Source organism: Oribacterium sinus (assembly GCF_014202695.1).
In the GTDB taxonomy this organism is placed as follows: domain Bacteria; phylum Bacillota; class Clostridia; order Lachnospirales; family Lachnospiraceae; genus Oribacterium; species Oribacterium sinus.
This window is the reverse complement of sequence record NZ_JACHHH010000003.1, coordinates 115,343-173,013: the sequence shown is the minus strand read 5'-3', so window position 1 is coordinate 173,013 and position 57,671 is coordinate 115,343. Positions and strand designations below refer to the sequence as shown.

Below are 57,671 nucleotides of genomic sequence, written 5' to 3'. Positions count from 1 at the left end.
GGTGGATCTATTCCTAAGGAATACATCCCTGCAATCGAGAAGGGTATTCGTGAAGCTGCCAATTCCGGTATTCTTGCAGGATTCCCTGTACTGGGTGTTAATGCAAACGTTTATGACGGATCTTACCACGAGGTCGACTCTAACGAGCGTGCCTTCGAGTTTGCAGGATCCATCGCCTTCAAGAACGCTATGCAGAAGGCAGATCCAATCCTTTTAGAGCCTATCATGAAGGTGGAGATTACTACACCGGAAGAGTATATGGGTAACGTAATCGGAGACGTAAACTCTCGTCGTGGTAGAATCGAGAGCATGGAAGACATCCCTTCCGGAAAGCAGGTTAATGCCTACGTTCCACTGGCAGAGATGTTCGGATATGCAACAGACCTTCGTTCCAAGACACAGGGTAGAGCAAACTACTCCATGTTCTTCGAGAAATATGAGAAGTGTCCTAAGAACGTTCAGGAAAAGGTTCTTTCCAACGTAAAGAAGTAATAGAACTACGTAGGAAAAAGAACATATTTATTCCATAGAAAAACTTAACTATGGGATAGAAAAAAGAAGATTTAACAGGCCTTTTCTGTGGGCCTTAGGACTACAGAAAAAGGCTTGCTTTCAAGGAAAACTAATGATAAAATCATGGTCACTGGGTTCTTTTTCGGACGAACTTGGGATGTACTGCAATTCGCATGCTATGCATGCGTTGGTGCTTGGCATGATTTTCGTTGTATTACATTTATTAGGAGGGTATTGAAATGGCAAAGGCGCATTTTGAGCGAACCAAACCACACTGTAACATCGGAACTATCGGACACGTAGACCACGGTAAGACAACTCTTACAGCTGCTATCACCAAGGTTTTAGCAGACCGTGTAGCTGGTAACACAGCAACAGACTTCGCTAACATCGATAAGGCTCCGGAAGAGAGAGAAAGAGGAATCACCATCAACACCTCTCACGTTGAGTACGAGACAGAGAAGAGACACTATGCTCACGTTGACTGCCCGGGACACGCTGACTATGTTAAGAACATGATTACCGGTGCTGCTCAGATGGATGGAGCTATCCTCGTAGTAGCTGCTACTGACGGTGTTATGGCACAGACAAGAGAGCACATCCTTCTTGCACGTCAGGTAGGTGTTCCTGCTATCGTTGTATTCCTGAACAAGTGTGACATGGTTGATGATCCAGAGCTTCTTGAGCTTGTAGAGATGGAAGTTAGAGAGCTTCTTTCCGAGTATGAGTTCCCTGGAGATGACATCCCTGTAATCAAGGGTTCCGCATTAAAGGCTCTTGAAGATCCTAAGTCCGAGTGGGGCGATAAGATCATGGAACTTATGGATGCTGTAGACAGCTATATCCCGGAGCCAGCTCGTGAGACTGATAAGCCTTTCCTTATGCCTGTTGAGGATATCTTCACCATCACAGGACGTGGAACTGTTGCTACCGGTAGAGTAGAGCGTGGAGTTCTTCACGTATCTGATGAAGTTGAAATCGTTGGAATCAACGAGGAGACTCAGAAGTCCGTTATCACCGGTATCGAGATGTTCCGTAAGCAGCTTGATGAGGCTATGGCAGGAGATAACGTTGGTCTTCTTCTTCGTGGTATCAACCGTGACCAGATTGAAAGAGGACAGGTTATTTGTAAGCCGGGTTCTGTAAAGTGCCACAAGAAGTTTACCGCTCAGGTTTACGTATTAACAAAGGATGAAGGTGGACGTCATACTCCTTTCTTCACCAACTACCGTCCACAGTTCTATTTCAGAACAACTGACGTAACCGGAATCTGCATGCTGCCAGACGGCGTAGAGATGGTTATGCCCGGTGATAACACTGAGATGGAAGTAGATCTTATTCACCCAATCGCTATGGAAGAGGGACTTCGTTTCGCTATCCGTGAGGGTGGAAGAACTGTAGGATCCGGAAGAGTTGTTAAGATTCTTGAGTAATTAGAAAGAATCCCTAAACGAATCTTTAAGAAAAGCGTGTTTCGTAAGGAACACGCTTTTTTGCTGTATTTTTTACCTAAAGTGCGTTATGATAGAAAAGTTAAACTGAACAAAGATAGGACAAAAAATATGGGAAAAAATCTTGATACTTTAGATGATGTAAAGAAAATGTTGTCGAAAAAAAGTCGAGAAAAGATTATTTTAAAGAAAAGAAATCAACGACAGAGAAAACTGCATAAGATTCAGAAAAAGAGAAGGGATTTCCATGAGCAATCCTTTTTTCTGATACCGATTATTGTCTTGGTTTTGATTGTGCTGATTAAAATATTGGAAGCTTTTGGCTTCGGCGCATCACCCTATCAGGAGAAAGCAAAGCCGAAGGCCAGCACTTCTACCATTGTCAGTTCTTCAGATGTGGAAGAGGATAAAGATCAGACTTTAGCGGAATACAATGATGATGTGCTGGTGAAATTTTTCCAGGAGTATTTTCAAGCAAAGCTTGCTGCGGATGTGGATACGCTTTATCGTCTCAGCGGTGTGGAAAATCAAAGCAAGGAGCAAAGAGAAAGGTTACAAAAGCAGCTGAAAACCCAAGCCGGATATATAGAAGCCTATGACAATATAAAAACCTACGCGGTACCCGGTATAGGAGAGAATGAAAAGCTTATTTTCCTGCAGTATCAGGTACATTTCCGAAGGGCGAAAACTCCGGCACCGGCTTTGATGTACTGCTATATGCGGGTAAATGACCAAAATTCCTTTGAGTTGGTGGAAAATAAAACTCCGGAGCAAACAAAATTTATTCATGCCTATATTGCCACCCATGCCAATGTGCAGGATTTAATCAATGCGGTGGATTCTCAGCTTTTAGAGGCTCTATCTTCAGATTCTCGACTGGCTGTTCTTTATGATGCCTTCCAAACCGGAAGAATCTATACCCAGGATCAGGCCTCCATTGATTCCGAGGTATCTCTTTTAGAGGTAAATGATGATGGACCGGCTGCGGTTACAGAATCCGATGGCAGTGTTTCCCTATCTCCCGGTGGGGAAGCAAGTTCTTCAGCTTCTGAAAATCCGACATCGGCGGAAAATGCCGGCAGAGATACTTTAGCAGATGCCGGTACGGAAGCAACAGCTACGACAAGCTCAGAAGGAGCTACAGAAAGTACGACTGCCGGTAACGGATAGATGACCTAGCAGATATAGTCTTTATCCAAAGAAATAGTATAGCTAAAGTATTACCATCCGGTAACGGATAGGAGATAGAGTTACAGAAGGGAATTCCATGAATACCAAGGACTTTTATTATGATTTACCGGAGGAATTGATTGCGCAGGATCCCCTGCTGAATCGCTCCTCCTCTCGACTCATGCTTTTAGATAAGGAAACGGGAGAAATCGAGCATAAGCATTTTTATGATATCCTGGATTATTTGCATCCGGGAGATTGTCTGGTTTTAAATGAAACCAAGGTGATTCCGGCAAGATTATACGGGGTGAAGGAAGATACCGGAGCGCAGGTAGAGGTGCTTTTGTTGCATCGGAAAGATAAGGAGCACTGGGAGTGTCTGGTAAAGCCCGGAAAGAAATTAAAGCCCGGCGCAAGAATTTCCTTTGGGGATGGAAGACTGAAGGCGGAGATAGTAGATATTTTAGAGGAGGGAAACCGGCTGATTCGCTTTGAATTCAGCGGAATTTTTGAAGAGGTATTGGACCAACTGGGAGAGATGCCTCTTCCCCCTTATATTACCCATAAATTAGAGGATAGAACCCGTTATAATACCGTCTATGCTAAAGAAGAGGGCTCTGCGGCAGCCCCTACGGCGGGACTGCATTGGACCAAAGAGCAACTGGAGCAGTGTGAGGCTAAGGGGATTGAGATTCTTCGCATCACCCTTCATGTAGGCCTTGGTACCTTCCGGCCGGTGAAAATGGAGGAAGTGGAGAAGCATCACATGCATTCTGAATATTATTCCGTTTCCCAAGAGGTGGCGGAGAAGATAGAAGCCTGCAAAAAAAGAGGGGGAAGAGTCATCTGTACCGGAACCACCTCCTGCAGAGCCCTGGAGTCCGCCGCAAGAGAAAGTGGAAAAATAGAAGCCAAGTCCGGCTGGACAGATATTTTCATCTATCCGGGATTTTCTTTTAAGGTGATGGATGCCTTGATTACCAACTTCCATTTGCCGGAGTCCACCCTTCTTATGCTGGTTTCCGCATTGTCCAGCAGGGAGAAAATCTTGCATGCCTATGAAGAGGCGGTTAAGGAAAAGTATCGTTTCTTCAGTTTTGGGGATGCCATGTTTATTCATTAGGAATAAGGGGGAAGGATGCGTATCAATAAATGGCTCAGTGCCATGGGGATTTGTTCCAGAAGAGAGGCGGACCGTTATATTTCCGAAGGCAAGCTTTTGGTAAACGGAGAGAAAGCCAGCCTTGGCATGGAAATTCTGGGAAAAGAGGAGATTCTCTTAGAGGGGAAGCTTATTTCCGGAAAAGGGCATAAGAAGGAAAAACCAAAGCCTGTACTGCTGAAATATTATAAGCCAAGAGGCATTATTTGTACCACAGGAGAGAAGGACAGAGGGAAAAATGTCATTGAGGCCATCGGCTATAAGGAAAGAATCTACCCAATCGGTCGTCTGGATAAAGACTCTGAAGGCTTGTTGCTTTTGACCAATCAGGGAGATTTGGTGAATCAAATCAATAAAGCCAGCGGCTATAAGGAAAAAGAATACATTGTTTCGGTGGATAAGCCGGTGACCAAAGAGTTTTTACAGGAAATGTCCTCAGGTGTTTACCTTCCGGAACTGGAGAGAAGCACCAGACGGGCAGTGCTTTGGCAGGATCCGAAGCTGCCCAAGGAGATTCAGCGGAAGCAGTTTCACATTGTCTTAACGGAAGGCTTAAATCGCCAGATTCGTAGAATGTGCGAAGCCCTTGGCTATGAAGTGACTCGCTTAAAGCGGATTCGGGTGATGAATATAGAACTGGGAAAAATGAAACCCGGAGAATATTTCGAGATAAAAAGAGAAGACTTAGAATTTTTTGAGGGATAGTTTAGAGAGTGAATAGCCATAGGCTGAGAACTTAAGAGGATAGTATGGGGAGTCAAGAAAATAGCACAATAGAAGAAAATAGCGGATTGCAAGAAGCCGATAAGCAGGATAGTATTGCCCGAATGAAGGAGTTGATTTCCTTTTTGAATGAGGCGGCTAAGGCCTATTATCAGGAGGGAAGAGAGATTGTCTCCAACTTAGAGTACGACAAGGCCTATGATACTTTGCTGAGTCTGGAAAAGGAGAGCGGTGTGGTGCTTTCCGGAAGCCCCAGCCAAAATGTAGGCTATGCGGTGGCTACCGCTCTACCCAAGGAAGCCCATGAAACACCAATGCTTTCTTTGGATAAAACCAAGTCTGTAGAGGATCTGCAAAGCTTTTTGCAGGGACAGGAGGGAATTCTTTCCTGGAAATTGGACGGATTAACCATTGTTTTGCATTATCAGGAGGGAAAGCTTTTAAAGGCGGTAACCAGAGGAAACGGTATCATAGGAGAATTGGTTACGGAAAACGCCAAGACCTTCCAAAATTTGCCATTACAGATTCCTTTTAAGGGGCATCTTGTGGTGCGTGGAGAGGCCTTTATTTCCTATTCCGATTTTGAAAGAATCAATGAAGAGCTTCCGGAAGAGGGAGCCAAATACAAAAACCCCAGAAATCTTTGCTCCGGTTCCGTTCGTCAGCTGGATCCGAAGGTGACGAAGGAAAGAAGGGTGCAGATTTCGTTGTTTAGCCTGGTGCTTGCGGAGGAAGAGGGAAAAGCTCCGGATTTTCATAACCAACATGAGGAAGAGTTCCGCTTTCTGGAAAAGCAGGGATTTTCTGTAGTACATCGAAAAATGGTGAACGCTGAAAATATCCAAGAGGCAGTGGCGGAGTTTTCCAAGCTGATGCCGAAAAATGACTTCCCCTCCGATGGATTGGTGCTTTTATATAACGATATTGCCTATGGAGAAAGTTTGGGAAGAACCGCGAAATTCCCCCGGAATGCCATTGCCTTTAAGTGGCAGGATGAGGAGGAGACTACAAAGCTTCTTTCCGTGGAATGGTCTCCCAGCAGAACAGGCTTAATTAACCCTGTGGCTATCTTTACTCCGGTGGAGCTGGAGGGCACAGTGGTTAGCAGAGCCAGTCTTCACAATATCAGCTATTGTGAGGATTTAGCCCTTGGTATCGGAGATGAAATCACGGTTTATAAGGCAAATATGATTATTCCCCAGATTGGGGAAAATAAAACAAAGTCAGGGAATTTGGATATTCCCAAGCATTGTCCTGCCTGTCAGGGAGAAACCAGGATTGTTAAGGACAAAGAAACCAAGATGCTCTATTGCACAAATCCCCATTGTCCGGCAAAGCGAATTAAGCAGTTTGCTCTTTTTACCAGTAGAGATGCTCTGAATATTGAGGGGCTTTCCGAGATGACCCTGGAAAAATGGCTGGGCAGAGGCTTTATTCAAGAATTCCCGGATCTTTTCTCCTTGGAAAAGCATAGGGAAGAAATTATCGGCATGGAGGGCTTTGGTCTAAAGTCCTTTGAGAAAATTCAGGAAAATGTTGAGAAAGCTAAGACTTCCAATTTGGGGAGACTTCTTTATGGTCTGGGAATAGAGGGAATCGGCGTCAGCAACGGCAGAATGTTGGCAGAGGCCTTTTCCCAGGATCCCTATAAACTGATGGATGCTTCCAGGGAAGAAATCCTTCAAGTGAAAGGGATTGGCCAGGTTTTAGCGGACAGCATTGTAGAGTATTTTCAAAAGGAAGATAATCGCCGGATTGTCCGGGAGCTCTTATCTATTTTGCATTTGGAAAAGGAAGAGAAAGAGGAGAAAAGCGGAATCAGCGGAAAGCATTTCGTGATTACCGGAGCGGTTCATCATTTTCCCAATCGAAAGGCTTTAGAGGAGGAAATCCGAAAGGCTGGAGGACAGAGCAGCTCCTCCGTGTCTCAAAACACGGACTACTTAATCAACAATGACAGTACTTCCGGAAGCAGTAAGAATAAGAAGGCCAAGGAGCTGGGTATTCCGATTCTAACGGAGGAAGAGTTCTTAAAGCTTTTGGAGTCTTAAGTTTTGCTGTTCAAGAAAGGCAAGGGATAGTGAAGAAATTGCAGGGATAGTGAAGGGATTGCGGGGATAGCGATGAGCTTCTGAGCTGCTATTTTTGAGACTTAAAGTGCCGGAAGATAGGGCGCGTAGCATAAAAGGAAAGGACAGAGAATGGAAAACTATGATTTATATTTTCCCCACCTGGGAATCGGCATTGAAAAATTACAGAACAGTATCTCGGTTTTTGGTTTTTCTATAGCTTTCTACGGCATTATTATCGGAATCGGAATGCTTCTGGGCATGTCGGTGGCTTCAAGGGATTATGCCAAGCATGGCCACAAGGTGGATGATATTCAGGACTTTGCCTTGATTGTGATTGTTCTGGGAGTCATCGGTGCCAGGCTCTACTATGTGATTTTCGAGTGGGAATATTATTCCAAGCATTTGTTGGAGATTCCCAATATTCGTCAGGGAGGATTGGCGATTTACGGCGGCGTATTGGCGGCCATTGCCACCTGTATAGGCTTTTGTAAGAAGAGAAAGCTGAACTTTCTGCCGATGGCGGATTCCGGTGCTATCGGATTGATTTTGGGGCAGGCTATCGGCCGTTGGGGAAATTTCTTCAATGCGGAAGCCTTTGGGGGATATACGAATTCCTTACTGGCCATGCGGATTAAGGAAAGTATTGTGAATCCGGGGATGCTGAATAGTGATGTGCTCTCGAATTTGCAATATATTTCCGGCGTGTCCTATATTCAGGTGCATCCCACATTTTTCTATGAGAGTATGTGGAATCTCTGTGTTTTTGCCTTTCTTTATTTTTACTCTAAAAGAAAGAATTATGATGGACAGATTTTTCTCTTTTACTTAATGCTATACGGCTTTGGACGCTTCTTTATTGAAGGACTTCGGGCGGATTCCCTGATGTTCTTCGGAACCGGCATTGCGGTTAGTCAGATGCTTTCTTTGCTTTTGTTTGTGATCAGTATCATCGCTCAGGTCATCCTTTATGCCAAAAAGAAGGGGAGCCTGTAAATACTTGCTTTGGAGGACTTCATGAAACATATCATTATCGGAACTGCCGGACACATTGACCATGGCAAAACATCTCTTATTCGTGCTTTAACCGGAAGAGAGACGGATCGCTTAAAGGAAGAACAGGATCGGGGAATTACCATTGAGCTGGGCTTTACCTGGTTTGACTTAAAGGACGGCACCCGCTGCGGTGTCATCGATGTACCGGGACATGAGAAATTTATTCAGCAGATGGTTTCCGGAGTTTGCGGTATGGATATGGTGCTCCTGGTGGTGGCGGCGGATGAGGGAATCATGCCCCAGACCAGAGAGCATTTGGACATCCTTTCTCTGCTTGGCATTGAGAATTGTATTGTGGTACTGACCAAATGTGATTTGGTGGATGAGGACTGGATTTCCATGGTAAAAGAGGATATTCGGGAGGAATTCCGGGGAACCATGCTGGAGAAGGCTAAGATTGTGGAGGTATCCACGAAAACCGGAGCGGGAATCGATGGCTGCAAGGATGCTATTTTGGAAATGGTGAAAACTCTTCCGGAAAAAAGCCCCAGCGGTCTACCCAGACTCCCCATTGACAGGATCTTCAGCCTGCAGGGCTTGGGAACCATTATTACCGGTACCTTGATTTCCGGAACTTTGACAAAGGGGGATGGGGTGGAGATTTATCCCAAGCGTCTTCCGGTGCGCATCCGAAATATCCAGGTTCATGAACAGGATGCAGAGCAGGCGGTGGCAGGACAGAGAGTGGCCTTGAACCTTACAGGATTAAAGAAGGGCGATATCAAGAAGGGCGCTGTACTGGCTCGGGAAAACAGCTTTGAAAATACCAAGCTTTTGGATGCCAAGGTACGCATTCTTCCCTCCTCCCAAAGAACCGTTAAAAACAGAGAGAGACTGCATTTTCTGACCGGTACCATAGAACTGCTTTGTCGTATTATTCTTCTGGACAAAGAGGAGCTTAAGGCAGGGGAAGAGGGATATTGTCAGATTCTTTTAGAGCAGGAAATGGTTTTTGCCAAAGGGGATCCCTTCCTTCTTCGGTTTTACAGCCCTGTGGAAACTATTGGCGGAGGAACTGTTCTGGAGGCCAATGCCAAGAAGAAAAAACGTTTCCGGGAAGAGGAAATTGATGCCTTAAGACGAAAGGAAGAGGGCTCTTTAGAGGAGACTTTGGAAAGTTATTTTCTGGAGGCAAAATTTGGTGCCGGCCTAAAGGAGGCGGGAAAAGACCTTTCTTTGGAAAATGAGGAATTGCTTCCCCTTGTGGAGGAACTACGGGGTAACGGAAAGCTTTGTGAGCTTCCTTTGCAGCAGGGAACAGTTTATCTTCATGGAGACAATAAATTTTATTGGGAGAGTAAATGTAAGGAAGAATTGGAAAAATTCCGAAAAGCCCATCCCTATCGCATCGGTATGGCAAAGGCGGAATTACGGGAAAAGTTATGGAAAAAGGGCAATACCAAGGTCTTTGATGCCCTGCTTTCTCTCCTTCCCGAGCTGCAAAGTAAGGGGGATCTGCTCTATCTTTCCTCCCAAGAGGATTTTAAAGACGCAAATTATCAAGGTATAGAAAAGAACATTCTAACAACCCTGGAAAATGCCGGCTATCAGCTCTTGAAATTGGAAGAGCTGGAAAGAGGAAAGGCCAAGGAAGAAGATTTTCAGGATATTTTGCAGAATACCATAGTGGAAGGAAGAGTGGTGAAGGTAGGAGAGGATCCTGAGCTTTTGATTCTTGCACAGGATTTGGAGAAGGTTAAGGCCTGGGTATTGGAATATTTTCAAAAGGAAGAAGTCCTGGGCATTGCCACCCTTAAGGATGCATTTTCTACCAGTAGAAAATGTGCAAAAGCCATGATTCAGTATTTTGATCGGGAAAAAATCACGAAAAAGGTTTCCGGAGAATCGGAGCGTGTGGCTGGGCCCGCTGCAAAATAAGAGGGGAGTGCAAGGTGAAAAAACTACTGATTTACGGAGATTCTATCAGCTACGGCTATCTTCCCAATGAAAAGCATCAGGATCTGCGCTTGCCCTTGGAAGAACGGTATTATTATACCTTGGAACAGGCATTTCCCGACTATTCCCTTCTGGTGGAAGCAAAGGTGGGGAGATGCATTCCGGAGCTTCCCTTTGAGTGGGAGGATTTGCAAAAGGCCTGTAAAGACTTTGAACCTGAGGATAGAATGATTCTTTTTCTGGGAATCAACGATTACTTAAGCTTTGGAAGACCTGACGGAGAAAGAGTCATTAAAAGGCTGGCGGAATTTTTGGAGAACTGTCCTCGCTACGGAATTCCCTTCCCGAAGGAACATATCCTTTATATTGCGCCTCCCTCTCTGTCCTTTCCGGGAGATCGTTCTTATGAAGCCTTTTCTACCTTGGATGGAAAATGGGATGCTTCCCTAAAGGCATTTTGCAAGGAAAAAGGAATTCTGTGCTTTAGCCCCTTTGCTTTAGCCCTTCCCCGCTTTCCGGACCGGGTACATCTTCTTCCTGAAGGGCAGATTATTCTGGGAGAAGTGCTTTTACAATTTATAAAGGAAAAAGATTTTTTGGCGTAATAAGACGAATTAGAGCTGTAACGAATGAAAATAATGTAGTGCAAACAATTTTGATTCTTTATGGCTTTTTTTATTTCGTTCTTGCTAAACTGCATGGGAGATAGTTGTTTAAAATTTTGGAAAGCTTTAAAAAACTATACAAAATAGCAAGAAAAATTCAGCAAAATGGACTATGTATATAGAAGTTTACTATATAAAGTCGGAAAAAATTGCTATAGAGAAAAATTCTGGATAAAATATTCACAATCAAACATTTTTCTTTAACGAAAAGGAGAAAAGCCATGAATGTTTTACAGGATTTTATTGGAAAAGGAAATACGTTCCTTTGGAGCTTTCTGCTGATCTTCTTGCTGTGTGGAACCGGAATCTATTACACGATTCGCCTGCGTTTTATTCAGCTAAGACGCCTTGGAGAAGGATTTAAGTTGGTTTTCGGACACTTTTCCTTAAAGGGTGAGAAGCATGAAAAAGGAGAGATGTCACCCTTCCAGGCCATTGCGACTGCGATTGCGGCCCAGGTAGGAACCGGTAATCTGGCAGGTGCTGCAACAGCGATTGTCAGTGGAGGCCCGGGTGCAATTTTTTGGATGTGGGTTTCCGCATTTTTTGGAATGGCAACCATCTATGGCGAGGCTGTATTGGCTCAGGTGTATAAAGAAGAGAAGGATGGCGATATAACCGGAGGTCCTGTATATTACATTAAGGCTGCATTTTCCGGTGCACTGGGTAAGGTTTTGGCCGGACTCTTTGCGGTATTCATCATCTTGGCTTTAGGCTTTATGGGAAATATGGTGCAGTCCAACTCTATCGGTGCGGCATTCCAGGAAGTCTTCCATATTATGAACTTTGAAATTCCTCCTATAGCTATCGGTGTCTTTGTTGCAGCGATTGCAGCCTTCATCTTCCTTGGCGGAACCAAGAGATTGGCAGCTGTACTGGAGAAAATTGTTCCGATTATGGCAGGCGTATATATTTTGGGTGCGGTAGTCTTTATCCTTATGCATATCACCGCTTTGCCGGGAGCATTGGCATCTATCTTTATCGGTGCTTTTAATCCTCAGGCAGTAACCGGTGCGGCACTTGGTATCACTATTCGTCAAGCTATTCGTTTCGGTGTTGCAAGAGGACTCTTCTCTAACGAAGCCGGAATGGGTTCCACTCCTCATGCTCATGCCAGAGCAAAGGCGAAGTGCCCGGATGATCAGGGACTTTGCGCAATGGTTTCCGTATTTATTGATACCTTTGTTGTTTTGAATTTTACGGTATTCGTTATTTTAACCAGCGGTATCTATGGACAGTTGGATCCCGCAACCCAGAAGCCTCTGTATACCGGTATTGCTTTAACCCAGAGAGCCTTTGTAGCGGGCTTCGGTAATTTTGGACATTTCTTTGTAGCCATTTGTCTGTTCTTCTTTGCTTTCTCCACTGTTTTGGGATGGCATTTCTTCGGAGCGGTAAACGTACAGTATCTCTTCGGAAAGAAGGCGGTAACTCTTTACTCCCTGATTGTTGTAGCTTGTATTATTGTAGGAACAACATTAAAGGTAGAATTGGTTTGGGATATGGCGGACTTCTTTAACGGTCTGATGGTTATTCCGAATGTCTTGGCTCTGCTTGCTCTATTCCGTGTAGTGAAAGAGCATGTGAAAAAATAAAAGAAATATAGGATGAATAATCCTTTTTTCTAATTCTATTCCTTAAATAGTAGTATACAAAAGAAAAAAGTGCTGCCCGGCAGCACTTTTTTCTTTCGTATTTGTTATGGCTATTTCAGACTTTCGTCTAGGGTAATTTGATTATACCTTGGAGATCTTCTTTTGTGAAATTGGACAATTCCATAAAGCTTTAGACTTATAGAAACTTACTATGGATAAAAAGATATTTTTTATAGATATTTTGTAAAAATATGCCAAATCAATATTTTGAAATACGAATCCATCAATATAAAATTTTTTTTGATAATATAAAAATTATTTTGTAGAAAATACTTATAGAATAAAACAATATATAAGATGATTTTGTTGAAAAACTCTACAAGCGTTGTTAAAATGCTGACAAGCACCATAAATAAGGCATGTTCAGAGAGAGCGAAAGCCACCGAAGAGGCAAGTTGTTGAAAAACGATGAATCTTTCAGGTAAAAGGATGAATATGTTGGGGACTCTGAATCTAATGAAACAGGGGATGCGAGAATTTTCTCGTTCCCCTGTTTTGTGTTTCTAGAAAGGAGAAGTGTAATGAGAACCTTAGTGATTGTTACCAATAACCCTTTGGTGAAGGAAAATGTACCGAAGAAATATCCAAGCGTGAAGATAGAGATTGACTACAAGGAGATTTCCTTCATGGATACCCTTAAGGCGGTACGGGATATGGTACATATGGGAGGAAAGATTCTGACCCATCCTTTAGATGGCTCCATTAAACCCAATGAAACGCCGTATGAATCCGTACTTCTGGACAAGACACCGGAAGAAGGATTTGATATGAAGTCCTTGGATTTGATCGAGTATGCCTTGAATACCTGTGAGAAGTTCGAAGAAAACGAACGAATTCACGAGGAAAAGGTACAGAAGGATTTCCAGACCTTGGACTGGACCCTGCTGGACAGCGGGTTAGAGTCTTTAGTGTTACATTAAGGACATAAAGGAGCAGTTAGGCATTGTGCTTGGCGCTTTTTATGAATCATACTTAAAAGGAGGAAATGAAAGTGAAGCTGGAATTAGGTAAGATTTTCATTAATGACATCCAGTTTGCCGAGAAAACAGAAATCAAAGACCACGTTCTCTATGTATCCAAGAAAGAACTGAGCGAAGTTTTTCTGTCAGAAGAGAAGATTAAAGAAGTGGAATTTGATGTGGCAAGACCTGGTGAATCCGTTCGTATCACACCGGTTAAGGATGTGATTGAGCCAAGAGTAAAGGTAGAAGGAAAGGGCGGCGTATTCCCCGGAGTGGTTGCTCCTGTGGATACCGTAGGATCCGGAAAGACCTATTGCTTAAAGGGAATGGCAGTAATTACTGCAGGACCTATCGTTGGTTTCCAGGAGGGTGTTATCGATATGTGCGGACTTGGAGCAGAGTATACTCCATTCTCCAAGACTGTAAACCTCACTTGTGTATGCAAGCCGGTAGAGGGAACAGAGTCCCATGACTACGAGCAGGCTGTTCGTTTGGCAGGCTTGAAGACCGCTGCATTTATTGCTGAGAAGGCTAAAGAGCTTACTCCTGATGAGACTAAGGTATATGAGACCTTGGACCTTATGGAAGGCGCAAAGGCATTTCCGGATCTTCCAAGAGTTGGATATGTTCAGATGCTTCAGTCTCAGGGATTACTGCATGACACCTATGTTTACGGTGTAGATGCAAAGAAGATTCTTCCCACCATTCTGTATCCGACAGAGTCTATGGACGGCGCTATCATTTCCGGAAACTGCGTATCCGCTTGTGATAAGAACCCAAGCTATGTTCACGAGAACAACCCTGTTATAGAGGATCTTTTCGAAGAGCACGGTAAGACCATTAACTTTGTGGCTCATATCATTACCAACGAGAACGTTTACCTTGCTGATAAAGAGCGTTCCTCCAACCAGACCGCTAAGCTCTGCAAGATGCTTCACTTAGATGCGGTAATCATCACTGAGGAAGGATTCGGAAACCCGGATACCGACTTAATCATGAACTGTAAGAAGATTGAGGCTGAGGGAATCAAGACGGTAATCATCACTGATGAGTATGCAGGAAGAGACGGAAAGTCTCAGTCCCTGGCAGATGCGGATGTGGCAGCCAATGCTTTAGTTACCGGTGGAAATGCTAACCAGCTTATCACCCTTCCGAAGTTGGATAAGGTAATCGGAACTCTGGATTACATGACCAAAATTGCGGGAGCTAGTGATACTACAGTGAAGGCTGACGGTTCCTTGGAAGTAGAAATTCAGGTTATTACCGGTGCTACCTCTGAGGTTGGCTTTAACAAGCTGAGTGCAAGATAAGGAGAAGAAAATGGGAAAATTAAAGGTTGTTCAATATATTAACCAGTTCTTCGCTCAGGTCGGTGGAGAGGATAAGGCAGACTATCCTATGGAGTACCATGAGGGCGCTATGGGACCGGGACTTGCTTTCCAGCAGGCTTTCGGTGATGAGGCTGAAATCGTTGGAACCATCGTTTGCGGAGATAGCTACTTCGGTGAGAATACCGATAAGGTAAAGCCGGAGATTTTAAAGAAGGTTGCTGAGCTTAAGCCGGATTTATTCATTGCAGGTCCTGCATTCAATGCCGGCCGTTATGGATTTGCCTGCGCTACTATTGCTGCAGCAGTTCAGGAAGAGCTTCACATCCCTGTTATTACAGGTATGTATGTTGAGAACCCGGGAGCTGACGAGGCAAAGAGCAAGATTTATATCGTTTCTACCAAAAACAGTGCAGCCGGAATGAGAGATGCCGTGAAGAAGATGGCGCCTCTTGGCTTGAAGCTTGCCAGAGGAGAGAAGATCGGTTCCTCCAAGGAGGAGGGATATATCCCACAGGGAATCCGTGTAAACTTCTTCGAGGAGAAGAGAGGATCAAAGCGTGCGGTAGAGATGCTTTTGGCTAAGATTTCCGGTAAGGAATTTACCACGGAGTATCCAATGCCTTCCTTCGACCGTGTGGCTCCAATGCCCGCTATCAAGGATATGTCTAAGGCTACCATCGCTTTAGTAACTTCCGGCGGTATTGTTCCAAAGGGCAATCCGGACCATATCGAGTCTTCCAATGCTACTCGTTACGGTGAGTACAGCTTAAAGGGCGTAAATGACTTAACAGCAGAAACTTATGAGACTGCTCACGGCGGATATGACCCCAGCTATGCAAATCAGGATGCCGACAGAGTATTACCTGTTGACGTTCTTAGAGATTTAGAGAAGGAAGGAAAGATCGGAAAGCTTTACGATTACTTCTATACCACAGTAGGTAACGGAACTGCAGTAGCTTCTGCTAAGAAGTTTGCTGAGGAAATCGGTGCAAAACTTAAGAAGGACCATGTAGATGCGGTCATTCTTACCAGCACGTGAGGAACCTGTACACGTTGCGGTGCAACAATGGTAAAAGGTATCGAAGCAACAGGAATTCCTGTAGTACACATTTGTACAGTTACACCTATCTCTATGACAGTAGGTGCTAACCGTATTGTTCCGGCAATCGCTATTCCTCACCCACTGGGAAATCCGGCTATGAAACCGGAAGAGGAGAAGGCTCTGAGAAGAAAGATTGTAGAGAAGTCCTTAAAGGCTCTTTGCACAGAAGTTTCCGATCAGACTATTTTCAAGTAAGCTTGTGTTTTGTAAAAACTGCGTAATACTCATTCTTCAGGGCAGAGACCCTGCCCTGAAGAAATTTTTATAAGGAATATAAACCGAACACTATAACAAATATTTATTATACTTTGAATTTTTTTTATCTCTAAAAAGAGAGAAAGCTATTGAGAAAGAAAAGCTGTTTTTGTTACCATAACAAAGACCATTCCTATCGGCTACACACAAGATAGACGTAGTCTGTTTTGTATAATCATACATTATTAATATCTAAAGGAGAGAAAAACCATGTCCAAGATTTATGACGTGCTTATTCTGGGAGCAGGTCCCGGAGGATTGGCTGCAGGTCTTTATGCAGGAAGAGCCAGACTTTCCACCTTGATTGTGGAGAAGGGACAGGATGGCGGACAGATTGCCATTACCGATTCTATCGAGAACTATCCGGGACAGATTGTGGAAGGTGAATCCGGTCCTTCTCTGATTAAGAGAATGACTGAGCAGGCAGAGCGTTTTGGCTGTGAAAGAGCTCATGATACCATCAAGGCTGTAGAATTGGACGGAGATGTTAAAAGACTTATCGGTACCAAGGAGACCTACGAGGGTAAGACTCTGATTATTGCCACAGGAGCTAATCCACGTCCAATCGGATGTAAGGGAGAGAAGGAATTCTTAGGAAAAGGCGTTTCCTACTGTGCAACCTGTGATGCCAACTTCTTCGAGGATCTTCCCGTATTTGTAGTAGGCGGCGGAGACTCTGCGGTGGAAGAGGCTATGTATTTGACAAAGTTTGCAAGCTCCGTTACTCTTATTCACAGAAGACATGAGTTAAGAGCGGCAAAGTCTATTCAGGAGAGAGCTTTCCAGAATGAGAAGCTGCATATTATGTGGGATACCGTAGTAGAAGAGCTGTCCGGAGATGATATTCTTCAGAAGATTAAGGTGAAGAATGTAGTTACCGGGGAAGAGCAGGTATTGGAAGCCAGTGAAGAGGACGGAATGTTCGGAATTTTCGGATTTATCGGCAGAATTCCTACTACAGAGATTTTCCAGGAAACCAATCTGGAAATGGATGACAGAGGATATATCCCTACAGACGAAGATATGCACACCAATATTCCCGGCGTTTTCACCGTTGGAGATGTACGTGTAAAGAGTCTTAGACAAGTGGTTACTGCTGCTGCGGATGGTGCTATTGCAGCCACCCAGGCAGAGAAATATATTAACGAACACAAATAAAGGAGGACAAGATGTTAGAGGTTGATAAGAATACCTTCGAAGAGGAAGTGCTGAAGGCATCCGGCTATGTATTTGTAGATTTCTTCGGAGATGGATGTGTTCCCTGTGCTGCACTTATGCCATTCGTACATTCTTTGGCTGACAAGTATGAGGGTAAGTTAAAGTTCACTTCTCTGAATACTACAAAGGCTAGAAGATTGGCTATCGGCCAGAAGATTTTAGGACTTCCCGTTATGGCTATCTATAAGGATGGACAGAAGGTGGAAGAGCTGGTTAAGGATGATGCAACAGAAGAGTCCATCCAGAAGATGGTTGAAAAGTATGTTGCTTTAAATCAGTAAGCAATTGTTTAATTTGCGTATTTGACGAAAGTCATTACGATACATATCTTTAAAGAAAGGAGAGAAAAGATGGCTATTTTAAAGGGTAAAAAAGTTATCATCATCGGTGACCGTGACGGTGTACCAGGACCTGCTATTCAGGCTTGTGTAGAGACCGCCGGCGGAGAAGTAGTATTTGCTTCTACCGAGTGCTTCGTTTGAACGAGCGCAGGCGCAATGGACTTGGAAAATCAAAAGAGAGTAAAGGATTTTGCTGATAAGTTCGGACCAGAGAATCTGGTTGTTGTACTTGGCGCTGCTGAGGGGGAGGCTGCAGGACTTGCAGCTGAGACCGTTACAGCAGGAGATCCTACTTTTGCCGGCCCATTGACTGGGGTCCAGCTTGGACTCACGGTATATCATGTTTGCGAACCAGAGTTGAAGGAAGAGTTTGACGAATCTGTTTATGAAGACCAGGTTAGTATGATGGAAATGGTTTTAGATGTAGACGATATTGTCAACGAAATGAATAGTATTCGCTCTGAATATTGCAAGTACCTTTAAAACCGAGGGAGCTTTTTATGGGCTCCCTTTTTTCTCAAAATTCTTTTCAAAAAAAGTACTAAAAATGGAAAAAGAACTATCTTTTCTTTGGTAAATTTGTAAAACTTAACAATAAAATATGAGGTGATCAAAATGAATAGTGTCATTAAAGGTTCCGGATATTGTTTGGCATATACTCCCGGCTTGATGTTGCAGCACGGCTCCACCATTGTGCAGGAAAGACTGGTAAATCCTGATGGTGAGTTCTTAAAAGAAATGGGAAAGCACGTTCGTAGTTTTGAGGATTGTGTAGCTTACTGGCCAAACCAGGTATATATCGGAAACAAGACCCCCGAGGAGTTTGCCAAGGTGGAGTTCCCCTATTTCGATAAGAAGGTAGAAAATGCCAAGCGCTATGGCCATTTTGGAGAGATTATGCCGGAGAATGAGTTCCTTCTTTTGGCACAGGCTTGTGACTGCTTCGAGGTTTTCTACCTGGATAAGGACTTCGTAGCAGCAAACAAGGGAGAGCTTGCCAAGGATCCTGTAATCACAGAAGCAATCCTTGCCAGAGTACAAGAGGGCGTAGAGAATTCCGTGATTAAGGGATTTGTGGACGCTCACGAGGCAGAGCCTCTTTTCTACGAAGGAAAGCTGGTAGGATGTGTAAAGCGAGCACATGATATTGATGTAAACCTTTCCGCAGAAGTAATGCTGGAGAACTTGATGAATAAAGCAAGCTCCGTTTTGGCTGTTCTTCACTCCTTAAAGTCCTCCAATGTGGACCCGCTTTCCATTGAATATGTTATTGACTGTTCCGAGGAAGCCTGCGGAGACGTAAACCAGAGAGGTGGCGGAAACTTTGCGAAGGCTGTAGCTGAGATTGCCGGACTGGAGAATGCTACCGGTTCCGATGCAAGAGGCTTCTGTGCAGGCCCTTCCCACGCTATGATTGAGGCGGCTTCTTTGGTAAAGGCAGGAGCTTTCCATACCGTTCTTGTTATCGGTGGTGGTTGCGTACCTAAGCTTGCCATGAACGGAAAAGACCATGTAAAGAAAGAGCTCCCCATGCTGGAGGATTGCTTAGGCTCCTTCTCTGTAGTAGTTTCTGAAAATGACGGTGTTTCTGCTGAAATCAATCTGGATGTTATTGGTAGACATACCGTTGGAACAGGTGCTGCACCACAGAACGTTATCGGTTCCTTAGTAGCGGATCCTTTGGAGAAGGCGGGACTTACCGTAAATGATGTGGATAAGTTTTCTCCTGAGATGCAGAATGCGGATATTACCAAGCCTGCAGGAGCCGGAGATGTTCCTATGGCAAACTATAAGATGATCGCTGCTCTTGCTGTTAAGAAGGGATGGCTTGAGAAGGCTGATTTGGCAAAGTTCTGTGAGGAGAAGGGCTTAGTAGGATATGCACCGACTCAGGGTCATATTCCTTCCGGTGTTCCTTATGTGGGATTTGCCAAGGAAAGCATTGAAAAGGGAGATATGGAGAGAGTTATGATTATCGGAAAGGGATCTCTCTTCCTTGGCCGTATGACAAACCTCTTTGACGGTGTTTCCTTCCTGATTCAGAAAAATACCGGAAAGGGTCAGGGCGGAGCAGTATCTGAAGAAGAAATCCGTTCCTTAATTGCGAAGTCCATGAAGGAATTTGCACAGTCTATTTTAGGCGCATAGAAGAAAGGGTGAGAATTATGGCTAAAGAAATAAAAGAGCTCATTGCGGATACCTTTTTGGCTATGGCGGAAGGTTTGGAAACAGGCTCTTTTGCGAAGAAACCAAGAATTGCTTTAACAGGTATGGGCTCAGAGCATGGAGAGGAAAATTCCATGAAGGCTGCAGTGGATGCGGCTAGGGATGGAGTGGATGTACTCTACATCGGTTCTTTGAAAAATGATGCGGTAGAAACCCTTGTGGTGGACAATGATGAAGAGGGACACGATAAGATGGATGCTCTTTTAAAGGAGCATAAGATTGACGGTGCGGTAACCATGCACTATCCCTTCCCCATCGGTGTATCTACTGTAGGAAGAGCGATTACCCCTGCTTTTGGTAAGGAAATGTTTATTGCTAACACCACAGGAACCTCCAGCACAGATCGTATTGAAGGAATGGTGAAGAATGCCCTTTATGGAATCATCACAGCAAAGGCTTGCGGCATCCAAGAGCCTACTGTAGGTATTTTAAATGTAGATGGTGCAAGACAGACAGAGAAGGCCTTAAAGAAATTACAGTCCAACGGTTATCCTCTTCACTTTGCAGAGTCCTCCAGATCCGACGGCGGTGCGGTTCTTCGTGGAAATGATGTTCTTCGTGGAACACCGGATGTATTGGTATGCGATTCCTTAACCGGAAACGTATTGTCCAAGATGCTTTCTTCCTTCAACACAGGAGGATCTTTTGAGGCCCAGGGCTTTGGCTATGGTCCGGGAATCGGAGAGAACTATAATCAGCTGGTGATGATTGTATCCAGAGCTTCCGGAGCACCGGTTTTGGCGAATGCTCTTCGCTTTGCAAGAGACCTGATTAAGGGCAATGTCTTTGCGGTAGCAAAGGAAGAGTTTGCATTGGCAAAGAAAGCCGGCTTAGATAGCATTCTTGCAGAAATCAGAGAGGCAAATAAGCCAAAGGAACAGGGAGAAGCTGTTCCCATGCCGGCAAAGGAGATTGTTACCGCAGCTGTATACGGCATTGAAGTAACAGATTTGGATGATGCGGTATTGGAGCTTTGGAAAGAAAAGATTTATGCGGAATCCGGAATGGGCTGTACAGGGCCGATTATCCGCGTTTCTGAAAGCAATTTAGCAAAGTCTGAAGAGATTTTAAGAGCAAAGGGATACATTTCCTAATCTCTCTCGGAGCAAGTATATACCTTTCGGGCTGTTCTCCTTCCTTTAGAGAAGCTGTCTTAAAGAAAGTTCGGAAAGAAAACAAAAGGCAGGAGCTGCCTATACAATTTGCGCACAATCCAGTTGTTTTGCGTACAATTTAGTTGTTATAGGCAAGCCCCGGGCCGATTGTATAAGAAGTGCAGCTGTGGGTATGACATACATTCTTGCAGTTACGCTTATTTTTGTACCCAAAAATGAAGAAAAAAGGGACAAAATTTTCTTATTACATAAATGGATTTGTTAAAAAATAAACAAAAAAGCTCGAGACAAGAAACGAAAAATAGTAAGAAATAACTAAAAAAATTTCCCTAATATTCGAAAAATAGATTGAATAGTATTCAATTATCGGATATAATGTGGAAACAATATAGAGGACAGTAACAATTAAACACTAGGGGAAAGGAGGAAGAACGAAACAATCAATTTGCATTACATTCATCTTAAAAAATGAATGAATTAAAAGAAAAATAAGGAGTAGAATAATGGAAAAAAAGAGTTTGCAGTTCATGAAAGTGGTTAGCTTCTGTGGAGCTTGCATCGCTTTCTACATTGGGGCCGGATTTGCCACCATGCAAGAGATTATTCAGTACGTGGCTTCTTACGGATCAAAGCTATGGATTGTCATCGCTGTGAATGCAGCAATCTATATCTATACCGATCTTTCCTTCGCAACAAACGGAAATCGTTTGAAGCTAAAGAGAGGTGGAGATATTTACACCCACTATTGTGGAAAGTATATTGGAAACTTCTTCGACTACTTTTCAGCACTGTTCTGCTATGCCTGCTTTATCGTAATGTGTGGCGGAGCCAATGCTACAGCTGCACAGCAATGGGGACTTCCCAATGGTGTAGGAGCCGTAATCCTTACCGTATTTGTTATTGCTACAGTAATTTTTGGATTGGACGGTGTTATCGAAGCCTTAGGGAAGATTGGACCCATCATCGTATTTTTCATCCTTGTGGTTTCCGTTATCAGTATTTTTAACGGGGCAGGCAATTTCTGGGAGAATTTAAAGGCAGTAGATACCGGAACGCATAAAATTGTTCAGGTAGGTAACGGTAATCCGTTCCTCTCCGGAGCTTCCTATGCAGGCTTCATGCTTCTGTGGTTCGCCAGCTTCCTGGCAGAAATTGGTTCTAAGAACCGGGTAAAGGAAGTAAATATCGGAATGCTTTTCTCTGCAGTGTTCATTATGGGAACCATGGTGATTGCCAGTGTTGCATTGATTTCTCATATTGATGTAACCAGCCAGGCGGATATTCCCGCTTTAATCTTGGCAAATACCATATCTCCTGCTTTGGCAAGTATTTTTGCGGTAATTATCTTCTGCGGAATTTATACCACCTCCGTTCCTCTTCTTTGGACCAGTATCGGAAGAATTGAGGAAGAAGGAACCAAGAAGTATAAGCTTTATACCGTAGTATTAGGAATTATCGGTTGCGTTATCGCTTGCTTCTTACCCTATCGTTCTTTAGTAAATGTGCTTTACGGATTGAACGGATACCTTGGATTTATTCTTGTAGCCTTCATGCTGGTATATGATATCCGTACAAGAATGAGTAAGAAGGTAAAAGTGGCAGTGGAAGAAGTGGCTCCTGCAGTAGTTTAATACAGCCGCTTAATATAGCCGCTTAATATAGCCGCAGGAGGAAACAGCAACTTCCTCGCAGTATCAGAAATTTTGTTTGAAATAGAGTGTCCCGCATAAATTGCGGGGCACTCTTTTTAATAGCTGTTATATTTCTTTTTCAGGAAATATAATTATTATTTAAGAAAATGTCGGAAATATACTAGCCTTTCCTGGCGATTTTCGGTAGAATAAGAAAAGTATTTTCTGTATAAGGAGTAGAGTATGAGAAGAAAAACATTGATTCCCCTTTTGGCGTCGGCTATGGCTTTAGGAATGAGTCTGACAACATTTGCAGGAACATGGAAAAGTAATGGTACCGGATGGTGGTATGAAAATGCGGATGGAAGCTATCTTACCGGCTGGAACTGGGTGGATGGAAACGGCGACGGTATTGCCGAGTCCTATTATTTTCAAAATGACGGATATCTCTTAACAAACACAACGGTGGAGGGGTATCAGGTAAACGGCGATGGCGCCTGGGTGGTAAATGGAGCCGTGCAAACCAAGTCCACAGGTACTTCCGCAGGAAATGCAGCGGCGCAGAATGATACGGTATTTTCCAGATCCGGTTCCAAGAAGGGCTTGGCAACAAGAGATACCCTTTTTGATGCTACTTCTGTGAGAGATTTAGGGGTAAAGCATATCATTTACAACTTTACCAACTATGAGCAAAACTTCATGGATAACTTCCGGAACACCAAGGCAAACGGGGTAAGCGTTACCGCCATTATGCTAAACACTCCGAGAAACAATCCGGAGCCCCAGTCTCTTCCTGATGGAATTAGCGGACAGGAAGCCCATTACTATGGCTATAATGTGGCCACACAGGCCGGAATCGATGCAACCACCAGGCTTGCCAATCGTTTTGCTTCCTTATATAAGGATTCCGTGGATAACTGGGTCATCGGGAATGAGATAAACTATCCTAACGTATGGAATTTTACTCCTCACAGCAGTATAGAAAACTATGCAGACCAGTATGCCCATGCTTTCCGCATTTGGTACACAGCCATTAAGCAGAATAACCCCTCTGCAAATGTATACATTCCCTTTGACTATGTTTGGACAGAGCATTCTCCTTCCGCAGGCTACTACAAGGCAAAGGACTTACTGCGTTTATTAAATGATAGATTACGGGATTTGGATTACGGTATTGCTTGGCATCCTTATCCGGAAGGACTTTCCGACCCGAACTTTGAGGATGACGGAAAGGCAACAAACAGTGAGAATTCTTTGATTATCAATATGAAGAACTTAAATGTTCTCACAGATTATCTACAGAAGCCGGAGTACCTTTCTCCAAGCGGTAAGGTAAGACACCTGATTCTTTCCGAGCAGGGCTTTAATGCCACAAACGAGGATGTGCAGGCAGACCAGATTGCCAAGGCTTATGACATTGCCAAGAATAATCCCTATGTGGAAGCCTTCTTCCTGGCCAGGGAGTATGACCAGCCTGGAGAGATGCACAATGTAGGAGGCGCATTGCAGGAGATGCACTTCGGATTAAAGGATGCTTATGAAAGAGGTGGAAGACCCAGAAAGGCTTATTCCGTGTATAAGAGTTTGCAGTAAATTATTTGCAGGAGAGTTTGCAATAAAATATTGCTATTATAGAGATTTATGAATATTTGAGAAAATAGTTCGCTATCTAAAGAGGATGGCGGACTATTTTTTTGGAAAATTGTGAGAATAAGGATAGGCAATTCAATTTGCAAATATTTGGGTGCTCAAATATAATTTAAAAGTATAGGATATTAAAGGAGAACGAAGGGGATCGGAGGAGGATGATGAAGGATATAAAAAAGGATCCGTTCGATGAATATATAAGAAACTTACCGCCTACACGAAAAGAATTGGGGCAGGCGTGGTCTACCGCAATTGGCTTAATTGGAGTTCGTCTTGTTATAATTAGCTTCTTGGGGTATCTTTAAATACTGTAGAAAAGAGGAAGGAAATAATAAATGGCTAAAATGAGAATATCACCGGAATTGAAAAAACTGATCGAAAAATACCGCTGCGTAAAAGATACGGAAGGAATGTCTCCTGCTAAGGTATATAAGCTGGTGGGAGAAAATGAAAACCTATATTTAAAAATGACGGACAGCCGGTATAAAGGGACCACCTATGATGTGGAACGGGAAAAGGACATGATGCTATGGCTGGAAGGAAAGCTGCCTGTTCCAAAGGTCCTGCACTTTGAACGGCATGATGGCTGGAGCAATCTGCTCATGAGTGAGGCCGATGGCGTCCTTTGCTCGGAAGAGTATGAAGATGAACAAAGCCCTGAAAAGATTATCGAGCTGTATGCGGAGTGCATCAGGCTCTTTCACTCCATCGACATATCGGATTGTCCCTATACGAATAGCTTAGACAGCCGCTTAGCCGAATTGGATTACTTACTGAATAACGATCTGGCCGATGTGGATTGCGAAAACTGGGAAGAAGACACTCCATTTAAAGATCCGCGCGAGCTGTATGATTTTTTAAAGACGGAAAAGCCCGAAGAGGAACTTGTCTTTTCCCACGGCGACCTGGGAGACAGCAACATCTTTGTGAAAGATGGCAAAGTAAGTGGCTTTATTGATCTTGGGAGAAGCGGCAGGGCGGACAAGTGGTATGACATTGCCTTCTGCGTCCGGTCGATCAGGGAGGATATCGGGGAAGAACAGTATGTCGAGCTATTTTTTGACTTACTGGGGATCAAGCCTGATTGGGAGAAAATAAAATATTATATTTTACTGGATGAATTGTTTTAGTACCTAGATTTAGATGTCTAAAAAGCTTTAACTACAAGCTTTTTAGACATCTAATCTTTTCTGAAGTACATCCGCAACTGTCCATACTCTGATGTTTTATATCTTTTCTAAAAGTTCGCTAGATAGAGTTCTATATTAGAGATGTAAAGAGTTTTGGTGAAGAGGTTTGTGAGTATGGCTTTTATAACCAGGGTGCAATGAGAAGCACTAACAGCAGCTAGCTTAAGAACGCATAGGATATACTTTTTATGGAAGTCACAGAGGAGGAATAAAATTTGAACAGGATTAACAGAGTAACCTCTATTCTTATTCAGCTGCAATCAAAAAAAAATAATTCCTGCCAAAGAAATTGCACAGCGATTTAATATAAGCTTAAGGACAGTTTACAGAGATATCCGGACACTTGAAGAAGCCGGAATACCAATTGGATCTGAGGCCGGAAAAGGATATTTTCTTGTAGAGGGCTTCCTACTTCCGCCGGTAATGTTTACAGCGGCGGAAGTGGGTGCATTGATTACAGCAGGGAAATTTTTAAATTGCCATGGAGATGAATCATTTATAAAGGATTTTGATTCAGCTATGTATAAAATCAAATCTATTTTGAAGCATGGTGAAAAAAACTATGCACAGGAGTTGGAGAACAGTATTAACGTGTACAGCACATCTGGACAGAAAAATACATTGGCGGATAACGTTATTGCAGCAATTCAGACTGCAATCTGCAATAAAAGGGTAATATCAATTCAATATCCTGCATCAGGAGGGCAAGAACCGGAAAGCAGAATGATAGAGCCTATATCACTGGGGTTTTATGAACAGAACTGGTACTTAATCGGTTTTGCAGGCTAAGAAATGAATATAGGAATTTTCGTGTGGATCGGATTAAAAGCATTTGCATAGAAGAAGAGCTCTGTCAAAGCCATGATGGCTCTTTGGAACAAATATTAAAACAAATGCTTTCATATAAAAAACTATATGCCCTACAATGCCGTTGTAAAAATTGGGGAAAAGGGATATATTGATTTTATATCTTTCTCAAAATAAATATAAAAGCCCTTTAAAGAGGGCTTTTATATATTAATCACAAATCACTTATCACAAATCACTTATCACAAATCACAAGTGATTTGTGATTGTTGATGATAAAATAAGAATAAGAAGAAATAGAAAGAAGTGAGTGATTGTGGGAAATTTAGGCGCACAAAAAGAAAAACGAAATGATACACCAATCAGTGCAAAAAAAGATATAATGGGAGATAAGACGGTTCGTGTTCGTGCTGACTTGCACCATATCATAAAAATCGAAACAGCAAAGAATGGCGGAAACGTAAAAGAAGTTATGGAAATAAGACTTAGAAGCAAACTTAAGAGTGTGTTGATAGTGCAGTATCTTAAAATTTTGTGTATAATAGGAATTGAAGTTAAATTAGATGCTAAAAATTTGTAATTAAGAAGGAGGGATTCGTCATGTTGGTATTCCAAATGCGTAATGTAGATAAAACATCTACTGTTTTGAAACAGACTAAAAACAGTGATTACGCAGATAAATAAATACGTTAGATTAATTCCTACCAGTGACTAATCTTATGACTTTTTAAACAGATAACTAAAATTACAAACAAATCGTTTAACTTCTGTATTTATTTACAGATGTAATCACTTCAGGAGAGATTACATGAACAAAAATATAAAATATTCTCAAAACTTTTTAACGAGTGAAAAAGTACTCAACCAAATAATAAAACAATTGAATTTAAAAGAAACCGATACCGTTTACGAAATTGGAACAGGTAAAGGGCATTTAACGACGAAACTGGCTAAAATAAGTAAACAGGTAACGTCTATTGAATTAGACAGTCATCTATTCAACTTATCGTCAGAAAAATTAAAACTGAATACTCGTGTCACTTTAATTCACCAAGATATTCTACAGTTTCAATTCCCTAACAAACAGAGGTATAAAATTGTTGGGAATATTCCTTACCATTTAAGCACACAAATTATTAAAAATGTGGTTTTTGAAAGCCGTGCGTCTGACATCTATCTGATTGTTGAAGAAGGATTCTACAAGCGTACCTTGGATATTCACCGAACACTAGAGTTGCTCTTGCACACTCAAGTCTCGATTCAGCAATTGCTTAAGCTGCCAGCGGAATGCTTTCATCCTAAACCAAAAGTAAACAGTGTCTTAATAAAACTTACCCGCCATACCACAGATGTTCCAGATAAATATTGGAAGCTATATACGTACTTTGTTTCAAAATGGGTCAATCGAGAATATCGTCAACTGTTTACTAAAAATCAGTTTCATCAAGCAATGAAACACGCCAAAGTAAACAATTTAAGTACCATTACTTATGAGCAAGTATTGTCTATTTTTAATAGTTATCTATTATTTAACGGGAGGAAATAATTCTATGAGTCGCTTTTTTAAATTTGGAAAGTTACACGTTACTAAAGGGAATGGAGATAAATTATTAGATATACTACTGACAGCTTCCAAGAAGCTAAAGAGGTCCCTAGCGCCTACGGGGAATTTGTATCGATAAGGGGTACAAATTCCCACTAAGCGCTCGGGACCCCTTGTAGGAAAATGTCCTAAGTGGGATATCTGTCAACTGGTATGGTTGACTAAAAATACTTCCTACGAAAATGTAGGGGGTATTTTTTTACGAAAAAATACAATCGATTCTTAAAAAGAAAAATTTTTGATTGGCAAAACCATAACAAGTTCGTTTTAGGGTTTTGATTTTGCGATTGATGCCTTCTAAAGGACCATTAGAGTATTCAAATTTAGCGCTATTTAAGACATATTTTCTGTTTTGACGAAGGGTTTGAATAGCAGTATCCATTTCTGTATTGGTTTTTTGGTAGTCTAAGATGGTTGACTCTAGTAATTCACTATTGCGCTCGTTTAGGGCTTTCGTGATATCTTGGTAAGTTTGGTATACTTCAGCGAACTTGGAAAATTTACTAGTAATGAGATCAACAGCATTTTGGCGAGTCATATATTGTTTAACGCCGCGAAGAAAAACTACTTCTTCAGGGTGAAGATCTTCAGCTTTTTTATGGAATAGCTTCCAATGTGACTTCATAATTTTATATTCTTGGCTCTGTTTATCAAGTTGCTTTAGGATAGAGATACGACAATTGTCCAAAGCGCGACCAGCTAATTGTACAAGGTGGAAGCGATCAATAATGATATTGGCATTAGGGAAAAGGCGATAGATAAAACTTTGATATTGAGCATTTAAATCAATTACAACTGATTGAACGCATTCGCGTTCGGCTTTTGAATAACGACTTTCAAAATAATCAACAATGGTAGGTGATAGACGATCCTGTAACTTTGTGACAATTTGGTGGGTTTCAGCGTCACAACAGATAAAGGACATCACAGACTTAATTGAACGAAACTCGTCAAAACATAGATGCTTAGGCAACTTAGCCACACGATAGTGTGGTTCCATGCGCTCTAAGATTGTTCGACGAACACTGCTAGGAGAGCAGTGACACATTTCAGCAATAAGCTGACCAGATAAGCCTTTACGAGCTAAAAGCATGATTTGATTTTTGAGATCACTGGATAAGGTTTGATTTTCTTTGGTTAAATTAGTAATAGCACCAAAAGTAGTATGGCATGATTTACATTTATAGCGTTGTTTACGAAGCTCTAGTTCATATCTTCTCCCATTTAAACTTGCCAGTCGTACATGAGTTTTGCGAAAGCCATCCTTATTAACTGTGGGAAAGCCACAGTTACGACAACGATTAATCGGATAAGAAAGAGTAGCTGTTATTAGCGTTATATACTCTTTAACAGAATCGTTGTTGTGTTCAGCTTCTTCAACAGAAATAATTTTAATATTTTTATCTTTAATTCCAAGAATATTTAGGATAGAATCATTATGGGACATTTGTTTAACCTTCTTTCATGATTTTTGTGGTGAATTGATTGTATAACGAGGGGACAGCAAATGTCCTCTTTTTTGTATAAAAAAATCTGGCATGGAATCTCTATCCATACCAGAAAGTGTATACCCCAAAAAAATAACTCAAATACAAATTCATTGAATATAGAGAGGAGAACATTTTTATGAATTTTGGACAAAACCTTTATAACTGGTTTCTATCAAACGCTCAATCACTGGTGCTTTTAGCAATCGTTGTGATTGGCTTGTATCTTGGCTTCAAGCGTGAGTTTAGCAAACTGATTGGCTTTTTAATTATTGCGATTATTGCGGTTGGCTTAGTCTTCAACGCTGCTGGAGTAAAAGACATTTTACTAGAGCTATTCAATCGCATTATTGGTGCTTAAATAAAACCGTTCTTTTGTGGAATATAAGTGGTTTTCTTATGTTCCGCAAAGGAATGGTACACCAAACGAAGTGCGGTAGGGATTTTTGAATCTCTACAAAGAAAGGACGTGAATATATGGACGATATGCAAGTCTATATTGCGAATTTAGGCAAATACAATGAGGGCGAATTGGTCGGTGCGTGGTTTACCTTTCCCATTGACTTTGAGGAAGTCAAAGAGAAAATCGGCTTGAATGATGAATATGAGGAATACGCCATTCATGACTACGAGTTACCCTTTACGGTTGACGAATACACTTCCATTGGCGAACTCAATCGACTATGGGAAATGGTATCGGAATTACCCGAAGAATTACAATCGGAGCTATCTGCTCTGCTCACTCATTTTTCAAGCATTGAAGAACTAAGCGAACATCAAGAGGATATTATCATTCATTCCGATTGTGATGATATGTATGACGTGGCACGCTACTACATTGAAGAAACGGGTGCTTTAGGCGAAGTACCAGCTAGTCTTCAAAACTATATTGATTATCAAGCCTATGGTCGGGATTTAGACCTTTCAGGAACGTTTATCTCAACCAATCATGGGATTTTTGAAATCGTCTATTAAATCTGTCGGTACATTACTACTGGCAGATTTTCTATTTTACGGGGTGGCTCAATCAGCTACCCCTATTTTTTATGAAAGGATTGATTACATGAAGAAAATACGAAGCTATACCAGTATCTGGTCTGTGGAAAAGGTACTGTATTCTATCAATGATTTTAGACTTCCGTTTCCCATAACCTTTACGCAAATGACATGGTTTGTCGTGTCACTCTTTGCAGTGATGATACTTGGCAACTTGCCCCCTCTTTCCATGATAGAGGGAGCATTTCTCAAATACTTTGGGATTCCTGTGGCTTTCACATGGTTTATGTCTACAAAAACTTTTGATGGTAAAAAGCCTTATGGATTTTTGAAGTCTGTCATTGCTTATGCACTGCGACCAAAGCTGACCTATGCAGGAAAAAAAGTAACGCTTGGCAGAAACCAGCCACAAGAAGCCATTACAGCAGTTAGGAGTGAATTTTATGGCATATCCAATTAAATACATTGAAAACAATCTCGTCTGGAATAAAGACGGGGAATGTTATGCTTACTATGAGCTTGTTCCTTACAATTACTCATTTCTAAGTCCAGAACAGAAAATACAAGTGCATGATTCTTTCAGACAGCTTATCGCACAAAATCGTGATGGCAAAATTCATGCTTTACAAATCAGTACAGAATCCAGCATACGTTCTGCACAAGAGCGTTCCAAAAATGAAGTCACTGGCAAGCTCAAAGCGGTTGCCTATGACAAAATCGACCAACAGACAGACGCTTTAATATCCATGATTGGCGAAAATCAAGTGAACTACCGTTTCTTTATCGGCTTTAAGTTGCTTCTCAACGATCAGGAGTTTTCTATGAAAAGTCTTACCGTTGAAGCAAAAAATGCTTTGTCTGATTTTGTCTATGATGTGAACCATAAGCTGATGGGCGATTTTGTTAGTATGAGTAATGATGAAATCCTGCGTTTTCAGAAGATGGAAAAGCTCTTAGAAAATAAAATCTCTCGTCGTTTCAAAATCCGCAGGTTAGATAAGGACGACTTCGGCTATCTGATTGAACACCTTTACGGACAGACAGGCACTGCCTATGAAGAGTATGAGTACCATCTATCAAAGAAAAAGCTGGATAATGAAACGCTGATTAAATACTATGACTTGATTAAGCCTACTCGCTGTTTGGTGGAAGAAAAACAGCGATATTTGAAAATCCAGCAGGAAGATGAAACCGTCTATGTAGCTTACTTTACCATTAACAGCATTGTCGGAGAACTGGACTTCCCGTCCTCTGAAATCTTCTACTACCAGCAACAGCAATTTACATTCCCGATTGATACGTCAATGAATGTGGAAATTGTAGCGAATCGTAAAGCCCTATCTACTGTCCGCAATAAAAAGAAAGAACTGAAAGACTTGGATAACCACGCTTGGCAAAGTGATAATGAAACCAGCTCCAATGTGGCGGAAGCTCTGGAAAGTGTGAATGAGCTGGAAACCAATTTAGACCAAAGCAAGGAATCTATGTACAAGCTGTCTTATGTGGTAAGGGTATCAGCAAATGATCTTGACGAACTCAAACGTCGTTGTAATGAAGTGAAAGATTTTTATGACGATTTAAGCGTAAAACTGGTACGACCATTTGGGGATATGCTCGGCTTACATGAAGAATTTTTACCTGCCAGCAAGCGTTATATGAATGATTATATTCAATACGTGACCTCTGATTTCCTCGCTGGTTTAGGTTTTGGTGCTACTCAAATGCTGGGGGAAAATGAGGGGATTTATGTTGGCTACAGCTTAGATACTGGACGCAATGTCTATCTGAAACCTGCTCTTGCCAGTCAAGGGGTTAAGGGTTCAGTAACCAATGCGTTAGCGTCGGCTTTTGTTGGTTCGCTGGGTGGTGGTAAATCCTTTGCGAATAACCTTATCGTCTATTATGCGGTGCTTTATGGGGCACAAGCAGTGATTGTAGACCCAAAAGCAGAACGTGGCAGATGGAAAGAAACCTTGCCAGAGATTTCCCATGAAATCAATATCGTCACTCTGACTTCTGATGAGAAAAACAAAGGCTTACTTGACCCTTATGTGATTATGAAAAATCCCAAAGATTCTGAATCACTGGCTATTGATATTCTGACATTCCTTACGGGGATTTCCTCTCGTGATGGGGAACGCTTCCCAATCCTTAGAAAAGCCATTCGTGCAGTAACCAATAGTGAAGTACGAGGGTTGATGAAAGTGATTGAGGAATTACGGGTTGAGAATACGCCACTAAGTACCAGTATAGCCGACCATATCGAAAGTTTTACAGACTATGACTTTGCACATTTATTATTCAGTAATGGTTATGTGGAGCAGTCTATCAGCTTAGAAAAACAACTGAACATTATACAGGTTGCGGACTTGGTACTTCCCGACAAGGAAACTTCCTTTGAGGAATATACCACTATGGAGCTTTTATCCGTTGCTATGCTGATTGTCATTAGTACCTTTGCTTTAGACTTTATCCATACAGACCGAAGCATTTTCAAGATTGTAGATTTAGACGAAGCATGGAGCTTTTTACAGGTAGCACAAGGAAAAACACTATCTATGAAGCTGGTTCGGGCTGGTCGTGCTATGAACGCTGGGGTATATTTCGTGACCCAAAATACAGACGACCTCTTAGATGAAAAACTGAAAAATAACCTCGGCTTAAAATTTGCATTTCGTTCCACTGACCTTAACGAGATTAAAAAGACCTTAGCCTTTTTTGGTGTAGACCCAGAGGACGAAAACAATCAGAAGCGATTGCGTGATTTGGAAAACGGGCAATGCCTTATCAGTGATTTATATGGTCGTGTCGGTGTGATACAGTTCCACCCTGTATTTGAAGAACTGCTCCATGCCTTTGATACCAGACCACCTGTGCGAAAAGAGGTGTAAATGTGAAACCATCAATAGTAAACAGAATAAAATCAAACTGGACGCTGAAACGTCTAGGTAAAGTGGCAATGACAGTGGCTTTCACACTTGTGATTGCCATTTTTCTTTTAGCCATGCTGGGAACGGTGGTTCAAGCTGCGGGCTTGGTAGATGATACGGTCAATGTGGCAAATGAATACAGCCGATACCCACTTGAAAACTATCAACTGGATTTTTATGTGGATAATAGCTGGGGCTGGCTTCCGTGGAACTGGTCGGACGGGATTGGAAAACAGGTCATGTATGGACTATATGCCATTACCAATTTTATTTGGACAATCAGTTTGTATGTTTCCAATGCGACAGGTTACTTAGTACAGGAAGCCTATTCCTTAGACTTCATTTCCGCTACAGCAGATTCCATTGGTAAGAATATGCAGACCTTAGCTGGTGTGAGTGCAAACGGATTTTCAACAGAGGGTTTCTATGTTGGATTCCTCTTACTCTTGATTTTGGTTCTTGGGGTTTATGTTGCCTATACGGGACTGATAAAGAGAGAAACCACAAAGGCAATTCATGCCATTATGAATTTTGTGCTGGTGTTTATCCTATCGGCTTCCTTTATTGCCTACGCTCCCGACTACATTAAAAAAATCAATGACTTTTCATCAGACATCAGTAATGCCAGTTTATCACTTGGCACGAAGATTGTCATGCCCCATTCCGATAGTCAAGGCAAGGACAGCGTGGACTTAATCAGAGATAGCCTGTTTTCCATACAGGTTCAGCAACCGTGGCTACTGCTTCAATACAACAGTTCAGACATTGAAAGTATCGGTATTGACCGTGTGGAAAGCCTGCTCTCCACCAGCCCAGATTCCAACAATGGCGAAGACAGAGAAAAAATTGTTGCGGAAGAAATTGAAGACAGAAGCAATACCAATCTAACCATTACAAAGACCATTAACCGTTTAGGTACAGTCTTCTTCCTATTTGTCTTCAATATTGGGATTTCCATATTTGTATTCCTATTAACAGGAATCATGATTTTCTCGCAGGTACTTTTTATCATCTATGCTATGTTTCTGCCTGTGAGCTTTATTTTAAGCATGATTCCATCATTTGATGGTATGTCAAAACGAGCCATAACAAAGCTCTTTAATACCATTTTGACACGAGCTGGAATCACATTGATTATTACGACAGCATTTAGTATTTCAACCATGCTCTATACCTTATCGGCTGGTTATCCGTTCTTTTTGATTGCTTTTCTACAGATTGTGACCTTTGCAGGAATCTACTTCAAGCTGGGCGATTTAATGAGTATGTTTTCTCTACAGAGTAACGATTCTCAAAGTGTGGGAAGTCGTGTGATGAGAAAACCTCGTATGCTTATGCACGCTCACATGCACCGTCTACAGCGGAAACTTGGACGTTCCATGACTACTCTAGGGGCTGGGTCTGCCATTGCCAGTGCTACAGGAAAACAAGGACAGTCGGGTAGTTCTGGTAGGACACAAGCAGATCACACCCGTCCAGACGGACAGGAAAAATCAACACTTGGAAAACGTATCGGACAAACAATCGGAGCAGTTGCTGATACCAAAGATAAAATCGTTGATTCTGCTGGTAATCTCAAAGAACAGGTTAAGGATATTCCGACCAATGCAAGATATGCAGTGTATCAAGGAAAATCCAAAGCAAAAGAAAATGTTCGTGACCTAACTTCCAGTATTTCTCAAACCAGAGCAGACAGAGCCAGCGGACGCAAGGAACAGCAGGAACAAAGACGCAAAACCATTGCAGAGCGTCGCTCTGAAATGGAACAGGTCAAACAGAAAAAACAGCCAGCTTCTTCCGTTCATGAAAGACCAGCTACTAAGCAAGAACAATCTCATGATGGACAGACCGCAAAACAATCTTCTATTCAGACTTCACGCATGGAATCTCAACAAGCCAAACAGGAGCGTCCAGCAGTTAAGTCCGATTCTTTAAGTTTAAAAGCGGAACGACAAAACCGTACTACACAAGAAAGAACAGTTCAAAAGCCAGCAACTTCAACTACACCAGCAGACAGAGCTTCACAACGTCCAGTCACAAAAGAGCGTCCGTCTACTGTTCAAAGAGTTCAAAGCCAAAACCTTAGAAATAGACCACCAATAAAATCCGCCACTATCAAGAAAGGCAGTAAGAAACCATGAAACTGAAAGCTTTAGTGATTGGTGGTTCTGGGCTATTCTTGATGGTCTTCTCACTACTTCTGTTTGTTGCCATTTTATTTTCAGATGAACAAGATGGCGGTTTTTCAAACATTCACTATGGCGGTGTGAATGTTTCCGCAGAAGTGCTGGCTCATAAGCCTATGGTAGAAAAATACGCTAGAGAATATGGCATTGAAGAATACGTTAATGTACTGCTTGCTATTATACAGGTGGAATCGGGCGGTACTGCCGAAGATGTTATGCAGTCCTCGGAATCCCTTGGTCTACCACCCAATTCATTGAGTACAGAAGAATCTATCAAGCAAGGTGTGAAGTATTTCAGTGAATTATTAGCCAGTAGAGATAGGCTCGGTGTGGATTTGGAATCGGTTATTCAGTCCTACAATTATGGCGGTGGCTTCTTAGGGTATGTGGCTAATCGTGGAAACAAATATACCTTTGAACTGGCTCAAAGTTTCTCTAAGGAATATTCAGACGGCGAAAAAGTGTCCTATCCCAATCCAATAGCCATACCCATCAATGGGGGCTGGCGATATAACTATGGCAATATGTTTTATGTTCAGCTTGTTACGCAGTATCTTGTCACAACTCAATTTAATGATAATACGGTACAAGCCATCATGGACGAAGCACTGAAATATGAGGGTTGGAAGTATGTCTATGGCGGAGCTTCCCCGACTACTTCATTTGATTGTAGCGGACTGACACAATGGACGTATGGCAAAGCTGGGATTAAATTACCACGAACCGCACAACAACAATATGATGTGACCCAACATATCCCACTATCCGAAGCAAAAGCTGGCGATTTGGTTTTCTTTCATTCTACCTATAACGCTGGCTCTTATATTACTCATATCGGGATTTATTTAGGCGATAATCGAATGTTTCACGCAGGAGACCCTATCGGCTATGCCGACTTAACAAGCTCCTATTGGCAACAGCATTTAGTAGGAGCAGGACGAATCAAACAATGAGAAAGGAAGATTCAATGATGAAATTCAGAAAAAATCAGAATAAAGAAAAACAGATACCAAAGGAAAAGAAACCTCGTATCTACAAAGTCAATCCTCGTAAAAAGGTTGTGATTGGCTTATGGGTGCTTTTAGGGCTTAGTTTCAGCTTTGCAATATTTAAGCACTTTACAGCCGTTGATACCCACACCATTCACGAAACAACCATCATAGAAAAGGAATATGTTGATACTCATAATGTAGAAAATTTTGTAGAGAACTTTGCGAAAGTTTACTATTCATGGGAACTAAACGACCAGTCCATTGATAATCGTATGGAAAACTTAAAAGCCTATCTGACAGAGGAACTTCAAGCTCTCAATATTGATACAGTCCGAAAGGATATTCCTGTATCGTCTTCTGTAAGAGGGGTTCAGATATGGATGGTAAAAGCAGATGGCGAAAACCAGTTTGATGTGACCTATAGTGTAGACCAGTTGATTACAGAGGGGGAAAATATAAAGACCGTCCATTCTGCTTATGAAGTGACAGTCTATGTAGATGGTTCTGGAAATATGGTACTGACTAAAAACCCGACCATTACCAGCATACCTAAGAAATCAGACTATAAACCAAAAGTCATTGAAAGTGATGGTACAGTTGATTCCATTATGACAAATGAAATCATTGAGTTTCTAACGACATTCTTCAAGCTCTATCCTACAGCAACAGCGAGTGAACTTTCTTACTATGTGAATGATGGTATTTTGAAATCTATCGGAAAAGATTATATTTTTCAAGAACTCGTGAATCCTATCTACAATCGTAAAGATAATCAAGTCACGGTATCACTGACAGTAAAGTATCTCGACCAGCAGACCAAAGCAACGCAAGTATCTCAATTTGATTTGGTGCTAGAAAAAGTAGGAAATAACTGGAAGATTATAAAATAACTTTTAGTACATGGTTATAGCTATTTTGTAACCACGTTCTCCTTTGACAAAAAATCGGATATATCTTTACAAATATACTCTTATGTGCTAATGTTAATATAAGTATATAAAAGACTAACTATTAATAGTCAAGCATAAGATTAAGATTTTTAGAATAAAATACGGAAACGTATTTTAGATAGATTAGTACATTGAAAACTGTATGACGAATAGAGCATCAGCGATGATGCTCTCAGAAAAGATTATGAGCTAATTTAACTTATAAAGGCTGATATGACGTATGGGTTATTTCCATCCGAAAGATGGTTCTGACAAGCTTTTTAACCACATGGCTTATTGCGACATAGTAGTGCTTGCCATCTGCCCGCTTTTTTGACAGATAGAGCCTGAATCGCTCGTCCCATACAGAAGCATATATAGCAGCATTGAAAAGTGCGTAACGCAGATACTTAGAGCCACGTTTTTCCATGCGAGCATAAGAAGATATTAGCTGTCCGGACTGGTACGTAGACGGAGATAGTCCTGCATAAGCAAGAACTTGATCTGCATTGCTAAAGCGTGTAAAGTCTCCAATCTCTGCTAGAATCATTGCCCCCATACGATATTTGATGCCGGGAATAGTTGTAATTGGAGAACCACACTCATCCATGATTTTCTGAATGGACTGCTCGACTTCTTTAATATCGGAAGTCAGTGTGTCAATTCGGCGGATTGTCTGCCTGAGTTCCATTGATTTAGCAGGCATAAGTGATCCGATAGAAGATTTTGCAGTCTCTCTGATTTCGATGGTCTTTTCACGACCATAGTGCCCTTTTGAAGCATCAGCAAGTAGAGCTTTCAGATGGGTGAGATTGGAACTTGCGATAAAATATGCTCCCGGCAGTTCCTGAAGAAGACGGTATACCGAGTTCATGTGCAGAGTCGGAACAAGAGACTCAAGTTCCGGGAACAGGATGTTTACAAGCCTAGATACTGAAGTTTTTAGTTTCGCACGTTCTTTGACAAGCTCAAAACGATAACGAGTTAATGACTTCAGCTCCTCGCTGTGGTAGGATGTACCTGTATAGGGCTTGAGTGTCTTATTAGTCACAAGCATTTCAGCAATGGAGCGGGCATCGACTTTATCCGTTTTTGTCTTTCTAAGGCTTTGACCTTTTCTGTAAAGATTTGTATGTAACGGATTGATGACAATGGTATGGTAGCCATGGTCAAGAAGTGATCCCAGAATGTTGTAGGAATAGTGACCGGTAGCCTCGAGTCCTATTTTTATCTGAGATTTGTCCTTGGAGACTGACTCAATCTTGTGGAATAATTCTCCATAGCCATCGCTATTGTTCCGTATCGTAAAGACTTGGAAAAGTTCTTCGGTATCTGGCCCAAGGATAAAACAGTCATGCTTATCCTTAGCAACATCAATTCCAACGTAAATCATTTAGTAAATCCTCCTGTAATAAGTATTTGATGCTGTTATCGACCCACAGGGCTCTTTGCTGATTGTATCCTCGTTCTACATAAACCGTCATGCGGTATCTAACTGATCAACAATGTAACAAAGAGGCTGTGGTTGGAGCCTTTCGAAAACCGTCGTGCGGTAGGAGTTAGAAACCAATCCACAGCATCAGATAACAATAGTAGCTGATTACCAAGAACAGGTAAAGAAAAGCTACAACTTAATAATACGAGGAGTTAATAAATATGCGGCAAGGTATTCTTAAATAAACTGTCAATTTGATAGTGGGAACAAATAATTAGATGTCCCTTTTTAGGAGGGGTTAGTTTTTTGTACCCAGTTTAGGAATACTTTTATCATGTGATTATGAAGTATACAGAGAATATCTGTATGCTTATGATTGTGCATTTATTTCCCAGTGATAAGAGTATCTGTCACTGGGATTTTTTATGCCTTTTTGGCTTTTGAATGGAGGAAAATCACATGAAAATTATTAATATAGGTGTTTTAGCTCATGTTGACGCAGGAAAAACTACTTTGACAGAAAGCTTACTATATACTAGTGGAGCGATTGCGGAGTCAGGAAGCGTGGATACAGGCACAACAAGAACGGATACTACATTTTTAGAACGTCAGCGAGGAATTACAATTCAGACAGCAGTAACCTCTTTTCAGTGGAAAGATATTAAGGTAAATATCATAGATACTCCAGGACATATGGATTTTTTAGCAGAAGTATATCGCTCGTTATCAGTTTTAGATGGGGCAATCCTACTAATTTCTGCGAGAGATGGAGTACAAGCACAAACTCGGATATTATTTCATGCACTAAATAAAATGGGTATTCCCACAATCTTTTTTATCAATAAGATTGACCAAAATGGGATTGATTTATCAACGGTTTATCAAGATATTAAAGAGAAACTTTCTATGGAAATTATAATCAAACAGAAAGTAGAGCTGCACCCTAATATGTGTGTGATGAGCTGTACGGAACCTGAGCAATGGGATGTGGTAATAGAAGGAAATGATTATCTTTTGGAGAAATATACACTTGGGAAATCATTGGAGATATTAGAACTCGAACAAGAGGAAATCAGAAGATTTCAGAATTGCTCCTTGTACCCTGTTTATCATGGAAGCGCAAAAAGCAACATAGGGATTGAGCAGCTTATAGAAGTGATAACGAATAAATTTTATTCATCAACATACAGAAAGAAGTCTGAACTTTGCGGAAATGTCTTCAAAATTGAATATTCGGAAGAAAGACAACGTCTTGCATATGTACGCCTTTATGGCGGAATCCTGCATTTGCGGGATTCGGTTAGAATATCGGAAAAGGAAAAAATAAAAATTACAGAAATGTATACTTCAATAAATGGTGAATTATGTAAAATTGATAAGGCTTATTCCGGGGAAATTGTTATTTTGCAAAATGAGTTTTTGAAGCTAAATAGTGTTCTTGGAGATACAAAGCTATTGCCACAGAGAGAGAGAATTGAAAATCCGCTCCCTCTGCTGCAAACAACTGTTGAACCGAGCAAACCTCAACAAAGGGAAATGTTACTTGATGCACTTTTAGAAATCTCCGACAGTGACCCGCTTCTACAATATTATGTGGATTCTACGACACATGAAATCATACTTTCTTTCTTAGGGAAAGTACAAATGGAAGTGACTTGTGCTCTATTGCAAGAAAAGTATCATGTGGAGGTAAAAATAAAAAAGCCTACAGTCATTTATATGGAAAGACCGTTAAAAAAAGCAGAGTATACCATTCACATCGAAGTGCCACCGAATCCCTTCTGGGCTTCCATTGGTCTTTCTGTAGCACAGCTTCCATTAGGGAGCGGAGTACAGTATGAGAGCTCGGTTTCTCTTGGATACTTAAATCAATCGTTTCAAAATGCAGTTATGGAAGGGATACGATATGGCTGTGAACAAGGATTGTATGGTTGGAATGTGACGGACTGTAAAATCTGTTTTAAGTATGGCTTATACTATAGCCCTGTTAGTACCCCAGCAGATTTTCGGATGCTTGCTCCTATTGTATTGGAACAAGTTTTAAAAAAAGCTGGAACAGAATTGTTAGAGCCATATCTTAGTTTTAAAATTTATGCACCACAAGAATATCTTTCACGAGCATATAACGATGCTCCTAAATATTGTGCGAACATCGTAGACACTCAACTGAAAAATAATGAGGTCATTCTTAGTGGAGAAATTCCTGCTCGGTGTATTCAAGAATATCGTAATGATTTAACTTTCTTTACAAATGGACGTAGCGTTTGTTTAACAGAGTTAAAAGGGTACTATGTTACTACTGGTGAATCTGTTTGTCAGCCCCGTCGTCCAAATAGTCGGATAGATAAAGTACGATATATGTTCAATAAAATAACTTAGCACATTTTATATTGTTATATAAATGTGGCTTCTTGTTAAACGAAACGAGATGAAATATTCTTTAATACAGATTTGAATTAAATGTAAAGGAGAAGATAATTATTATAAACTGTGAGTGGGTACTGTGTCCCATCTGTGGAAATAAAACACGTTTGAAAATAAGGGAAGATACTGAATTGAAGAACTTTCCTCTCTATTGTCCTAAATGTAGACAGGAAAATTTAGTTGATATAAAGCAGTTCAAGTTAACTGTGATTACAGAGCCAGACGCAAAGACGCAGAGCCGATAATCTGAGATTAGCATTCTCATTTTATCGGCTCTTTCTGTTTTATGTATTGTTATTATGATTAGTTTTTGATGTTTCTTGATTCATTGATACCACTAGCTAAGGCTTCAATCAACGATAGTTCTTTATCTGTGAAGTTATCCAGTAGTTTTTCTACCTGTAATCTTCGGGTACTTTTCGTCAGATCATTATGAGGTAAGAAAAACTCATCAACGGACACATCAAGTAATGATACAAGGTCATTGAGGACTTGTATGCTTGGGTGTTGCCCTTTATTTTCAATATTAGTTAGGTAACGTGGGTCAATCTCAATCAATGCTCCCACTTGTTCACGAGTTAAACCTCGCTTCATTCGAGCTTCTTTGATTGCTAAACCAAAGGCTCTAAAATCGAATTTATCTTCTTTCTTACGCATAATAGACCACCTCTATACATTTTACTGTTCCTGTTGAATTTGAAACAGGTATAGAAAAACGTGTTAAATAGTTTTTCAGTTCCTATTAAATTACATTCTTAAAAGCACTACTCAACTTCAATAAAAAAACCGTTGTTTGGAAATGCTATTCGTGCTGTAAAAATATAAATCTCACTTTCAAATGGCGGTTTAATGGAGATAAACGTCGCCATGAGATATATTACATATAGTCTGATTCCTAGGTTGTTATCAAAAAAAGTTATCCACCAGCAATAGACAAATACGTCTATCGATGTGGTTTTATACATCATATAACAAGAATAATTAAAGCATATAAACAGAGAAATCAATCTGTCTATGTGCTTTTTTTGTATCTCTGGATATTTTTTAATGTTTTTTCAATTCTTAATGCAACAAATCGCCCTTTCACATTGGGAGTAAGAGTGAAAGGAGATAAAAGAGCAAAGCTCACTTCCTTTCCAAAGAAAGGGGGTGAGAAACATGAAACCATCTTCTTTTCAAGAGAGAATTGAACATCAGTTTGATTTTATCTGTATGCGAGCTATGGACGACGAGCGGAAGAATTATTTCCTTTATCTTTCAAGGCTGGCAAAGCGTGAAGTGTCCTTTTCGGATATTGGCGATTATCTCGTCAATCAGTTTGCAACGACAGACAGCTATTCATCTGATTTTCAAATTTTTACGCTCAATGATATTTCTGTTGGTATCGAAAATGATTTATTGAGTGAAGCACTAAAAGAATTGCCAGACAAGAAGCGTGAAATCCTACTGCTGTTCTATTTTATGGACATGAGTGATTCAGAAATAGCGGATTTACTGAAATTGAACCGCTCTACTGTCTATCGACATAGAACCAGTGGACTAGACTTAATCAAGAAGTTTATGGAGGAGGAAAATGAAGAATGAGAAAAGAATATTCCAGAATTCCGTTTCCAATGATTGTAAGGGCTTGTGATGGCGATACAGAAGCGATTAACCAGATTCTTCATCATTACAGAGGGTACATTACAAAACGCTCTCTTAGACTGATGAAAGATGAGTATGGCAATCAAAGTATGGTCGTTGATGAAGTTTTACGTGGACGAATGGAAACCAGACTGATTACAAAAATCCTGTCATTTGAAATTGAGTGACACTGCCCTATTTCTTTGTTCCTTGAAAACTGAATAATAGCAGTCGAATACATTTCGATAAGAAAAGAGCCAGCGGAGCTGACCGCCATGACCTATCCCCTAAAGATAGCGAGCGATTCAGTCAATGATCCAAGAAGCAATCTTTAGCAGGATTGCCAGCGAAGACATTCCTATCGTGATAATGATACTCCTGTACAGTCACAGTCCGAGCGTTCAAAGCGTCGCAGGCAATGAGTACAGTTGGACGAGAACCGTGCAAGGGTGAAATTCCCGTGAGCTTTGCTAAAGCTGTTCGATTGCTTGTAAAACTCCATGCTGTTTCTGTTTTATGTAGAAGCAGTATAACCGTGATTATCTTTGCAACAAAGTGAGGTGAAGCTATGCAAGAGAATAGTCAAAATAAAACTATGTGTATTGATAATACAAAATTTTATGTGATTTCAAAATTTATAGGAGCTGTAACACTTCAACATCTTATAAAGAGATTGATAAAAAATGAGGTAGGACAGGTCGTTAAATGACACTAAAACAGTCAAATAAATAGCTGAAACCCCTATGAGGGCGTGGTATAATGGAATGGATATGAGTTGTTTGTTTGCTGTGGAAAGGAGCTTACATTGTTAAAACAGCAAGCAAATAATAAAGAAAAAGTTGCATTATACTCTCGCCTTTCACGAGATGATGGGTTGGACAAAGAAAGTAATAGCATTGCTAATCAAAGAGAAATGTTGAAGCGATATGCGAAAGAAAACAAGTTTTATGTATATGATGAGTACATTGATGATGGATTCAGCGGAACAACTTTTAACAGACCTGCATTGAATCGAATGTTTGAAGATATTGAAGCAGGAAAAGTTAATGTAGTTCTGGTCAAGGATATGTCACGTCTAGGACGGAACAATGCACTATTCATGTACTATGTGGAAGAAGTTTTTCCAGATTTAGATGTTCGCTTTATCGCTATCAATGATATGGTTGATACTGCACAAGATGATAACGAAATTATGCCCTTCAAATCTGTCTTGAACGAATATTATGCTCGTGATATATCAAAGAAAATCCGTAGTTCAATACGAACAACAGCTTTGACTGGCGGTTTTACAGGTGCATTTGCTCCTTATGGTTATTTAGTTGACCCAGAGAACAAAAAGAAATTGATTGTTGACCCTGAAACAGCGCCGATTGTGAAGCGGATTTTTGAATTATCACAACAAGGTACAAGTACACATCAAATCGCAAGGATACTTTGTAAAGATGGAATTTTAGTTCCTAGAGCCTATCGAGCAAAGAAAAAAGGGATTTTGGAGCAAAGCAAAGGATTTACGTTTCCTACTGATTGGGTTGGAAAGAATGTTAAGATGATTTTGGAAAATCAAGTTTATCTAGGACACATGGTATCTCATAAATCACAAACCAAATCATTCAAGAACAAGAAAATCGTTCCTGTGCCAAAAGAAGATTGGATAGTGGTTGAGAATACTCATGAAGCTATTATCGATAAGGAAACTTTTGAGATAGTACAAAAATTTATTAGTGTAAAGAAACAGCCTAACAAAACAGGGAAACCCAATATCTTTGTGGGATTGGTTAAGTGTCCAGATTGTGGAAGAAATTTAGCGTATTCCAATCCAAACGGAAATGAACCAAGATTCCGTTGCAGAACATACGCAAGAAATACCGAACTTTGCACTACTCACGCAATTTCATACAAAGCTTTATATGAAATTGTTCAAAATGATATTAAAAATCATGTAAATAGTATGGAAGAACTAGGAGACCATTTTATCAAAGAAATGCGAGAGCTAAGTGAAACGAGCGGAAGTCAGAAGATTCATCAATTCAACCAAGAATTAGTTTCCTTAGAGAAACGGATTGATGAAATAGACAGTATTTTTACCAAACTTATAGAGCAAAATGCTTTAGGGAAAATAACTGATGAAAGATTCTCTAAAATGTCTATGAACTATGAAACTGAACAAGCAGAGGTAGTGCAAAGCTATAGAGAATTAAAGTCAAAAATAAAATCCGAAGAGGAGAAAGTACAGGGTACGGATAGATTCCTTGAAACTATTAGTAAATACAAAGATGTTACAGAGTTAAACCGTTCTATGCTGTGTGAGCTGATTGATTCAATTTACGTGTATCAAGCAGAGGGAATCGGTAAAGAACGTACTCAAAAAGTAGAAATCAATTATAGGTTTCTAGCAGTGTCTCATTGATACATTCTCTGAAGGGAACACCAGAACAACAGCTGTGTTTTTTATTAAATATTTAAGGATGCTCGGGTTTGATGCTGAGAATGATAGTTTTGCTGAAAATTCTTGGTATTTTAGAAACGCTTTAGTTAGAGCTAATTATACGAATATACAAAAAGGTATTTATGAGACTACTGATTTTTTGGAGAAATTTCTTAGAAACCTGCTTCGAGACGAGAGGCATGAGCTACATAACAGAGAGATGCATATTAGTGGAAAGTTTTTATCGGTTCAAGCTGACCCAATAAATGACCCGATAAATGACCCGATAAATGACCTAATAAAATTGGAAGGAAGAGAAAAACAGATTTTTGAACTATTATATGAAAATCCATCATTAACCAGAGTCGAAATGGCTAAGAGGATAGGATGTTCGGAGTCAACAGTAAAGAGAGCACTTCAAAAATTAATGGATAAAGGAGCAATTAAAAGAATCGGGTCAAATAAAAAGGGGGAGTGGATTATAGTATAAAATAAGAGTAAATAGAAAGTCTATTCTCGTTATCAGCATGAATAAATGCAGGAGGTTAAAAATGCAAAACTTTAATTATTGTACACCGACAAGATTGATTTTCGGAAAAGATGTTATCGAAGAACTTCCGGACGTAATGAAGCAGTTCGGAAAAAGGATTTTGCTTAGCTACGGAAGTGGAAGCATCAAAAAGATTGGTCTTTATGACAAGGTAAAGGAGCTTTTAAAGGACTATGAGATTTATGAGCTTCCCGATATTCAACCCAATCCCAAGTATGATCCCAGCGTTCTTGACGGCGTGAAAATCTGTAAAGAAAAGAATATTGATGTCATTCTTGCTGTTGGAGGCGGAAGTGTTTTGGACTGCACCAAGGCCATTGCCGCGGGGGCAAAGTATGAGGGGGATCCTTGGGATTTGATTACCTATAAGGTAAAGGCCAAGGAAGCACTTCCGATTGTGGATATTATTACCCTTGCTGCGACAGGCAGTGAGTATGATGCGGGGGGAGTGATTTCCAGAACCGAAACCAATGATAAGACGGGCTATAGTGATCCCCTTCTTTATCCTGTGGTTTCCTTCTTGGATCCTGTTTATACCTTTAGTGTATCCAAGAAGCAGACTGCGGCAGGCTGTGCGGATGCCATGAATCATATTTTCGAGCAGTATTTCTGCGAGGACTCTACCCTCTTAAATGACGGTTTTATGGAGTCTGCTTTAAAGAGTCTGATGATTAACACCAAGAAATGTCTGGAGAATCCGGAAGACTATACGGCAAGAGCTGAAATGATGCTTTGCTGTACCTACGGCTGCAATGGCATTTACTCTCTTGGAAATAGTGAATCCGGCTGGCCCTGCCATGGCATGGAGCATGCGCTATCCGCCTATTATGACATTACCCATGGAGAGGGCTTGGCTATTATCACGCCAAGATGGATGAAGCATATCTTAAATGAAAAGACGGTGGAGCGTTTTGTAAAATATGGCGTAAATGTATTCGGAATCGATGAGAAGCAAGATAAGTTTGCGATTGCGGAGCAGGCAATTGATGCAACCTACAAGTTCTTCGAATCCATTAACATTCCTATGCATCTTAAAGATGTGGGAATTGATGAGAAGAGAATTGACGAAATGGCAAAGCATGTTGCTGAAAATGAAGGTCTGGAAGAGGCCTGGGCGCCTCTTTTAGAGAAGGATATTGCAGAGATTTTCAGGGAATCACTATAAAAACGAAATGCCTTGAAGGACGGAATGCAACTTAATTATTTTCTACAGAATATAATGTAGTAACAATACATGGCTAAGCGCACTTTGGCGGCTGGCCATTTTTGTGTTGGTAGAGTAAATACATTGATGGGAGCGTTTATACCAGGGAAATAGCCCTAATCATAGGTATTCCGCTACAATGGTAAAAACAAGCAGTGATAAACTTATGCATTCTTGGCTCTAGAGTATTGATTGAGCCTTTGATAGGATGTATACTTCTATTAGACAAAAATGCGGAATCTGTATTTTTGTCTAATATGTGACGAGGTGCACCAATATGAAAATAGGTAGAGATGTATATTTGAATAAGCTTATTTCGAAAAGGCATAACGGATTAATTAAGGTTGTGACGGGTATGCGAAGATGTGGAAAATCATATCTTTTATTTAATCTTTTTAAAGAGTATTTGGTAAATGAAGGAGTTGCTGAAAATCATATTATTGAGATTGCGTTTGACTCTTTTGAGAATAAAAGGTATAGAGATCCGGAGGTCTTATTTCCATATATAATGGAGAAAATGTCGGATGAAAGAATGTATTATGTTCTGTTAGATGAAGTCCAGATGCTTGATGATTTTGAATCAGTTCTTAATAGCCTCGGAAGAAAGCAAAATGTAGATGTATATGTAACGGGAAGTAATGCAAAATTCTTATCAAAGGATATTATTACAGAATTTCGTGGACGTGGGGATGAAGTTCATATGTATCCTCTAACATTTGGCGAATTTATGAGCGTATATGATGGTGACAAACAAGAAGGCTGGAGGGATTATGTACTGTTTGGTGGAATACCGCTTGTCCTAGGTTTTGAAACGGCTGATCAGAAATCCGATTTTTTAAAATCCCTGTTTGAAGAAACCTACATTTCCGATATTACCGGAAGAAATAATATACGAAATAAGGCGGAATTAGAAGAACTTCTTAATATTTTATCGTCAGCAATTGGTTCTCTTACGAACCCAAGTAAGCTATCAGCGACATTTAAAAGTGTTAAGAACAAGTCCATAAGCAAAGATACGATAATCAAATATATAGATTATCTTAGAGATTCATTTCTTATAGATAGTGCAATTCGATATGATATTAAGGGCAAAAAGTACATTAATACTCCATCAAAGTATTACTTTACCGATCTGGGACTTAGGAATGCTAGACTTAATTTTAGGCAGGTGGAGGAGACTCACGTAATGGAAAACATTATATTTAATGAACTAAAAGTTCGTGGATATAATGTGGACGTAGGGGTTGTTGTGATGAATGAAGTAGATAAAAATGGTAAGAAAATTAGAAAACAGTTGGAAGTGGACTTCGTTTGCAATAAAGGCTCAAAGAGATTTTATATTCAATCGGCCTATGCATTACCTGATAAAGAAAAGATGGAACAGGAGCAACGCTCGTTGGTGAATACAGGCGATGGATTTAAAAAGATTATTATTACAAAGGATGCTGTGGCACCACTTTATAATGAAGAAGGCATATTGGTGATGAGCGTTTATGATTTTCTTCTTAATCCGGATAGTATGGAAATCTAAAAACAGGAGGAAAATATGCAAAACTTTGACTATCAAACCCCGACAAGACTCATTTTCGGAAAAGACGTAATTCAAGAACTTCCGGAAGTAATGAAGCAGTTCGGAAAAAGGATTCTGCTGAGCTACGGAAGCGGAAGTGTCTTGGACTGTAGCAAGGCCATTGCTGCAGGGGCGAAGTATGAGGGAGATCCTTGGGATTTGATTACTTATAAGGTAAAAGCCAAGGCAGCCCTGTCACGACATGGAGCATGCGCTTTCGGCATACTATGACATCACCCATGGAGAAGGACTCGCCATTATCACCCCGAGAAGGAAAGTTAGAGGAGATACACAACAGGAGTTGCACAAAAAAGTCAGGAGAACAATTTATGAAGACATTGATTATTAATGGAAGTCCTCGCATCGGAGGCAATACAAGCATTGCCCTGGAGGAGATGCTTAAGGTCTTTGAGCAGGAAAATATAGAGGTAGAAGTAGTGCAAATCGGCAATAAAGATATACGAGGCTGTATTGCCTGTGGTTATTGTTATAAGAATGGAAAATGCGTCTTCAATGACCCGGTAAATGAACTGGCAGAGAAATTTGAAGCCGCAGATGCTTTAGTAGTGGCATCCCCGGTTTATTATGCCTCCGCAAATGCTACCCTGATTGCCTGTCTGGACAGACTGTTCTACAGTACACATTTTGATAAGACCATGAAGGTGGGCGCCAGTGTGGTTGTGGCAAGACGAGGCGGTTTATCCGCGACCTTTGATGAATTGAATAAGTATTTTACAATCGCGGGAATGCCGGTAGCCTCCAGTCAATACTGGAACAGCGTGCACGGATGCGAAAAAGGAGAGGCGAAGGAAGACCTGGAAGGCTTGCAAACTATGAGAACTCTAGCCAGAAATATGGCCTTTTTGATGAAGAGTATTGCCCTTGGGAAAGAAAAATACGGTTTACCGGAGCAAGAAGAGGGGATAGCTACAAATTTTGTCCGATAAGGGAAGGGAGGATATAGAGGGGAGCTGAGCAAACATCGGGGCCAAACCTTCTGTATCTTTTCTTGATAACTTAGCTTTCCTTTTTGCTCCAAAAGTGTCTTAAAGAGATTAGTGGAGAGTGCTATGCCATTTCAAATCATCCGAAACGATATTACAAAAATGCAGCTTGATGCCATAGTGAATCCGGCTAATCCTATACCGGGATATGCTGCGGGAATAGACAGTGCTGTTTATAAGGCTGCCGGGGAAGAAAAGCTTTTGCGGAGACGACAGGAAATAGGGGCTATTGCTCCCGGAAGCTCCTTTATTACGGATGGATACAATCTTCCTGCAAAGTATATTATCCATACGGTAGGAACGGCCTGGCAGGGTGGGAACTCAGACGAAGAAATAATTATAAGAAAATGTTACCGCAGTATCTTTAAACTTGCCCTTGAACATCATATTCTCAGTCTTGCCATCCCTCTTTTGGCGTCAGGAAGCTATGGTTTTCCCAAGGGAATAGCCCTTAGAATTGCTCTGTCGGAGATAGAAAGCTTTATGTCGGAAAATGACATAGAGCTTTATCTTGTGGTTTTTGATGAAAAATCCTATTCCCTATCAACGGAACTATACGGTGATATTGATGAATATATCAATAAGCATTATGTAGAAGAAAAGATTTCGGAAGAGTATTCGGAATCATATGTTAGAGGAAAAAGTTCTAATGCTGATCCTGTTAGAGTGAGCTCTGTTTACGGGGCGCATATCAGTCCGGAAAAGTGCCTGGTTTCCGAAGTTCGAAGCTTGGAGGATGCGGTAAAGAATCTTGACAAAAGCTTTATGGAGCTGGTTTTTTCCTTCGCAGATCAAAAAGGTCTTAGCGATGTTGAGGTTCAGAAGAAAGCAAATCTGGACAGAAAGGCATTTTCCAAACTGAAATGCGGAACCACCAAAAATCCGAGTAAATCCACAGCGCTGGCTCTGGCTGTTGCATTGGAATTGAATCTGGATGACACAAAGGATTTGCTTTCAAGGGCGGGCTGGGCCTTATCTCCCTGCAGTAAGCAGGATCTTATTGTGCAATATTTTATAGAGCGGGAAGCTTATGATATCTATGAAATCAATCTTGCTCTTTTTGAACATGGTGAACCACTCCTGGGAATGCAAGCAGTTTAAATGTCGCCTGACAAGTGACCAAAACGAAAGCAAGAAGCGATAGGATACCCTCGTAAACATGCAAACAAGCAAATGATGGAGGGAATCACTATGAGAGAAAATTTAACGGAACTTGTATTTATCCTTGACAGAAGCGGATCTATGGCCGGGCTTGAATCCGATACTATCGGCGGATTTAATGCCATGATAGAAAAGCAACAAAAGGAAACCGGAGAGGTATTTGTATCTACTGTTTTGTTTGACGATGAGGCGGAAGTAATTCATGACAGAGCCCCTATTGGAAATGTAAAAAAGCTGACGGAAGCGGACTACTATGTCCGTGGATGCACGGCACTCTTGGATGCAGTGGGGGGAGCAATTCGTCATATTGCTAATGTTCATAAGTATGCGAGAGAGGAAGATAGACCCGCTAAGACCTTATTTGTAATCACAACGGATGGTCTTGAAAATGCCAGTAGAAAGTACTCCTTTACGGATGTAAAGAAGCTTATTCAAAATCAACAAGAGAAGTATCATTGGGAATTTCTTTTCTTGGGAGCAAACATAGATGCTATAAAAGTTGCCGGAAGTATGGGAATCAAACAGGATAGGGCGGCAAACTACAACTGCGATGGAGTTGGTACAGCACTTAATTACCGGGTTATTGATGAAGCTGTGACACGTATTAGAGAATGTAAGGTTTCGGATATGGAGACGATGTTTGTTGGTGGTGCCTGGAAAGCGGATATTGACCGGGATTTTGAGAAGAGAGGCGAAAAGCATGAAATTTGATGAAAGTTTGCAGCAGTATGTTTATCAGTATGAAGACTTGATTTTTTCTTGGGATGAGGAGCCTAAAGAGGAATATATCAGTAAGGTGAAAGTTTTAGCAAAGAATTATAAAGATAATTTGGATCGAATAATTGACTTTATCTTACCTGAACTTAGAGGAATGTACGGAGATGTAAGCAAAGAAGATGTAAAAAATAATCTTGGGCAAGCTATCATTGACTATAACCAGGGAACAGTGACTTATTGTGACCAGAGTTTTGATGATTATCATATCTTTTCGTTTGAATTTTTAAATAATACATTTGAGAAGCTGGAACATTTTTCTGTTGACGGGTAAATAGCTGTATCGGAGGAAAACTATGACTCTACTGGAGTACATGAGGCGTAGAAATAAAATGACGCTTTCAGAATGGGAAGATTCTTTTGAGAAAAAGGAAAAGGAAATCATTGTCTTAAGGCACGAAGGAGGCGGAGGAAGTCTCCGAAATGGGTTTTGGGAATGGGATGCCTATTTCTTAACCTATGTGGACTGTGAAACAGGAGAGCTTCACAAAGAAGAAGGGCGAATCGAATTTCCGGTTATAGACAAAGAGGAGCCTCCATTTCAGTTTGACGAGGAAAGCATTTATAAATTAAGGGTGCGTGAAAAACTGCCGGAGGAAGTTCCTGAGGGAGCATTGCCTGCAAAGAACCATTTTTTAGTGGTAGAAATTCTTGAAAGGAATGCAGTTTGTCCGGAACTTGAAGAAATGCTTATAGAGTATAGAAAACCCGTGGTTTTGCAGGATGATATCTTGGGTGATCTAACTTATGATAAGCTGCTTAAAAGCTTTGAGGGAAGCATAGATTGGCTTGGTGGAAAGGTACATTTATCCTTATCTGTAGGTAAAGACAATAAATCGGGAATAACAAAGGCGAAAAAGCTTCTGAAAACAATGGTTTTGGAACAGGAAAAATGGGATGCGGACCTGCGTAGTTTTGCTGCCAAAGAGCTCACTGAATTTGCCTGTGAATGGGCAGAATCTGAAGAAGAGGCTGCTTTAATTACAGAAGAAAGCTTTGCAAAAAGAATTAGCCTAAGTTTGCTTTGGGTGACATCGGGAGCTTCATTTTCTGCTTGTTTTGATGATGATGAGCTTTTCTTCGGGCACAGCATCGCAGTTAGCGGCAGTCTTAAGAAAGGAATGATCTCGGCAAAAATTGAAGGATGAAAGAATACAGATGGTCTGAATAGTTATATACCTTCTCGCTACATAAATAGGATATTGTAGCGAGAAGGTATTATTCTATTTACTACGAAATTTTAAAGAAAGAATAGATAACTCCCTGTATATATATTTCGACGAATAATTTAGATGAACTTTTGTATATCAATATAATAGAAATTGATTGCAAATGAAATACATATTCGATACACTTGGCTTAGAATAGGAGGTGTAGCTATGGCACAGACAATGGTGAATTTTCGAATGGATGAAAAATTAAAAGAGAAAATGGAGAAAACATGTAAGGATATGGGGCTATCAGTAACTGCTGCATATACTATGTTTGCAACAAAAGTTACCAGAGAACAGAGGATACCTTTTGAAGTTACAGCAGACCCGTTTTTTAGTGAAGAAAATATGGATCGTTTAAGAAAAAACATGGCTCAGATGGAGAAAACCGGCGGAACTATCCATGAGGTGAATTTGGATGATTAAATATTGGACGGATGATGCTTGGGAGGAATTTGAATATTGGACTGAGCAGGATAAGAAAACGCTCAGGCAGATAAAGAAGCTTCTTAAGGACATTGACAGAAATGGATACAAAGGCTTAGGTCATCCGGAACCACTTACTGGAGATTTATCGGGATATTGGAGTCGCCATATAGATGAAAAGAATCGGCTTGTCTATAAGATTGAGAATGATATAGTAAAGATTATCCAATGCGGTTCTCATTATAAAGACAAGTAACATTGCTTTTTCAAATACTTTCGTATAACTCTATGATATTTCATATAGTTACAGTATATTACTGATGTTGGATGATAATTAATGGTTGTGGAGGATTTGCATAATGACAGATTTATTAAAGACGAGTGGAGAAGAAGAATATCGTAAGGGATTAGAGCAATTAAATTCTAATGAGCAATATAACCTCAGAAATGCACTCTGCTATTTTTGCGAAGCTGCAGAAAAACAGCATGCAGAAGCGATGCTTCAAGCTGGTCTTTTGTATTTATTTGCTGAACCTCAAATAATTAGAAATGTTTCTAAAGCAACAGAATACTTCAAAAAATCTGCAGATAGTGGCATAGCTACTGCGAAAGATTATATGGCTGTGTGTTACTTACTAGGGATTGAGGTAGAAAAGAATGAAGAATTAGCTGTTAGAATACTTGAAGATAATTTTAAGATAGGCGACTATTTAGCAGCATATTTATTAAGTGATATTTTTCAAAAAGGTTGTGGGAAAATTGTAAAGGACGAGGAAAAGGCAAAAATGTATAATCAATTTGCAAGGCAAAATAATATACCAGATGCAGAAAATCAGTTTAGAAGAATTTTACTACAAAGCATGAATTCTAATTTAGAAAAATAATATTTATTATATTTTCAAGGCGATTGAGCTTTTTCCTATCGCCTTTTTTATTTTCAAATAATACATTTGAGAAGTTGGAACATTTTTCCGTTGACGGATAAATAGCTTTATCGGAGGAAAAGCATGAACCTACTGGAGTACATGAGGCGTAGAAATAAAATGACGCTTTCAGAATGGGAAGATACTTTTGAGAAAAAGGAAAGAGAAATCATTGTTCTAAGGCACGAAGGAGGCGGAGGAAGTCTCCGAAATGGATTTTGGGAACGGGATGAGTATTTCTTAGCCTATGTGGACTGTGAAACAGGAGAGCTTCACAAAGAAGAGGGACGGATCGAATTTCCGGTTATAGACAAAGAGGAGCCTCCATTTCAGTTTGAAGAGGAAACCATTTACAAACTAAGGGTGCATGAAAAGCTGCCTGAGGAAGTTCCTGAGGGAGCATTGCCTAGTAAGAATCATTTTTTAGTTGTAGATATTCTTGAAGCGAATGCAGTTTGTCCGGAGCTTGAAGAAATGCTTATAGAGTATAGAAAACCCGTGGTTTTGCAGGATGATATCTTGGGTGATCTAACTTATGATAAGCTGCTTAAAAGCTTTGAAGGAAGCATAGATTGGCTTGGTGGAAAGGTACATTTATCCTTATCTGTAGATAAAGACAATAAATCGGGAATAACAAAGGCGAAAAAGCTTCTGAAAACAATGGTTTTGGAACAGGAAAAATGGGATGCGGACCTTCGGGAATTTGCCGCCGGGAAGCTCACAAAACTGGCCTGCGAATGGGCAGAATCTGATGAAGAGGCTGCTAAAATTACAGAAGAAAGTTTTGCCAAAAAAATTAGTCTAAAATTGCTTTGGGTGACAGCGGGTGGTTCCTTTACTGCTTATCTTGATGATGATGAGCTTTTCTTCGGGCATAGCATCGCAGTTAGCGGCAGCCCTAAGAAAGGGCTATTGTCGGCTGATATTGAGGGATAAGAGAATACAGAGGATAAGAAGAGACATTTGCCTTCTCGCTACATAATTACAATATTGTAGCGAGAAAGTATTGACCTTTTTGCTACTAAATTTTAAAATTATAGCGAATGGGAGGGCTCATATGAACGAAGTAAATATCTTTGATCAATTACTTGAAGAACAGAATGGATATATTCGATTAATTGATGCTCAAAATGAAGGAGTATCAAAGTGTGCAGTTCTGGATTATGTCCGTAAGAAGGAAATGGAAAAGGTAGCTCCCGGCATATATATTTCGCCTGATGTATGGGAAGATAGACTATATTTAATTCAACTTAGAAATAGAAAAATTATTTTTTCTCATGAGACAGCTTTGTATATTCATAATCTTTCCGATAGAGAACCTTTTGCACCGGTGATTACTGTTGGACGAGGATATAATGCGAAACATTTAAAAGATAAAGGTATTATAGTCCATACGGTAAGACCGGATTGGGTAGAGCTTGGCTTGACAGAGGAGAAGACCTTTACCGGTAATAAAGTACGAATCTATGATAGAGAGCGCTGTATCTGTGATATTATCAAGAATAAAAATAGAATGGATATTCAAGTATTCCAGACGGCTTTGAGAACTTATTTTTCGGGTAGTGACAAAAATATCCATAAGCTCATGGAATATGCTCGCATCATGGGAATTTCGGATAAGGTGAGACAATATACAGAGGTATTACTATGATGAAAAGTGCTACAGCTGTAAAGGCAAAGATAAAAAATAAAGCAGGGGAAGTAGTGACAAATCCCAGATAATACTAAGAATATATCTGATGGAAAGACTTCTGGAGAGAGTTTCTTTATCAAAGTATAGAGATAACTTTGTACTAAAGGGAGGACTTTTAGTATCTTCTTTGGTGGGTGTGGATATGCGTTCAACTATGGATGTAGATACTACGGTAAAATCACTTCCTATGAATAAAAAATCAGTGCAAAAGATTCTTGAAGAAATAATGGAGATTGAGTTGGAGGATGGAGTCTCTTTTCGCATAAGCAAAGTACAGGATATTATGGAAGGACACGAATATGAAGGTCTTCGTTTTATGATAGAGTGTTCGATGGAAAGATTAAAACAGACTATAAAAATTGATATTTCAACCGGTGATGAGATTACACCGGGAGCGATTGCATATAAGTTACCACTTATCATTGAGGATAGATCAATTGATCTTTGGGCGTACAATTTGGAAACGATTCTTGCGGAAAAGCTTGAAACTATCATGGTAAGGGCAGAAGCGAATACAAGAATGAGAGATTTTTATGATATACATGTATTACTTAAGCAAGATGTAGAAACGATTGACAGAGATACAATGAAAGCTGCATTTTATGCTACTTGCTAGACCTCTAATGGTAATTTTAGTTGCCTAGCAATACCCAACAGAGAGTAGGAAAATGCTAATTTTCAAAAGAAAAGGGATAAGAAAGATAGGGGGAATATGGAATTAGAATGTTTACAAGAGAAACCAAAACTTGTCTTGACATATCCTCATAAGTCTTACTTTAATAGGATAGGCTGCTTATCCTTGGTGATATTTTCTTTTATTGTTATGTGGGTATTGAAGCATCTTATGCGTTATCATACTGATTTTTCAGATCAAATGATTATGGCAATTGTGCTGATTGTCGTTCCGTTCCTACTATGGTTTATGGGATATTATCTCTTTCTAAATGGAGTGAAATTAGAAATTTATGAAAACGAAGTTGTTCAATACTATACTTATGGAAGTAGAGGACGGAGTATATTACATTTTAAATTTAAACTTGAAGATATAGAACAAATAAAAACGAAGAATCGTCCGTTTCATTGTCTGAAGATGACCATAAAAATTAGGAATCCTATTTTTTATGGTTTGCATAAGAAGAAACTAAATAAGCTGGAGAATGTAAGTGTCATCCTAGATAGAAAAAAATCGGATTGTTTTATGCAAGAGATAGAACAATTTCACAGAAAGCAAATTAATGAGCCGATTTAGCAAATACAATTAACGAATATGAGGAAAATGGCTAAATATAAATTGACGATTTTGCGGTATTGAAATATAAGATTATGAAGAATTTCGCAGGGCTCTGGAGGATGATTTTCGCAGGATTGATCAAAGGGGAAAGATATCGGCACTTTTTGATGCAATTCCTGCTCAGCTCATGGGAAATGCATCCAGATATCAGGTGTCAAGTGTTTTGAAAGGATTTTACAGAAAATGATATATATTCCAAGCTTTTAAATGGTAAGTTACAGGCTAACTTGGGCAATATTTATGAGAATTCAAGAATAATGCGTGAAATATTGCTATACACAAAGGATTATCAAAAGGATGGATCTCTAGAATGTGTACCGATTATGTGGGCACAGTTTATATAAAACCTGGACCGACAAAGTCCTATTGAGTGAACTCCATGGGGATGGTATAATACCTCAGGTTTATTATTTCCCATTACGTATGAAAAGTTCGTCATAAATTGTCGATTTAGAAGATAGGAGTGTAAAAATGAAATTAGGAATTGTCGGTTTGCCAAATGTGGGAAAGTCCACCCTCTTTAATGCCATTACCAAGGCGGGGGCGGAGTCTGCCAACTACCCCTTCTGTACCATTGACCCCAATGTTGGTGTAGTGGCGGTGCCGGACGAGCGTTTGAAACTTTTGTCTGACCTGTATCATTCTGAGA

The 57,671-nt window shown here is 40.5% G+C and carries 57 protein-coding genes, 3 pseudogenes and 1 riboswitch (2 of these 61 running past the window's edge); of the genes and pseudogenes, 57 read left to right on the top strand and 3 right to left on the bottom strand.

Annotated elements, in window-relative coordinates; genetic code table 11:
* The 26 genes and pseudogenes from fusA to erm(B) all read left to right on the top strand — a co-directional run.
* A protein-coding gene (gene fusA / locus HNQ46_RS04145; RefSeq protein WP_007157962.1) for an elongation factor G crosses the window boundary here: on the top strand, window positions 1–492 show its end. The gene continues 1,626 nt to the left of window position 1, outside the view; only the last 492 of its 2,118 coding nucleotides appear in the window; its start codon lies off the left edge, out of view; it ends in the stop codon at window positions 490–492.
* Window positions 493–752: 260 nt separating this feature from the next.
* Window positions 753–1,946: an elongation factor Tu gene (gene tuf, locus HNQ46_RS04140; protein WP_007157961.1), complete on the top strand. Its 1,194-nt coding sequence runs from the start codon at window positions 753–755 to the stop codon at window positions 1,944–1,946.
* 129 nt (window positions 1,947–2,075) lie between these two features.
* Window positions 2,076–3,134 (top strand): hypothetical protein, encoded by a 1,059-nt coding sequence (locus tag HNQ46_RS04135; protein WP_183683283.1) that lies wholly within the window; start codon window positions 2,076–2,078, stop codon window positions 3,132–3,134.
* Window positions 3,135–3,231: 97 nt separating this feature from the next.
* The gene (gene queA / locus HNQ46_RS04130) at window positions 3,232–4,257 is read left to right on the top strand and encodes a tRNA preQ1(34) S-adenosylmethionine ribosyltransferase-isomerase QueA (protein ID WP_183683281.1); all 1,026 of its coding nucleotides are present in this window, start codon (window positions 3,232–3,234) and stop codon (window positions 4,255–4,257) included.
* A gap of 15 nt (window positions 4,258–4,272) precedes the next feature.
* Window positions 4,273–5,001 carry a pseudouridine synthase gene (locus tag HNQ46_RS04125; RefSeq protein WP_183683279.1) on the top strand — a complete coding sequence of 243 codons (729 nt, stop codon included), beginning with the start codon at window positions 4,273–4,275 and terminating at the stop codon, window positions 4,999–5,001.
* Between the two features lie 44 nt (window positions 5,002–5,045).
* Window positions 5,046–7,070 (top strand): NAD-dependent DNA ligase LigA, encoded by a 2,025-nt coding sequence (gene ligA / locus HNQ46_RS04120; protein ID WP_330604529.1) that lies wholly within the window; start codon window positions 5,046–5,048, stop codon window positions 7,068–7,070.
* Between the two features lie 150 nt (window positions 7,071–7,220).
* Window positions 7,221–8,084, top strand: a complete 864-nt coding sequence (gene lgt / locus HNQ46_RS04115) for a prolipoprotein diacylglyceryl transferase (RefSeq protein WP_183683277.1) — start codon at window positions 7,221–7,223, stop codon at window positions 8,082–8,084.
* Window positions 8,085–8,105: 21 nt separating this feature from the next.
* Window positions 8,106–10,022, top strand: coding sequence for a selenocysteine-specific translation elongation factor (selB, locus tag HNQ46_RS04110; protein WP_183683275.1), 1,917 nt, complete (start codon window positions 8,106–8,108; stop codon window positions 10,020–10,022).
* A 14-nt stretch (window positions 10,023–10,036) separates the two neighbouring features.
* Complete coding sequence (locus tag HNQ46_RS04105; RefSeq protein ID WP_183683273.1) at window positions 10,037–10,645, top strand: GDSL-type esterase/lipase family protein; 609 nt, start codon at window positions 10,037–10,039, stop codon at window positions 10,643–10,645.
* Window positions 10,646–10,926: 281 nt separating this feature from the next.
* Entirely contained in the window at window positions 10,927–12,300 is a 1,374-nt protein-coding gene (locus tag HNQ46_RS04100) for an alanine/glycine:cation symporter family protein (protein WP_183683271.1), read from the top strand.
* Between the two features lie 413 nt (window positions 12,301–12,713).
* Window positions 12,714–12,803: riboswitch (glycine riboswitch) on the top strand.
* Window positions 12,804–12,881: 78 nt separating this feature from the next.
* Complete coding sequence (locus HNQ46_RS04095; RefSeq protein WP_183683269.1) at window positions 12,882–13,280, top strand: GrdX family protein; 399 nt, start codon at window positions 12,882–12,884, stop codon at window positions 13,278–13,280.
* Window positions 13,281–13,351: 71 nt separating this feature from the next.
* A complete protein-coding gene (locus HNQ46_RS04090) occupies window positions 13,352–14,632 on the top strand; it encodes a glycine/sarcosine/betaine reductase component B subunit (RefSeq protein WP_308578907.1) in 1,281 nt (426 codons plus the stop codon).
* A gap of 10 nt (window positions 14,633–14,642) precedes the next feature.
* The gene (gene grdB, locus HNQ46_RS04085; RefSeq protein ID WP_183683265.1) at window positions 14,643–15,950 is read left to right on the top strand and encodes a glycine reductase complex selenoprotein B; all 1,308 of its coding nucleotides are present in this window, start codon (window positions 14,643–14,645) and stop codon (window positions 15,948–15,950) included.
* A gap of 270 nt (window positions 15,951–16,220) precedes the next feature.
* Window positions 16,221–17,168, top strand: a complete 948-nt coding sequence (trxB, locus tag HNQ46_RS04080; RefSeq protein ID WP_007157946.1) for a thioredoxin-disulfide reductase — start codon at window positions 16,221–16,223, stop codon at window positions 17,166–17,168.
* An 11-nt stretch (window positions 17,169–17,179) separates the two neighbouring features.
* Entirely contained in the window at window positions 17,180–17,509 is a 330-nt protein-coding gene (gene trxA / locus HNQ46_RS04075; protein WP_007157945.1) for a thioredoxin TrxA, read from the top strand.
* A gap of 69 nt (window positions 17,510–17,578) precedes the next feature.
* Window positions 17,579–18,052, top strand: a complete 474-nt coding sequence (gene grdA / locus HNQ46_RS04070; RefSeq protein WP_083793732.1) for a glycine/sarcosine/betaine reductase complex selenoprotein A — start codon at window positions 17,579–17,581, stop codon at window positions 18,050–18,052.
* A gap of 132 nt (window positions 18,053–18,184) precedes the next feature.
* A complete protein-coding gene (grdC, locus tag HNQ46_RS04065; RefSeq protein WP_183683263.1) occupies window positions 18,185–19,717 on the top strand; it encodes a glycine/sarcosine/betaine reductase complex component C subunit beta in 1,533 nt (510 codons plus the stop codon).
* A gap of 17 nt (window positions 19,718–19,734) precedes the next feature.
* Window positions 19,735–20,889, top strand: coding sequence for a glycine/sarcosine/betaine reductase complex component C subunit alpha (grdD, locus tag HNQ46_RS04060; RefSeq protein ID WP_183683261.1), 1,155 nt, complete (start codon window positions 19,735–19,737; stop codon window positions 20,887–20,889).
* Window positions 20,890–21,413: 524 nt separating this feature from the next.
* Entirely contained in the window at window positions 21,414–22,541 is a 1,128-nt protein-coding gene (locus HNQ46_RS04055) for a YkvI family membrane protein (protein WP_183683259.1), read from the top strand.
* A 243-nt stretch (window positions 22,542–22,784) separates the two neighbouring features.
* Window positions 22,785–24,134, top strand: coding sequence for a DUF5722 domain-containing protein (locus tag HNQ46_RS04050; protein ID WP_183683257.1), 1,350 nt, complete (start codon window positions 22,785–22,787; stop codon window positions 24,132–24,134).
* A 389-nt stretch (window positions 24,135–24,523) separates the two neighbouring features.
* Window positions 24,524–25,318: an aminoglycoside O-phosphotransferase APH(3')-IIIa gene (aph(3')-IIIa, locus tag HNQ46_RS04045; RefSeq protein WP_001096887.1), complete on the top strand. Its 795-nt coding sequence runs from the start codon at window positions 24,524–24,526 to the stop codon at window positions 25,316–25,318.
* 330 nt (window positions 25,319–25,648) lie between these two features.
* Window positions 25,649–25,756: pseudogene (locus tag HNQ46_RS12370) on the top strand (HTH domain-containing protein); the annotation flags it as partial.
* A gap of 63 nt (window positions 25,757–25,819) precedes the next feature.
* Window positions 25,820–26,167 (top strand): helix-turn-helix transcriptional regulator, encoded by a 348-nt coding sequence (locus HNQ46_RS12325; RefSeq protein ID WP_047629183.1) that lies wholly within the window; start codon window positions 25,820–25,822, stop codon window positions 26,165–26,167.
* Between the two features lie 400 nt (window positions 26,168–26,567).
* A pseudogene (locus HNQ46_RS12365) lies at window positions 26,568–26,737 on the top strand (MLS leader peptide).
* Window positions 26,738–26,785: 48 nt separating this feature from the next.
* Entirely contained in the window at window positions 26,786–26,869 is an 84-nt protein-coding gene (locus tag HNQ46_RS04030; RefSeq protein WP_001814874.1) for a 23S rRNA methyltransferase attenuation leader peptide, read from the top strand.
* Between the two features lie 124 nt (window positions 26,870–26,993).
* Complete coding sequence (erm(B), locus tag HNQ46_RS04025; RefSeq protein WP_183683255.1) at window positions 26,994–27,731, top strand: 23S rRNA (adenine(2058)-N(6))-methyltransferase Erm(B); 738 nt, start codon at window positions 26,994–26,996, stop codon at window positions 27,729–27,731.
* Between the two features lie 256 nt (window positions 27,732–27,987).
* Here the strand turns inward: erm(B) and HNQ46_RS04020 are convergent, their stop codons facing one another.
* Window positions 27,988–29,235, bottom strand: a complete 1,248-nt coding sequence (locus HNQ46_RS04020) for an ISL3 family transposase (RefSeq protein ID WP_000019067.1) — start codon at window positions 29,233–29,235, stop codon at window positions 27,988–27,990.
* A gap of 179 nt (window positions 29,236–29,414) precedes the next feature.
* On the opposite strand from HNQ46_RS04020, the gene HNQ46_RS04015 reads away from it, so the two are divergent.
* The 7 genes from HNQ46_RS04015 (at window position 29,415) to HNQ46_RS03985 (ending at window position 37,269) form a co-directional block, all read left to right on the top strand.
* Window positions 29,415–29,636, top strand: coding sequence for a hypothetical protein (locus HNQ46_RS04015; RefSeq protein ID WP_001009056.1), 222 nt, complete (start codon window positions 29,415–29,417; stop codon window positions 29,634–29,636).
* 116 nt (window positions 29,637–29,752) lie between these two features.
* On the top strand, window positions 29,753–30,250 hold the full coding sequence (locus HNQ46_RS04010) for an antirestriction protein ArdA (RefSeq protein ID WP_000342539.1): 498 nt from the start codon (window positions 29,753–29,755) through the stop codon (window positions 30,248–30,250).
* 88 nt (window positions 30,251–30,338) lie between these two features.
* Window positions 30,339–30,731, top strand: a complete 393-nt coding sequence (locus tag HNQ46_RS04005) for a conjugal transfer protein (RefSeq protein WP_000723888.1) — start codon at window positions 30,339–30,341, stop codon at window positions 30,729–30,731.
* Window positions 30,715–33,162: a conjugal transfer ATPase TcpF gene (tcpF, locus tag HNQ46_RS04000; RefSeq protein ID WP_000331160.1), complete on the top strand. Its 2,448-nt coding sequence runs from the start codon at window positions 30,715–30,717 to the stop codon at window positions 33,160–33,162. The genes HNQ46_RS04005 and tcpF overlap by 17 nt, the downstream gene beginning before the upstream one ends.
* A 2-nt stretch (window positions 33,163–33,164) precedes the next feature.
* Complete coding sequence (locus tag HNQ46_RS03995; RefSeq protein WP_183683253.1) at window positions 33,165–35,342, top strand: CD3337/EF1877 family mobilome membrane protein; 2,178 nt, start codon at window positions 33,165–33,167, stop codon at window positions 35,340–35,342.
* Entirely contained in the window at window positions 35,339–36,340 is a 1,002-nt protein-coding gene (locus HNQ46_RS03990; protein ID WP_002324551.1) for a bifunctional lytic transglycosylase/C40 family peptidase, read from the top strand. The genes HNQ46_RS03995 and HNQ46_RS03990 overlap by 4 nt, the downstream gene beginning before the upstream one ends.
* 14 nt (window positions 36,341–36,354) lie before the next feature.
* Complete coding sequence (locus HNQ46_RS03985; protein WP_021390945.1) at window positions 36,355–37,269, top strand: conjugal transfer protein; 915 nt, start codon at window positions 36,355–36,357, stop codon at window positions 37,267–37,269.
* A gap of 259 nt (window positions 37,270–37,528) precedes the next feature.
* Here HNQ46_RS03985 and HNQ46_RS03980 read toward each other — a convergent pair whose 3' ends face one another.
* Window positions 37,529–38,701 carry an IS110 family RNA-guided transposase gene (locus HNQ46_RS03980; protein ID WP_183683251.1) on the bottom strand — a complete coding sequence of 391 codons (1,173 nt, stop codon included), beginning with the start codon at window positions 38,699–38,701 and terminating at the stop codon, window positions 37,529–37,531.
* Window positions 38,702–39,085: 384 nt separating this feature from the next.
* Between HNQ46_RS03980 and HNQ46_RS12165 the strand changes: the two genes are divergently transcribed.
* From HNQ46_RS12165 to HNQ46_RS03965, 3 genes are all read left to right on the top strand, one after another.
* Complete coding sequence (locus tag HNQ46_RS12165; protein WP_207719977.1) at window positions 39,086–39,187, top strand: tetracycline resistance determinant leader peptide; 102 nt, start codon at window positions 39,086–39,088, stop codon at window positions 39,185–39,187.
* A 15-nt stretch (window positions 39,188–39,202) separates the two neighbouring features.
* Complete coding sequence (gene tet(M), locus HNQ46_RS03970; RefSeq protein ID WP_183683248.1) at window positions 39,203–41,122, top strand: tetracycline resistance ribosomal protection protein Tet(M); 1,920 nt, start codon at window positions 39,203–39,205, stop codon at window positions 41,120–41,122.
* 101 nt (window positions 41,123–41,223) lie between these two features.
* The gene (locus tag HNQ46_RS03965; RefSeq protein ID WP_425268173.1) at window positions 41,224–41,412 is read left to right on the top strand and encodes a cysteine-rich KTR domain-containing protein; all 189 of its coding nucleotides are present in this window, start codon (window positions 41,224–41,226) and stop codon (window positions 41,410–41,412) included.
* A gap of 58 nt (window positions 41,413–41,470) precedes the next feature.
* Here HNQ46_RS03965 and HNQ46_RS03960 read toward each other — a convergent pair whose 3' ends face one another.
* Window positions 41,471–41,824, bottom strand: a complete 354-nt coding sequence (locus HNQ46_RS03960) for a helix-turn-helix domain-containing protein (RefSeq protein ID WP_183683246.1) — start codon at window positions 41,822–41,824, stop codon at window positions 41,471–41,473.
* A 501-nt stretch (window positions 41,825–42,325) separates the two neighbouring features.
* Between HNQ46_RS03960 and HNQ46_RS03955 the strand changes: the two genes are divergently transcribed.
* The 21 genes and pseudogenes from HNQ46_RS03955 to ychF form a co-directional block, all read left to right on the top strand.
* On the top strand, window positions 42,326–42,751 hold the full coding sequence (locus HNQ46_RS03955) for an RNA polymerase sigma factor (protein ID WP_002324547.1): 426 nt from the start codon (window positions 42,326–42,328) through the stop codon (window positions 42,749–42,751).
* Window positions 42,748–42,978, top strand: coding sequence for a helix-turn-helix domain-containing protein (locus HNQ46_RS03950; RefSeq protein ID WP_002334012.1), 231 nt, complete (start codon window positions 42,748–42,750; stop codon window positions 42,976–42,978). Before HNQ46_RS03955 ends, HNQ46_RS03950 begins: the two co-directional genes overlap by 4 nt.
* 617 nt (window positions 42,979–43,595) lie before the next feature.
* Window positions 43,596–45,197 carry a site-specific resolvase TndX gene (gene tndX / locus HNQ46_RS03945; protein WP_002324544.1) on the top strand — a complete coding sequence of 534 codons (1,602 nt, stop codon included), beginning with the start codon at window positions 43,596–43,598 and terminating at the stop codon, window positions 45,195–45,197.
* Window positions 45,198–45,231: 34 nt separating this feature from the next.
* Complete coding sequence (locus HNQ46_RS03940) at window positions 45,232–45,705, top strand: winged helix-turn-helix transcriptional regulator (RefSeq protein WP_330604527.1); 474 nt, start codon at window positions 45,232–45,234, stop codon at window positions 45,703–45,705.
* 61 nt (window positions 45,706–45,766) lie between these two features.
* Window positions 45,767–46,930, top strand: a complete 1,164-nt coding sequence (locus HNQ46_RS03935) for an iron-containing alcohol dehydrogenase (protein ID WP_183683244.1) — start codon at window positions 45,767–45,769, stop codon at window positions 46,928–46,930.
* 316 nt (window positions 46,931–47,246) lie between these two features.
* On the top strand, window positions 47,247–48,500 hold the full coding sequence (locus HNQ46_RS03930) for an ATP-binding protein (RefSeq protein ID WP_007157935.1): 1,254 nt from the start codon (window positions 47,247–47,249) through the stop codon (window positions 48,498–48,500).
* A gap of 15 nt (window positions 48,501–48,515) precedes the next feature.
* Window positions 48,516–48,770 (top strand): hypothetical protein, encoded by a 255-nt coding sequence (locus HNQ46_RS03925; RefSeq protein WP_243155842.1) that lies wholly within the window; start codon window positions 48,516–48,518, stop codon window positions 48,768–48,770.
* Window positions 48,736–48,807, top strand: a pseudogene (locus tag HNQ46_RS12360) (hypothetical protein); the annotation flags it as partial. The gene HNQ46_RS03925 and the pseudogene HNQ46_RS12360, both read left to right, overlap by 35 nt.
* 61 nt (window positions 48,808–48,868) lie before the next feature.
* Window positions 48,869–49,486 carry a flavodoxin family protein gene (locus HNQ46_RS03920; RefSeq protein ID WP_183683243.1) on the top strand — a complete coding sequence of 206 codons (618 nt, stop codon included), beginning with the start codon at window positions 48,869–48,871 and terminating at the stop codon, window positions 49,484–49,486.
* Window positions 49,487–49,609: 123 nt separating this feature from the next.
* Complete coding sequence (locus HNQ46_RS03915) at window positions 49,610–50,644, top strand: macro domain-containing protein (RefSeq protein WP_183683240.1); 1,035 nt, start codon at window positions 49,610–49,612, stop codon at window positions 50,642–50,644.
* A gap of 90 nt (window positions 50,645–50,734) precedes the next feature.
* Window positions 50,735–51,415, top strand: a complete 681-nt coding sequence (locus HNQ46_RS03910) for a vWA domain-containing protein (protein WP_243155841.1) — start codon at window positions 50,735–50,737, stop codon at window positions 51,413–51,415.
* Complete coding sequence (locus HNQ46_RS03905) at window positions 51,405–51,752, top strand: hypothetical protein (RefSeq protein WP_007157930.1); 348 nt, start codon at window positions 51,405–51,407, stop codon at window positions 51,750–51,752. The genes HNQ46_RS03910 and HNQ46_RS03905 overlap by 11 nt, the downstream gene beginning before the upstream one ends.
* Window positions 51,753–51,774: 22 nt before the next feature.
* Window positions 51,775–52,626, top strand: a complete 852-nt coding sequence (locus tag HNQ46_RS03900; protein WP_183683236.1) for a DUF2262 domain-containing protein — start codon at window positions 51,775–51,777, stop codon at window positions 52,624–52,626.
* 231 nt (window positions 52,627–52,857) lie between these two features.
* A complete protein-coding gene (locus HNQ46_RS03895; RefSeq protein ID WP_007157927.1) occupies window positions 52,858–53,115 on the top strand; it encodes a type II toxin-antitoxin system RelB/DinJ family antitoxin in 258 nt (85 codons plus the stop codon).
* On the top strand, window positions 53,108–53,371 hold the full coding sequence (locus HNQ46_RS03890; RefSeq protein WP_183683234.1) for a Txe/YoeB family addiction module toxin: 264 nt from the start codon (window positions 53,108–53,110) through the stop codon (window positions 53,369–53,371). Before HNQ46_RS03895 ends, HNQ46_RS03890 begins: the two co-directional genes overlap by 8 nt.
* Before the next feature lie 103 nt (window positions 53,372–53,474).
* Window positions 53,475–53,999, top strand: a complete 525-nt coding sequence (locus HNQ46_RS03885; protein ID WP_183683232.1) for a tetratricopeptide repeat protein — start codon at window positions 53,475–53,477, stop codon at window positions 53,997–53,999.
* Between the two features lie 123 nt (window positions 54,000–54,122).
* Window positions 54,123–54,974 carry a DUF2262 domain-containing protein gene (locus HNQ46_RS03880; RefSeq protein ID WP_183683230.1) on the top strand — a complete coding sequence of 284 codons (852 nt, stop codon included), beginning with the start codon at window positions 54,123–54,125 and terminating at the stop codon, window positions 54,972–54,974.
* A gap of 121 nt (window positions 54,975–55,095) precedes the next feature.
* Window positions 55,096–55,689: a type IV toxin-antitoxin system AbiEi family antitoxin domain-containing protein gene (locus HNQ46_RS03875; protein ID WP_183683228.1), complete on the top strand. Its 594-nt coding sequence runs from the start codon at window positions 55,096–55,098 to the stop codon at window positions 55,687–55,689.
* A gap of 88 nt (window positions 55,690–55,777) precedes the next feature.
* Window positions 55,778–56,347: a nucleotidyl transferase AbiEii/AbiGii toxin family protein gene (locus HNQ46_RS03870; protein ID WP_243155840.1), complete on the top strand. Its 570-nt coding sequence runs from the start codon at window positions 55,778–55,780 to the stop codon at window positions 56,345–56,347.
* A gap of 96 nt (window positions 56,348–56,443) precedes the next feature.
* Window positions 56,444–56,980, top strand: coding sequence for a hypothetical protein (locus HNQ46_RS03865; protein WP_183683226.1), 537 nt, complete (start codon window positions 56,444–56,446; stop codon window positions 56,978–56,980).
* Between the two features lie 513 nt (window positions 56,981–57,493).
* On the top strand, window positions 57,494–57,671 hold the 5' end (the start) of the coding sequence (gene ychF / locus HNQ46_RS03860) for a redox-regulated ATPase YchF (RefSeq protein ID WP_183683224.1). Its footprint extends 917 nt past the window's final position; 178 of the gene's 1,095 nt are visible here — the first part of the coding sequence; the start codon lies at window positions 57,494–57,496; its stop codon lies off the right edge, out of view.

Coding starts and splice junctions, on each gene's coding strand:
- HNQ46_RS03900 (WP_183683236.1), top strand. CDS start 51,775: ATGACTCTACTGGAGTACATGAGGCGTAGAAATAAAATGACGCTTTCA.
- HNQ46_RS04005 (WP_000723888.1), top strand. CDS start 30,339: ATGAAGAAAATACGAAGCTATACCAGTATCTGGTCTGTGGAAAAGGTA.
- HNQ46_RS04055 (WP_183683259.1), top strand. CDS start 21,414: ATGGAAAAAAAGAGTTTGCAGTTCATGAAAGTGGTTAGCTTCTGTGGA.
- HNQ46_RS03950 (WP_002334012.1), top strand. CDS start 42,748: ATGAGAAAAGAATATTCCAGAATTCCGTTTCCAATGATTGTAAGGGCT.
- HNQ46_RS04125 (WP_183683279.1), top strand. CDS start 4,273: ATGCGTATCAATAAATGGCTCAGTGCCATGGGGATTTGTTCCAGAAGA.
- HNQ46_RS12165 (WP_207719977.1), top strand. CDS start 39,086: ATGAAGTATACAGAGAATATCTGTATGCTTATGATTGTGCATTTATTT.
- HNQ46_RS03910 (WP_243155841.1), top strand. CDS start 50,735: ATGAGAGAAAATTTAACGGAACTTGTATTTATCCTTGACAGAAGCGGA.
- HNQ46_RS03930 (WP_007157935.1), top strand. CDS start 47,247: ATGAAAATAGGTAGAGATGTATATTTGAATAAGCTTATTTCGAAAAGG.
- HNQ46_RS03905 (WP_007157930.1), top strand. CDS start 51,405: ATGAAATTTGATGAAAGTTTGCAGCAGTATGTTTATCAGTATGAAGAC.
- HNQ46_RS03980 (WP_183683251.1), bottom strand. CDS start 38,701: ATGATTTACGTTGGAATTGATGTTGCTAAGGATAAGCATGACTGTTTT.
- trxA (WP_007157945.1), top strand. CDS start 17,180: ATGTTAGAGGTTGATAAGAATACCTTCGAAGAGGAAGTGCTGAAGGCA.
- HNQ46_RS03865 (WP_183683226.1), top strand. CDS start 56,444: ATGGAATTAGAATGTTTACAAGAGAAACCAAAACTTGTCTTGACATAT.
- HNQ46_RS03920 (WP_183683243.1), top strand. CDS start 48,869: ATGAAGACATTGATTATTAATGGAAGTCCTCGCATCGGAGGCAATACA.
- HNQ46_RS03925 (WP_243155842.1), top strand. CDS start 48,516: ATGCAAAACTTTGACTATCAAACCCCGACAAGACTCATTTTCGGAAAA.
- tuf (WP_007157961.1), top strand. CDS start 753: ATGGCAAAGGCGCATTTTGAGCGAACCAAACCACACTGTAACATCGGA.
- grdD (WP_183683261.1), top strand. CDS start 19,735: ATGGCTAAAGAAATAAAAGAGCTCATTGCGGATACCTTTTTGGCTATG.
- HNQ46_RS03960 (WP_183683246.1), bottom strand. CDS start 41,824: ATGCGTAAGAAAGAAGATAAATTCGATTTTAGAGCCTTTGGTTTAGCA.
- queA (WP_183683281.1), top strand. CDS start 3,232: ATGAATACCAAGGACTTTTATTATGATTTACCGGAGGAATTGATTGCG.
- HNQ46_RS04030 (WP_001814874.1), top strand. CDS start 26,786: ATGTTGGTATTCCAAATGCGTAATGTAGATAAAACATCTACTGTTTTG.
- HNQ46_RS03955 (WP_002324547.1), top strand. CDS start 42,326: ATGAAACCATCTTCTTTTCAAGAGAGAATTGAACATCAGTTTGATTTT.
- HNQ46_RS03880 (WP_183683230.1), top strand. CDS start 54,123: ATGAACCTACTGGAGTACATGAGGCGTAGAAATAAAATGACGCTTTCA.
- lgt (WP_183683277.1), top strand. CDS start 7,221: ATGGAAAACTATGATTTATATTTTCCCCACCTGGGAATCGGCATTGAA.
- HNQ46_RS04010 (WP_000342539.1), top strand. CDS start 29,753: ATGGACGATATGCAAGTCTATATTGCGAATTTAGGCAAATACAATGAG.
- selB (WP_183683275.1), top strand. CDS start 8,106: ATGAAACATATCATTATCGGAACTGCCGGACACATTGACCATGGCAAA.
- HNQ46_RS03885 (WP_183683232.1), top strand. CDS start 53,475: ATGACAGATTTATTAAAGACGAGTGGAGAAGAAGAATATCGTAAGGGA.
- HNQ46_RS03935 (WP_183683244.1), top strand. CDS start 45,767: ATGCAAAACTTTAATTATTGTACACCGACAAGATTGATTTTCGGAAAA.
- HNQ46_RS04050 (WP_183683257.1), top strand. CDS start 22,785: ATGAGAAGAAAAACATTGATTCCCCTTTTGGCGTCGGCTATGGCTTTA.
- HNQ46_RS03915 (WP_183683240.1), top strand. CDS start 49,610: ATGCCATTTCAAATCATCCGAAACGATATTACAAAAATGCAGCTTGAT.
- HNQ46_RS03985 (WP_021390945.1), top strand. CDS start 36,355: ATGATGAAATTCAGAAAAAATCAGAATAAAGAAAAACAGATACCAAAG.
- trxB (WP_007157946.1), top strand. CDS start 16,221: ATGTCCAAGATTTATGACGTGCTTATTCTGGGAGCAGGTCCCGGAGGA.
- HNQ46_RS03890 (WP_183683234.1), top strand. CDS start 53,108: ATGATTAAATATTGGACGGATGATGCTTGGGAGGAATTTGAATATTGG.
- HNQ46_RS04095 (WP_183683269.1), top strand. CDS start 12,882: ATGAGAACCTTAGTGATTGTTACCAATAACCCTTTGGTGAAGGAAAAT.
- HNQ46_RS04015 (WP_001009056.1), top strand. CDS start 29,415: ATGAATTTTGGACAAAACCTTTATAACTGGTTTCTATCAAACGCTCAA.
- HNQ46_RS03870 (WP_243155840.1), top strand. CDS start 55,778: ATGGAAAGACTTCTGGAGAGAGTTTCTTTATCAAAGTATAGAGATAAC.
- HNQ46_RS04100 (WP_183683271.1), top strand. CDS start 10,927: ATGAATGTTTTACAGGATTTTATTGGAAAAGGAAATACGTTCCTTTGG.
- tcpF (WP_000331160.1), top strand. CDS start 30,715: ATGGCATATCCAATTAAATACATTGAAAACAATCTCGTCTGGAATAAA.
- HNQ46_RS03895 (WP_007157927.1), top strand. CDS start 52,858: ATGGCACAGACAATGGTGAATTTTCGAATGGATGAAAAATTAAAAGAG.
- ligA (WP_330604529.1), top strand. CDS start 5,046: ATGGGGAGTCAAGAAAATAGCACAATAGAAGAAAATAGCGGATTGCAA.
- HNQ46_RS04135 (WP_183683283.1), top strand. CDS start 2,076: ATGGGAAAAAATCTTGATACTTTAGATGATGTAAAGAAAATGTTGTCG.
- HNQ46_RS03990 (WP_002324551.1), top strand. CDS start 35,339: ATGAAACTGAAAGCTTTAGTGATTGGTGGTTCTGGGCTATTCTTGATG.
- grdC (WP_183683263.1), top strand. CDS start 18,185: ATGAATAGTGTCATTAAAGGTTCCGGATATTGTTTGGCATATACTCCC.
- HNQ46_RS03875 (WP_183683228.1), top strand. CDS start 55,096: ATGAACGAAGTAAATATCTTTGATCAATTACTTGAAGAACAGAATGGA.
- HNQ46_RS04020 (WP_000019067.1), bottom strand. CDS start 29,235: ATGTCCCATAATGATTCTATCCTAAATATTCTTGGAATTAAAGATAAA.